The following is a 57,671-nucleotide window of genomic DNA, read 5'->3' as shown; positions in this document are numbered from 1 at the left end:
TCACCGGCAAACACGTCCGCGAGGGCGCCACCGTCATCGATGTCGGCACCAACGAGTCCCCCGACGGCAAAATCGTCGGTGACGTCGAAGCGGAAACCGTCCGCGGCAAGGCGACCGCCCTCAGCCCCGTCCCGGGCGGCATCGGCCCGGTAACGACCGCCCTCCTCATGCGCCACGTAGTGACCGCCGCCGAAAAGTCCCACCCCGCTTAATCGACTACTGCCCCAAGCACTTCGGCGTACCCGGTGGTGTCCAGCGCGCCGTGCTACCCGGAGGCGAGTCCGTGTGCCGGCGGCAATATCGGTCTCCGCCTTGGCAATTGGGTCGGCGTGACCCGAGTCAGCTCCGGGCGGGAGGTCACGAGATCGGCGTACCGGTGGGCGCGCTGACCGATGCCTGCGAATCGAGTGTGGCGAGCAGTTCGCGAAGCGTTGTGCGCTGTTCGGTGTTCAGGCTGGCGAAGACTTCTTCGGCGGCGGCGCGGCGGGCGGCGGCCATTCGGGAGAGCGCGGCTCGGCCGGGGACGGTGAGTGTCACGAGGGTCGAGCGGCGGTTGATGGGGTCGGGGGCGCGGGCGACCAGGCCAGCGGCTTCGAGGGCATCGACGACGGTGGTGGCGGATCGCGGGACGATGCCGAGGTGATCGGCGAGTGCCGCCATCCGCAGGGGCGCGTCATGGTGGCCGATAATGCGGAGCGCACGGGCCTGACCGGGGGTAATGCCCATCGGTGCAAGTCGGGTGACCTGGTTGCGGCGGATGCGTTTCGCGGTGCGCAGGAACAGCTCGGGGAGATCGGGATCGAGCGCGGAGTCCATTCGTTGAGGATAACTCATTGTTTCGGGAACAATTATGAGTCATGCTCAGTTTAAGGACATAGTCCTCGGAAGGAGGCGCCTATGCAGCCCCCACATCAACTGCGCCGGATCGTCCGGCTGTTTCGTCCGTATCGCGCGCGCCTGGCACTGGTGGCCGCGCTCGTCGGTTTGTCTTCACTGGTCGCGTTGGCGTCGCCGTTCATGTTGCGCGGCATCCTCGATGACGCACTCCCACACGGTCGCACCGGCCTGCTGACCGCACTCGCGGCGGGCATGCTCGCGGTCGCGGCACTCACGAGCATCTTCGGCGTGCTCCAGACCTATATTTCCACCGCGGTCGGGCAAGAGGTCATGCACGATCTGCGCTCGGCGGTGTACGCGCAGTTGCAGCGAATGCCGTTGTCGTTCTTCACGACTACCCGTACCGGCGAGGTGCAGTCGCGGATCGCCAACGATATCGGCGGCATGCAATCGACGGTCACCTCCACCGCGACCTCACTGGTCTCGAACTTCACCACCGTTATCGCCTCGGTGATCGCCATGATTGCCCTGGACTGGCGGCTCACGGTGGTCTCGCTGATCATGCTGCCGTTCTTCGTCTGGATCAGCCGGCGCGTCGGCGACGAACGCAGGAAGATCACCGCGCAGCGGCAGCAGAAGCTGGCGGGCATGTCGGCGATCGTGGAGGAGTCGCTCTCGGTGAGCGGCATCCTGCTCGGGCGCACGATGGGCCGCGCACCCGCGCTGGTCGACGATTTCGCGAAGGAATCGCGTGGGCTGGTGGACCTGGAGATCCGGTCCGGTATGGCCGGACGGTGGCGGCAGTCGACGATTCAGATCGTCATGGCCGCAATGCCCGCGATCATCTACTGGGCGGCGGGATCGACCGTGGCGGCGGGACATCCATTGGTGTCGATCGGCACTTTGGTCGCCTTCACGACCTTGCAGACGAGTCTGCTGCGACCGATGGTGCAGCTGCTGTACACCGGTGTGGAAGTACAGAGTTCCATGTCGCTGTTCGGCCGGATCTTCGAATACCTGGACCTGAAGCCGGATATCGAAGAACCGATGAATCCGGTGCCGGTACCGGATTCGGGCGTGCGGGGCGAGGTCCACTTCGAACACGTCGGATTCACCTACGGATCCGGGACACGGGATGTGTTGCAGGACATCGACATCACCGTCCCTGCCGGGTCCGGTCTGGCCATCGTCGGTGAAACCGGTTCGGGCAAGACCACACTCGGTTACCTGGTGGCGCGACTCTACGATGCGACATCCGGACGGGTCGAGATCGACGGAATCGATGTGCGGGACCTGTCCTTTGCCGATCTCGCCGCCGTCGTCGGTGTGGTCTCGCAGGAGACCTACCTGTTCCATGCCTCGGTTGCGGACAATCTGCGGTTCGCCAAACCCGATGCGACCGATGCGGAGTTGTATGCGGCGGCGCGGGCCGCGCAGATCCACGACCATATCGCGAGTCTGCCGGACGGCTACGACACGCTGGTCGGTGAGCGCGGCTACCGGTTCTCCGGCGGTGAGAAGCAGCGTTTGGCGGTGGCACGCGTGATTCTGCGCAACCCGCCCATCTTGGTACTCGACGAGGCCACCAGCGCGCTCGACAATCGGACCGAGCAGGAAGTGCAGGCCGCCATCGACGCGCTGTCGGAAGGTCGCACCACCATCACCATCGCGCACCGGCTCTCCACCATTCGAGATGCCGACCAGATCGTCGTACTCGACCGCGGCCACATCGTCGAACGTGGCACCCACCGTGAGCTCATGGACTCCGACGGCCGCTACGCTGCCCTCGCCTCCGGTGGGGACCTCCTCCACGCCGCCTGAGCCCCACTGGCCACACCTCGAGAAAGGATGCGGCTGGGGACATTCAGACGGGTTGCGGGTCGGTTGCGGCGCGGATGTCGAATTCGTCGCGAGCGGAGCGGATTTCGTCGTGGTGGCGCACCGACCACACCCCCATCGCGTGGCTGAGCTCGCCCAGGCTGGCGCCCAATTCGGTCAGCGAGTACTCGACACGCGGCGGGACGGTGGGGTACACGGCGCGGCGGACCAGTCCGTCGCGCTCCAGATTACGCAGGGTACGAGTGAGCATCTTCTGGGTGATGCCGTCGAGTCGACGGCGCAGATCGTTGAAGCGCACCGGCCCGCCCGCTATGCGCAGCACACCGAGAACCAGCAGCACCCATTTGTCGGCGAGCACGGTCAGCACTTCGCGCGCCGGGCAGTTGGTCAGATAGCTCTTGACCAGGTTGTCGGAGCCGGACCAGTCGACAACGGTATCCATCGGGTACCTCGGGATCATTGAAGTGCCTTCTTTCCCTTGGATACTAAGGGACCGCAGAATCGGTGGCATGCTCGCAATTACGCAACGAACATTCGGTGGTCCCGAGGTCCTGGAAATCGTCGAGGTCGATCGTCCGAGCGCCGGACCGGGTGAGGTGGTGGTGCGGGTCGCCGCCACCGGTATGAATGCCGCGGACTGGAAGCTGCGGTCCGGATTGGTGCGCAAACTGTGGGATCCGCCGTTCACCCTCGGCTTCGATGTCTCCGGGATCGTCGATGCGGTCGGCGCCGGTGTCGAGGAATTCCGGATCGGGGACGAGGTCTACGGCATGGTGCTCAGCCGGTCCGGTACCTATGCGGAATACGTTGTGGCGCAGGCGGATTTCCTCGCACCGAAGCCGGCGATCCTGGACCACATCCACGCAGCCGCCGTGCCGACCGCGGCACTGACCGCCTGGCAGGGACTGGCCGAAGTCGTTGCTGGACAACACGTGCTGGTACATGCCGCGGCAGGTGGCGTCGGACATTTCGCGGTGCAGATCGCGAAGGAGCGCGGCGCGTACGTGATCGGCACGGCCCGCGCCGCCAACCACGAATTCCTGCGCGGTATCGGCGCCGACGAAGTGATCGATTACACGACAAGCGATTTCGCGGATGTGGTGCGTGCTGTCGACATCGTCTTCGATCTCGTCGGCGGTGACTACGGGTCACGGTCGCTGCCGGTACTCGCCGCGGATGGTCGACTGATCGACGCGCAGGGCAATGATGCCGAGGACGATCCCCGCTATGAGCGGCTGTATGTCGATCCGTCCGGCCGCGATCTACGCGAGCTCGCCGCCCTGCTCGCGGCGGGTCGGCTGCGCGTCGAGATCGACCAGGTGCTACCGATGGCCGACGTGGTCAAGGCTCATCACCTGATTGAATCCGGGCGCGTCCGCGGAAAGATCGTACTGGTGCCGTGGAATTCGCCGGTGTGACGGTCAGGCCGCGCCGATTCCGGTGATGAGCGTCTGGTTGCCCACCCGCGCCGTCGTGACGACCTGGGGCTTGTAGGCGATCGATGTCGAATCCGGCCGATACTCGATCACCTGCACCAGGTACTGGCCGACCGAGGCACCCGGCGTAATGCTGATGCAGTGAGTGGTACCGACCGGAATGCCATCGATGCCCCGCTGAATCGTACCGGCGGGGGAGACGGATGCGTTGGGGGTCACGAACTCTCGGGTCGCCGCACCGGACCGGGTGACGTAATAAGCGTATTGGAACGCGAAGATGACGCCCGGTCCGGAATCCATCCCGCCCGCACCGTTGCCGGTAATGGTGTCGCCGACCCGCTCGGCCGGGCACTGCGCGGCGGAGGTAGATCCGGCGACCGCGACCTGACTGGGCGTCGACGAGGCCACCGTCGCCGGTTGCGGATTCGGCCGAATTTGCACGAACGCCACCACCAGCAGTCCGGCCGCCGCGACGGACCCGACCAGCACGGGCATCCATCGGCGCTTCGACCGATTCCCCCCGGACCGGTCGATCATGGCCGCCAATGCCGCCTCATGTCGGAAATAGTCCGGCGCAGGCGGATTCGGCTCCTCGGGAAGTTCCTCGACCCACTCGGACCAGTCGCCATAGTCCAGCTGCTGCCGTGCGGACTCCCCATCGGCTGCCTGAATCGGATTCTGCTGCAACGGATCCTGTTGGTATAGGCCCGGTGCACAGTGGCTCGGATCGTGCCGGACAGCTGCTGCGTCGACGGCCTCTGAACGAATCGGGTTCTGGTGCATCGGATCCGGCCGGACCGGAGCCCCACGGTACGGTGCCTGGGCAACAGGCGCATGCCAGTTCGGATCTTGCGGAACAGGCGGGTGCTGGAGCGGACGCGACGCGGCAGGCGCAGGTGGGCGCGGGTTCCGGGAGACGGGCGCCGGACGGATCGGCTCCGGCAATGTCAGCGATTGCTGCTCGCTGTCCGGCGCATCCTGGTGCGTCGAGACATGCGGCGCCGGAGCCGGACGCGTGGGGACTTCCTGGCTCGGGATCCGCGGTATCGGCCCGGTTTGCTCCGGGTCCTGGACTTGCGGCGCCTGGGGATGCGGCGTCTGGACACTCGGAGCCTGACCACCGGGAGCATGGTGACCGCGAATGCGCCGGAACGGGTCCGTATCCGTCGGCGCCCGGTCGACCGGCACTCGGGGCAGCGGCCCGGATTGCGTTGCGGCGCGGTCGATCGGAACGCGCCGTAGTGGTCCCGGGTCGATGGGTGTGCCATCGATCGGGATCCGCGGTATCGGCCCGGTCGGCGCGGTGTCCTCCGTGAAGCCGATCCGGTGGAACGGATTCGGCGGTGTCTGAGCCGGGCATTCCCTCGGCGCACCGAGCGGTTGTTGTGGCGCAGCGCCCGGCTGCGGGCCGGAATTCGCCCGCGAGGTCATATCCGGTCGATCCATCGCCCCACCTTCATCAGGTCATACGATCACGTGTGTCCCGCAGTTGTATCAACCCCGGCAGGATACTGCCAGGTTTACCGCGCGTGACGACATTGGGGGGCGGTGTCGGGAAGGAAAACGGATTGTTTGCGACTCACCAGTGCACGGTGACGGGATCGCCGATGCCGACGGTTTCGTAGTACCACGCGGCGTCGTCGGGAGCCAGGTTGATGCAGCCGTGGCTGACGTTGGCGTAGCCCTGCGAATCCACCGACCATGGTGCGGAGTGCACGAAAACGCCACCCCACGTGAGGCGTTCGGCGTACTCGCCATTGATGACGTAGCCCTCGGGCGAGCTCAGCGGGATTCCGATGGTGCGCGAATCGAAGACGACCGAACGGAACTTTTCCAGCACCGGGAAGGTACCGGTCGGTGTTTCCCAGCCCGGCTTGCCCATGGATGCCGGCATCGATCGCGCGACCGCACCGCCGATGCTCACGGTGAAGGTGTGTGCCGACATATCGGCGTCACCCACCACACCCGCATTGGTGCGGAACTCCGTGCGCGCGGTACCGACCTGCACCGAGATCGGCGCCCGAGCGGGCAGGAAACCCGTTGGCGTCCAAGTCAATTCGCGATCGCTTGCCCACGACAAGGTGCCCGGCAGCTGATCGGTGGCCCGGATATCGACCAGTCGTTCGGCGCGGTCGCGGTCGGCGACCGGGTTGGCGAACCGAATCGTCACAGGTGCCGCGATGCCGACTTCCTGGCCTGTCGACGGGGAGATCGTCGCAACCGCGTCGGCGCTGGGTTCGATAATCGTGGTGGCAATTGCGGGTCCGGGCCCGAATGCCGCCGAGGCGACGACGGTGGTCGCGAGGAACAGGTATCTGAGTGCGCTCCGCATGGTCCACCCCTTCACGCTGGTGTGGGACGCAGAAATCCATTCTAGGACTTCATGATCAACTCGACGTACCGGTTCCGTAACGGCCGTCCGAGTCCACATTGTCGTATAGGGGCGACATACCCGGCACATGACCGGACAAACGATCCGACCGTTCGGTCGAATTCAGCCGCGCACGGCGTGCAATACGTCGGCGTGCAGTGCGTCCGCGCGGGCGGTGATCTCGTCGATACGGATCAGCACGCTCGCGAACTCGGCGCCGTATTCGGCGCCGAGCGAGCCGACATTGATTTCGATATTGAGCTGCGAACTGGTGGCCGCGGCCCGCGCCGCATCGGCGGCGGCGCCGATATCGGTGACCACATTGGGATTGCCTATCGGCAGCAGTTCGGCGGCGAGTGAGAGCACCTCGTCGGCCTCGGCGACGACCGCGGCGGGCACTCGGGCCGCCTCGAGCAGCGCGGCGGTAATGGCATCGCCGCGCGCGGCGGCCTGCTCCGGGGAATTCTTCGGCAACTTGTAGGCGCTGCCGACGGCGGTGAATGCCGCGGCATCGGCATCGGCGAGGGCCAGCGCGCGGTCGCGAGCCGCGTCGGCCGCCTCGATAATCCGGTCGATGACCGGCCGGTGCTCGGCATCTTTGGCCCGGGTCGTATAGCGCGCGACCATCGCGACCAGCGCGGCGCCCTGTGCGGCGTGCAGTGCGGCGACGGCGCCGCCACCTGGTGCGGGTACCTTCGCGGCCAGGTCGGTCAGGTACTGCGCGAGTGTGGCCTCAGCGAAGGCGGGCTGCGACACGGCGGGTGGCCTTTCGTTTTCCTGCGACGACAGTGGAGAACTACGGCGAATACGCTACCGCTCGCGCCGGGGTGGCCGGTGCGCGGCTGGTGCGTAGCTGCGGTTATGTTGAGTGTTATGCGGATCGGATTGAGCATCAACTACTCGGGCGGCTTCAAAGAGGCGGCCGCCGAGGTGGCCGACCTCGAAAGGGCCGGACTCGACATCGTGTTCGTGCCGGAGGCCTACTCGTTCGACGCGGTGAGCGCGCTCGGGTATCTGGCGGCCAAGACCACCCGGCTGCAGCTGGCCTCGGGCATCCTGCAGATTTACACCCGCACACCGAGCCTGACCGCGATGACCGCCGCCGGCCTGGATTTCGTCTCCGACGGCCGGTACGTGCTCGGCCTCGGCGCGTCGGGCCCGCAGGTGATCGAGGGCTTCCACGGCGTCCCCTATGACGCACCCATCGGACGCACCAGGGAACTGGTGGAGATCTGCCGCAAGGTGTGGCGTCGTGAGCGGCTGGAGTACCAGGGCAAGTACTATCAGATCCCGTTGCCCGCCGATCGGGGCACCGGCCTCGGCAAACCGCTCAAGTTGATCAATCATCCGGTGCGCGAACGCATTCCGGTGCTGCTGGCCGCCCTCGGCCCGAAGAATGTGGAGCTGGCCGCGGAGATCGCCGAGGGCTGGCAGCCGATCTTCTTCGTGCCGGAGAAGGCCAAGGAGATCTGGGGTCGATCACTGGATGCCGGTCTGGCCAAGCGTGATCCGATCCTCGGCGAGCTGGACGTCTATGCCGGGCCCGCACTGGCCATCGGCGAGAATGTCACGCCGCTACTGGAATTCGTGAAGCCGCATCTGGCGCTCTACATCGGCGGTATGGGCGCCAAGGGCAAGAACTTCTATCACACGCTGGCCACCAAGTACGGATACGGGGCCGAGGCGGACCGGATCCAGGAGCTGTACCTGGCGGGCAAGAAGGAAGAGGCCGCCAAGGTGGTCCCGGACGATCTGGTTCGCGATATCTCGCTGGTCGGCCCTGCTGGATTCGTGAAGGAGCGGGTCGCCGCATTCCGCGAGGCCGGTGTCACGGTGCTGAATGTGGTCCCGATGGCGGCGACCTCGGCCGAGCGCGTGAAACTGATCGAGCAATTGCGCGAACTCTGTGCCTGATTTGCGGCGCGGGCGGGCCTCGCGGCCGAGCGGTCGAGACTTGCGACTTCGTCGCATGCGCTTCGGCCACTCGGCCGCGAGACGGGCCGCGAACGTCGCTCGTAACTCGCTCGGTTGCGGTCGGATAACCGGGTAAAGCTGCGGTCGAAGTGCCGCTGAATCGGCGCTACCGGAGCGCGGCCAGCGCCTCGGCCAAGGTGGTGTGCAGTGCGAACACCTGATCGAGGCTCGTCATCTTGAGCTGCCGACTGGTGGCCGGACCGTCCGCGACGACCACGATGGTCGTCGCGTCACCGGCCCGCTGATGCGCCGCCACCAGCGTTGCCATCCCCGCCGAGGCGAGGAAGCTGACACCGGTCAAGTCGATGATAAGGGCCGCCGGTTTACCGGTGAGGATGGCCTCGATAGTGTTCTCCAGCGCTGGCGCGGTCGCCAGATCGACCTCGCCGGAAACTGTGAGCACGGTCGCGCCATCGTGTGCCTCGACTGTGGTGGTCATCGTGTCCGCCAGGGGATACGCGTCTCCGGAGTTGTTTGTCACATCATCACAATCTGCCATGAACCCGCCCTTCGCGCTGCGTTCCTCAGCCAGAAATCTGGCGGTTCGTGCCACGAAGTGGGTTCGCTACTGGGGATTTGATCGCGGGCAAGGTTACCGACATGCGGACGCGGGTGCCCAGCCCGGTGTGGTCTATCTCCAATTCTTCGGTCAATGCCCGCATCATGTCGATACCGCGTCCGCGCGGCCCCGGATCGGCGGAGCGTGGTTTCCACGTTCCGGTGTCGGTGACCAATATGACGACCTTTTGGGTGTCACATTCGGCGGTCAATTCGACGAGTCCAGGATCGGTGGTGGCCGCCGCGGGGCTGGTGGCCCGGCCGAGCAATTCGGCCGTGGAGCTGATCGCGCGGGCCACCGGCCCACCGCCGTTGCGGTAGGCGTGTTCGATGCTGTTGCTACAGGCCTCGTTCGCCGCGGCGATGAGGTCGGAGGCGAGATCGTGCGGTACCGCGGCAGCGGCGAGCCAGGCCTTGAGCCGCTTGCGCATGGCCGAGAGCTGATCCGGATTGGCCGGAATCGCGAGCCGCAGCGGCGCCGGGGGTTGCCGGTAGACGACCATGGCGACGTCATCGTCGTAGCCTGCGGCCGGACGCAGCCGGGAGAGCACGGCATCAGCGACCTCGCGCGGCAGCTTGCCCGCGGTATCGGCCAGCACCGCCGAGATCTTGCCGAAACTGTCATCGATATCGACGCCACGCTGTTCGACCAGTCCGTCGGTGAACAGCACCAGCGTCGAACCCGGAGTCAGCGCCGTGGTGGCCTCGGGACGTCGTGGCGTATCGAAGGTGGCCAGCGGTACCGCGCGCCCGCCCTCGAGCATTCGGCCCGGCTGACCGACATCGGCAAGAATCGGCGGCATATGTCCGGCGCTGCTGTAGCGGACCAGCCCGCGCACCGGATCGAGGACGGCGGCGCAGACCGTCGTGCACATCGCGCCCGGAATCCGGCCCGCGACGGTGTCGAGCTCCGCGAGCAGCTGCGCCGGGCCCGCCCCGCGTAGCAGCAGAGCCCGTGCGGCCGTACGCAATTGGCCCATCACGACGGCCGCGGACAGACCACGTCCGACACAGTCGCCGACCACGACGCCGATGGTGCCGTCACGCAGCGGCACCACGTCGTACCAGTCGCCGCCGATCTCCAGCGGCGGCAGCGCGGGCTCGTAGTGCACCGAGAACCGCGGCGGAAGTTCGATCGGACCCAACATGGCGCGCTGCAGCGTCAGCGAGGTCGAGCGTGCCTGATCGAAGTTGCGCGCCCGCTGCACCGCCAGACTCAAATGTCCGATGAGCAGCGAGAACAATGTCCAATCGGCGGCGCTGACGGCGCGCGGTGCGGCGAAGCGCAGCCACAGGGACGCATCGCCGGTCTCACCGAGCGGGGCGACGATACCCTCGGAACTTTCGGTGCCCTCCGGAATGGCGAACAGGCTGCGTGCCGGACGGCGCCGCGCCCGATCCAGCAGCGCCCGCGCCCTGGCATCGACCACCGAGCCCTCCGGAACACCCTCGGCCCCCGAGACATACGTCTCCGGACCGGTATTGCGGTTGGGCCACACCATCACCACCGCGGTTTCCGCACCGACGGTGCGCCGCAGTTCGTCCAGCCCGACGGCGAGCACCTCGACCACGCTCGTCGCCGCGCCGACCGCGGTGGCCAGTCGTGACGCCGCCTGATCGCGGGCCTGCGCATCGTGTTCGGCGGTGACATCGCGGATGGTGCCGACGAAGATCTGCTCGTACTTCTCCGGTTCGACCATCGCACTGGTACTCACCGCGAGCCACACCGTGCGGCCGTCGCGATGCTTGACCGGAATCACGAAACGCTGTGCCTCGCTACCGAGATCGGGATAGCGCGGCCCCTCGGGCGTGGACCACGGATGGGGCAGCGGGAACGGAAGTTCCGATGCGCCGTAACCGGTCAGTGCGCCGAAGGCCGAGTTGACCTCGATGATGGTGCCGCGCGCGTCGGCTACGAAGAAGCCGTCCTGCAGCGACTCCACCAAGGCGGTGCGGAAGGCGTCGCGCCCCGCGAGATCGTCGATGCGCGAACGCTGTTGTTCGGCGCGGCGGGTGCCGTCGATATAGCCGCGGGTGGCGATATCCAGTGCCGCGAGGGTCTGCAGCAGGAATTCCAGTGCGGTCTCGGCATGTTTGGCGGATTCGTCCGCGCCCGCGGTGCCCGATTCCGTGGCTTGTACTACGCGGTAATGGTTTTCGGTGAGATCGAGCAGGCTGATGCCTTCGACGAGGGCACGGCGGCCGAGTTCGTACCCCTCCCCGAGACCGGCCTGCGACGGTGAGTTCAGGTGCCGCCGTAGCGCATCCGCGTAGGCGTCGAGAAATGCGGCCAGCGCCGCGCTCATGTCTCCGCCTCGCTAGCGCTCGGCTCCGCCATGACCGCGGTGGCGGCTGCGCCGATTGTTCGCTCGCTACGCTCGCTCATGTCTCCGCCTCGCTAGCGCTCGGCTCCGCCATGACCGCGGTGGCGGCTGCGCCGATTGTTCGCTCGCTACGCTCGCTCATGGGAGTCCGCCGTTCACGCTGGTGCCTCCATAACGCCGCCCCGACGGCGGGCCGCGAGCACCAATGCGTCGTCGGTGTCCTTGGCATGCCTGGCCAGGATTTCGGCGGTGATCTCGGCGGTGGATTTGGACGGATCGATGCCGCTGTCGGCGGATTCGGTGACGATGCCGTCGGTCGACATCAGCAGCAGATCGCCCGGCCGCACCGGAACGGTCTGCACCTGTAGATGCTGGGGTAGCCGATAGCCGACGATGCCACCGGTCATCAGGACCGTCGCGCGCATGGCGAGCCCGACCGGGCCCGCGGTCAGAATCCGGGATTCGACATTGCCGACCCCGAGCCAATGCACCGTATCGGATGCGCCGAACAGCGCCAACGACACTGCCGCACCTCGGGTGTCGGCCATGGCCCGATGACACAGCACCATCAGGACATCCAGCGGTTCGGCGCGATTCTCCGAGAGCACCTGCGCTGCGCGATCGGCGGCGTCCGCGGCCGCCGCGCCGTGGCCGAGTCCGTCGAGGACGGCGAAGAGCACCGCACCGCCGCCCGAGTCGAGAACCACGCCGCGATCACCGGAGACCCGCTGGCCGGGCAGTGCACGGCCGGCCACCGCCCATTCGATCCGGCCGATGATCCCGTCCTCATGCACCGTTGGGTACCCACTTCCACATCTCCACCAACGTGCCGCGACCGGGTGCGGACTCGACGGTGAGCCGGTCCATCAGCCGCCGCGCGCCGGGTAGGCCGAGTCCGAGGCCACGGCCGGTGGAGTACCCGTCGTCGAGTGCGCGGGCGATATCGCGGATGCCGGGGCCTTGGTCCTCGGCCTGGACGACCAGGGCTTGGCGACCCTCCCGATCATCGACCAGCAAACGTATCTCACCACTGCCCGCATAACTGGTTATGTTCCGGGCGATCTCGGAGATCGCCGTCGAGATCATGGTCATATCTGTCAGAGAAAAACCGAGCTTGGCCGCCAGCTCCCGTCCGGCTTGACGCGCGGTCACGATGTCACCCGACACCCTGACCGCGATCACCAAGTTCTCAGCGGCCACTGTCACGACCATCTCGCTGGCGGCGGGCCGGGGTTTTGGCGTTCAGCCATGCCAAGCCCTCTTCCAAATCGAGGGCGGTGTGCATGCCTTCGAAGGTGAGGCCCAGTTGCACCATGGCGAATGCGACTTCGGGCTGGAGTCCGACGATGACCGTCTCGGCACCGCGGAGCTGCGTCATGTGCGCGATGGTACGCAGCGATCTGGCCGCGAACGAATCCATGACATCGATCGCGGTGACGTCCACGATGATCCCGTGCGCACGGTATTTGCTGACCTGTTTCATCAGGTCGTCCTGGAGGCGTTCGGTATCCGCGTCGGTCAAGGCGGACTGGACCGACGCGATTAGATAGGTGCCTTGTTTGAGTATCGGAACCGGCATAGGTGGGCCCGATCAGCGCCCATCGCGTTCGGTGAGCATTCGATCCGTGACGCGAGTCACCTCATAACCGAGTAGGCGTTCGGCCTCTTCGATACCTCCTTGGAGGTCACCGACCGCATTCATCTTGGACAGGTCGAGGCCGATGGTTACCAGGGTGAGGGCGATTTCGGAGGACAGGCCGGTGATGATCACATTGGCACCCATCAGACCGGACGCGTCGACGGTCTGCACCAGGTGGTTGGCCACCGTGGAGTCGATCGCGGGCACACCGGTGATGTCGATGACGACCACCTTTGCGCGATTGGCGCGGATGGCGCGCAGTAGCTGTTCGGTCAGCTGACGGGCGCGCTGCGAGTCGAGCACACCGATGATCGGCAGGATGAGCAGCTGCTCACGCACCTGGAGCACGGGGGTGGACAGCTCGCGGATGGCTTCCTGCTGCTGGCGGATGACGCGCTCGCGCTCCTGCACGAACGAGATCGCCACGGTGCTCGCGATGCGGTTCGCGGCGGGCTCGTAGGCATCCAGCACCGCGTTCAGTAATTCGAAGTCGGCCTGGTATTTCTCGAACAGCGAGCGGGCCAGCACGTCACGCAGGAGCAGCACGATGCCGAGGACCTCGTCGGTCTCGACTCCTCTCGGAATAATGCGCTCGGACAGGTCGCGGGCGTAGGCCTGCAGCGCCTCGACGCTACCGGTCACGAGCACCTCGACGTAGTTGTCGTACATGGAGGTCGCCTCGGAGAAGATCTCCTCCGGGGTCATCGCGGTCAGCAGTTGAGCTTCGGTGATGCGTCGCGCCCATTCCTCGCGCAGCCCGGTTCGGTTCTGCCGCAGGTGCTCGACCAGCTGCGGAAGCAGATTGTCGACCGGTCCTACGGGCAGAGAATCCGCCGAAAGGCTCATGGACACCTCGGACATGGAAACTCCAGCCCCTTTCGACGGGTTTGTCGGGAAAAGTCGTGCGTTCGGCTGCCTGCCGACACCGAGCCTAGTCATACCCCATCCCGGTCGCCGGTGAAACCTGCCGTTAGCTAGATGGTAGATCCGGATTCTCGACCGGCGGTGCGAATCCGCGTGCCAGGGCCGCGAGCGCTTCGTCGAGATAGACCGTGAGGTCGGCGTCGGCGCGGGTGAGCCAGGCATCGAAGGCCGCGCGCGCGGCGGCCAGGGTGGTGCGACCGACCGCCATCGCGAGCAGGCTGTCCTCCGGTACGCCGAGTCGACGTGCGGCGAAGGCGCTCACGGCCCGCTCCCAGGCGTCGTAATGCGCGCCCGCGGTGGCGGCGAGCGCCGGAATGCCGCCGACGAGCTGCATGCGAATGCGCAGTTCGGGCACGTCTTCGGCGCGATATCGGTTGGCGTTCACTACGACTCGGCGCACGGCGGTCATCATCGGGACCTCGTCGGGCACGGTGGCGAACGCCGCGCGCAGCGCCTCGACCTCGGCGTCGAACTGGTACCAGAGCACCTCCGCCTTGGTGGGGAAGTAGCGGAAGAAGGTGCGGCCGCTGATGCCCGCGGTAGCGGCGATCTGGTCGACGGTGGTTTCGTCGAAGCCCTGTTCGGTGAACAGTCGCATGGCAATCAGTTCGAGTTCGCGCTTGGTTGTACCGCGTGGGCGGCCCCGCACCTTGGCATCTGTCACGACTGTTGATTATGGGCGTCGACCGTCGGATCTTGATTATGTCAGTGGCTGACGATAATCTCGCGGCATGGTGGAAAGTGTCGCGGAACACACCGGGGTCGCACGGTTGACCTGGCTGGAGGCCGGGGCGCGCGCGGCCGCGGGCGCGATACTCGCCGTGCCGATCGGGGCGACCGAACAACACGGACCGCATCTGCCGCTGTCCACCGACACCGATATCGCGGTGGCATTGTGCACGCGACTGGCCGAGCTGCGGTCGGATGTGCTCGTCGCACCGGCGATCCCGTACGGAGCCAGCGGCGAGCACGCGGGTTTCGCGGGCACGCTGTCGATCGGGCAGGCGGCCCTGGAGTTGTTGATCGTGGAGCTGTGCCGTTCGGCCACCGATACCTTCGCCCGCATCGTGCTCGTCAACGGGCACGGCGGCAATCTCGAACCGCTGCGCGCGGCGGAGGCGTTGCTGCGCACCGAATCCCGGGATGTGCGGGTGTTCATGCCGCGCTATCCGGGTGATCCGCATGCGGGCCGCGCCGAGACCTCGATGCAATTGGCGCTGTGGCCGGATGCGGTGCGGAGCGAACTCGCCGTCGCCGGTGATACACGGCCGCTCGCCGAGATCCTGCCCCTGCTGCGCGCCCAGGGCGTGCATGCGGTGAGCGCCAACGGGGTTCTCGGTGACCCGACCGGCGCGAATGCCGACGAGGGCGCCGCGTTGCTCCACCAACTGACCACTGACCTGCATGATCGGATCCGGCTGTGGTGGCCGGTGCTTCCCCCGAAAGGACCCCTCTCGTGAACCCCTGGTTCGAAACCGTTGCCGAGGCGCAGCGGCGAGCAAAGAAGCGACTGCCGAAGTCGGTATACGGCGCACTGATCGCCGGATCCGAGCGCGGCCAAACCATCGGGGAGAACGAGCGAGCCTTCACCGAACTCGGCTTCGCACCGCACTGCGCGGGGCCGATCGGTGCTCGGGACCAGTCGACGACCGTACTGGGTCGGCAGCTTTCGATGCCGGTACTGATCTCGCCGACCGGTGTGCAGGCGGTGCATCCGGATGGTGAGGTGGCCGTGGCGCGTGCGGCGGCGGCACGCGGTATTGCGATGGGGCTCAGTTCCTTCGCGAGCAAGCCCATCGAGGAGGTCATCGCGGCGAATCCGGCGACATTCTTCCAGCTGTACTGGTGCGGTTCGAAAGATGAGATCCGGGAGCGGATGTCGCGTGCCAAGGCGGCGGGCGCGGTCGGTCTGATCCTGACCCTGGACTGGTCCTTCTCGCACGGGCGCGATTGGGGCAGCCCGGTGATCCCGGAGCAGCTGGATTTCAAGACCATGCTGAAATTCGCGCCGCAGACCCTGGCGCGCCCGCGTTGGCTCGCGACTTATGTTCGCTCCGGCCACATTCCGGATCTCACCGCGCCGAATATGGCCGTCGGCGACGGTCCGGCGCCCGGCTTCTTCGGTGCGTACGGCGAGTGGATGGGTACTCCCGCACCGGACTGGGGTGATGTGGCGTGGATCTGCGAACAGTGGGACGGACCGGTCATGCTCAAGGGCGTCATGCGCGTCGACGATGCGCTGCGGGCGGTCGATGCCGGTGTCGCGGCGATCTCGGTGTCCAATCACGGCGGGAACAACCTGGACGGTACCCCCGCCGCGATTCGGGCATTGCCGGTGGTGGCCGCTGCGGTCGGGTCGCAGATAGAGGTGGTGCTCGACGGTGGTATCCGGCGCGGTAGCGATGTGGTGAAGGCGGTGGCGCTGGGCGCTCGCGCGGTCATGATCGGGCGGGCCTACCTGTGGGGCCTCGCCGCGAACGGGCAGGCCGGGGTCGAGAATGTGCTCGACATCCTGCGCGGCGGTATTGATTCGGCGTTGTTGGGACTGCGCAAGACCAGCGTTGGTGATCTCGATCGGAGCGATCTGGTGGTGCCGAACGGGTTCGAGCGGGCATTGGGGGTGCCGGACCCGGCCGTGCAGTCGGCTTGACCCGACGGATTTATTCGGTGGCCGCGGCGCTTCGGTGATGGGCGAGCAGCGTGTCGTAGATATCGGCGAGTGCGGCCAATTGCTGGCGGTCGAGCACGTCGACCATATGTCTGCGCACGCTCAGCACATGTGCGGGCGCGGCCGTGGCCAGCACGTCGGCGCCGCGCGGGGTGAGCCGCGCGGCGGTGCGGCGAGCGTCGTCCGGAATCGGTTCCCTGGCGACCAGCGCACGCTTCTCCATGCGGGTGATCTGGTGGGACAGCCTGCTCTGCGACCATTCGAGTTTGGCGGCGAGATCGGCGAAGGTGAGTCGGTGATCCGGTGTGTCGGCCAGGTAGGCCAGCACCGAGTATTCGACGTAGGTGAGGTTCGACTCGCGGGATGAGTCGCGCCCGACCGCGGCGGCGATGAGGTCCCTGGTGCGCACATATCCCACCCATGCGCGCATTTCGATGTCATCGAGCCAGTGGGGATCGGTCACGAGAGCGCTCCAAACTCTGACATGTCATTGAATTGTCCCGCCGCGTGATGTCGCGCGACAACTGCCAGATCTGAGAGGTAGCACTCGTGGGGTTGAACGTGCAACCTTTTGGCGGGATGCATCGAGTGAGGGTTGCCTAAGCAACGGTCGGCCTCTTATTACTGGATACGCTCCTTGTGCTCGTGACCAGCCTGCCGAAGACCTTTTCCAAGGCCCCGGCTGGGCGTCAGCCCTGAGACCGAATAAGGAGTGCGTCCGTGACCGCGCCGGATTTCCGCTATTCAGATCTGCTGCCGATCGGCGCCGACGACACCCCGTACCGGTTGATCACCACCGAGGGCGTCAGCACCTTCGAACACAACGGCCGCAACTTCCTGCAGGTCGAACCCGAGGCGCTGCGCCTGCTGACCGCCGAGGCAATGCACGACATCAGCCACTACCTGCGGCCCGCGCATCTTTCGCAGCTGCGCAGGATCATCGATGATCCCGAGGCCAGCGGTAATGACCGCTTCGTCGCGCTCGACCTGCTCAAGAACGTCAACATATCCGCGGGCGGCATCCTGCCGATGTGTCAGGACACCGGCACCGCGATCGTGATGGGTAAGAAGTCCGAGGGTGTGCTCACCGGTGTCGACGATGCCGAATGGATCAGCCGCGGCGTATTCGACGCCTACACCAAGTTGAATCTGCGCTACTCGCAGCTCGCGCCCATCACCATGTGGGACGAGAAGAATACCGGCACCAATCTGCCCGCGCAGATCGAGCTGTACTCCACGCCGGGCGATCCCGCGCATCCGTCCTACAAGTTCCTGTTCATGGCCAAGGGGGGTGGTTCGGCGAACAAGTCATTTCTGTACCAGGAGACCAAGGCCGTACTGAATCCCACGCGCATGCTGGAGTTCCTGGACGAGAAGATCCGTTCGCTCGGCACCGCCGCCTGCCCGCCATACCATCTCGCGGTCGTAATCGGCGGTACCAGCGCGGAATTCGCGCTGAAGACGGCGAAGTACGCGTCCGCGCACTACCTGGACACCCTGCCCACCGAGGGTTCGCTCGCGGCACATGCCTTCCGAGATCTGGAGCTGGAGGAAGAGGTCTTCAAGCTCACCCAGTCCTTCGGTATCGGCGCGCAGTTCGGCGGTAAGTACTTCTGCCACGACGTGCGCGTGGTGCGCCTGCCCCGGCACGGCGCGAGCTGCCCGGTCGCCATCGCGGTGTCCTGCTCGGCCGACCGCCAGGCGCTGGCCAAGATCACGCCGGAGGGTGTGTTCCTGGAGCAGCTCGAACGCGAGCCCGCGCACTACCTGCCGGAGCAGACCGATTCCATACTCGGCGGCGATGTGGTCGAGATCGATCTCAATCGGCCGATGTCGGATATCCGCGCCGAACTGTCGAAATACCCGGTCAAGACCCGGCTTTCGCTGACCGGTCCGCTGGTGGTGGCCCGCGATATCGCGCACGCCAAGATCAAGGAACGCCTCGACGCGGGCGAGCCGATGCCGGAGTACCTGCGCGAGATGGCGGTGTACTACGCGGGCCCGGCGAAGACGCCCGAGGGTTATGCCTCCGGTTCGTTCGGTCCGACGACCGCGGGCCGGATGGACTCCTACGTCGATCAGTTCCAGGCCGCGGGCGGGTCGTTCGTCATGCTGGCCAAGGGCAATCGCTCGGCGCAGGTGACCAAGGCGTGCAAGGAACACGGCGGTTTCTATCTCGGTTCCATCGGCGGGCCCGCGGCGCGACTTGCGTTGGACTGCATCAAATCCGTGGAAGTTCTGGAGTATCCGGAGCTGGGCATGGAGGCGGTCTGGAAGATCGAGGTCGAAGATTTTCCGGCGTTCATCGTCGTCGACGACAAGGGCAACGACTTCTTCGCGGAAACGCAGAAGCCGATTGCGTTGCGGGTGCGCACCCGATCGAAGGAACGCGTCTGAGCGGTTTTCGAACCGGCCGTTGGGCCGCGAGCGACTGCTTGTGGGTCGCTCGAAACGGTCAGCCATCAGGGCACCTGTCCGGACACCACAATGTCACCCCGTTCGCCGGGGTGGCAATCCGACGAAGCAAGGCACTCTTGAATCGGAGGGGTGCATCGCTGCACTGGTGTCGATGGAGATCGAGGAGGGCAATTGAGTACGTCGTTTCGTATCTCGGAATCCGCCAGCCGTCGGTTGGCCGAACGCGCCGCTCGTGAGGGAACCAGTTCGACCCTGTTGCTCAACCGCCTGATCCGGGAGGGTTTCGATCAGCTCGACCATCCCGGAATCGTTTTCCGCGGTCCCATCTCCGACCGGCGTGCGGCATTGGCCGCAGGGCCGGAGGTGTGGGAAGTCGTTGCGCGCCTACAGGAACTGGACGGTCCGGTGGAATGTCGCATCGCTGTCCTGAGCCAACAGTCCGATCTGGAATCCCGCAAGATCAAGATCGCCATCGCCTATGCGCGGGCGCACGGCCCGGAGATCGCCGAACGCATCGACCGCAATCGTGAAGCGGCCGAAGCGATCCGCGGGTCGGATTCAGTACGGCCCTGACACCCAGTCGCCATCATAAATAGCGGGTGGCTATCACGCACGGTCGACACTCGTGCGTGATGGCCGCCCGTGCTGCGTTACGTATGCGGTCTCGCGGCGGAAAGGCCTGCGGTGCACTAGAGGTCGCCTCTATGTAGGCGATCGTGTTGCCGATCGGGGCGGCGGCTTCGGGGGCGTGACAACCGAGACGTGGGCATAGTTCATGGTGTGTGATGCGGTGATCGAGTCCTCGCCGCTGCGAAGTGGGGACCGCCGGTGGCTCGAATTCGTCGACGGCGGCGAATCCGGCGAGGTCGTGAAACTTGTGCAGGCGCGGTGGGTTCCGGTTTCTCGGGGGTTGCTGGGGGATTGTTGATCGTGCTCCACAACACTGGAATAGATTGTGGACAGGGGGATTTCCGCTGCGACAAATCGGGCGCGGCACAGGATGTTTCGGACATTGGTGATTTATTGTGCTGTGTGTATGTGGAAAGCTATGTGAATAACGTCCGTTCGGACAGGGCGGTGTCCTCGCGTTCGCCGGTATGTTGCTATCGCCGATCGACGATGCCGTGTGGGCCGTAGGGGAGTAGGTGCGGGGTCCGCGGTCACGGTGCCGCTACTATCGCGGACATGCTGCTCACGCCTCGTGCCCGGACCCTGCTCGGCATACCCGCCGCATTGTTCCCGGTGATTGTCGCGGCCGGGCTGTCCGTGCCCGCCGCTGCCGCGGCGCCGCTCGAGCAGGTGGCGGGTAATGCCGCCGGGACCGAGGGGCTGGAGCCGGGCCTGGCCACGGCCTATACACAGGCGGAGAACCAAGCGCACGCCGAAGGGGTCGGGCTGTATATCAACTCGGGCTACCGCACGCCTGCCGAGCAGCAGGCGCTGTGGGACGACGGTGTGCGGACCTACGGCAGTCCCGAGGAGGCGCGGCGGTGGGTGCTGCCGCCCAACGAGTCGACGCACGTACAGGGCCGGGCGATCGATGTGGGGCCGCAGGCGGGGGCGCAGTGGCTCGAGGCGAATGGGAATCGCTGGGGCCTGTGCCGGATCTACCGGAACGAATGGTGGCATTTCGAACTCGCCACCGCCCCGGGTGGAGCCTGCCCGGCGCTGCGCGCGGATGCGAGCGACGGCGGCACCGCCCCGGCACCGTCATCGCCGATCCCGTCGGTTCCGCCTGGCCTACCGGTCCTGCCGTCGATTCCGCTCCCACCCTGGTTGAGCGGCTCCTTCGGGCTGTAGCCGGTCAGCCGACCGGTACGGAGGCCGGGGTCTGCGCCGATACCTCGGCCGCCGGGTTCGGCAGCACCCGGATCAGTACCGCCGTGCTGATCGTGCTCAATGCGCACACGGCGACGATGTAGCAGGTCACCGTCGTTGAGGTCGAGCCTGCGGTCCACAGTGCGGTCGCGATGAGCGGGGCCAGGCCACCGCCGAGAACGACCGAAGTCTGCACGATCAGCGACGTGCCGGAGTAGCGGACCGAGGGCGCGAAGAGTTCGGCGATGATGATGCCGCCGACGCTGTGGGCGATCGGCAGCGTCACGCCCATGCCGAGCAGCGCGAGGAATGCGGCGGCCTTGTTCCCGGTGTTCAGCAGCGGAAAGTACACCGCACACCACACTGTCAGCGCGGCAGTGCCCGCAAGGAATATCCGACGCGTGCCGTAGCGGTCGGCGAGCGAGCCCCAACCGGGCATGGTGGCGCACCAGAAAACGGCGGAAACGATGACACCGAGCAGGAGGAAGTTCCGGCTGAAACCGAGCGCCTTGGTGCCATAGGTCAACGTGAACACCATGAAGATATAGACGACCGCCGAGGTCGCGATGGCGGCGAAGAGGATCAGCAGCAGCCGCGCCGCTCCCACCCGGAGGGCGTCGCGAAGCGGGAATGTCGCGACTGCACCGCGTCGGACGAGTTCGGCATAGTCCGCGGATTCGGTGATACCGAGCCGAACCCAGAGCCCGACAATGACGAGAACCGCGCTGAGTAGGAACGGAATTCGCCAACCCCAGCTCAGGAAGGCCGAGTCGGGCAGCAGCGCACTGGTGCCGAGGAAGATCGCGTTGGCCAGGATCAGCCCCGCCGGTGTGCCCATTTGCGGAAAGCTGGCGTACCGGTTGAGCCGTCCCCGCGGCGCATGCTCCATCGATAGCACCACCGCGCCCGCACCTTCACCGCCGAGTCCGATGCCCTGCAGTAGTCGCAGCGCCACGAGCAGTGCGGGAGCCCAGAATCCGATGCTTCCATAGCTCGGGATCACCCCGATGAGCAGGGTGCTCACACCCATCAGGAAGAGCGAGACCACGAGGGTGGTCTTGCGACCGATCCGATCACCGAAGTGGCCGAAGAGCAGCCCGCCGATCGGTCGCGCCCCGAAACCCACCGCGAACGTGGTGAATGCCGCCAGCGTTCCGGCGGCGGGACTCAGCGTCGGAAAGAACTGTTTACTGAAGATCAGTGCGGATGCCGTGCCGTAGAGCATGAAGTCGTACCACTCGAGGGTGGTGCCGACCAGGGTGGCGAGGGCGACCGTGCGTTGGTGCGGGGTGGAGCTCGAAGGCACTAGCTATCCATTCGTAATTCAGCCGACCGGGGCCGGTGTGCCCGGCATATCGTCCAGTGCCAGCCCGCCCTCGATCGAGTTCGGGACGCGGCGGCGGTTGGGGGATCCGAGTGCGGCGGTGAGATCGGTCCCGTCGTGTTCGGCCAGCAGATCGCCGCTGTCCCACACGAGCAGCGTTGCGCTGACGGTGTTCTCGGCGGCCGAATGCGCGAGATCGTAATGTGCGCAGCCCGGGACGTGCGGATAGGTGATCCACAGGTCGTAACCGGTCATGAACAGGTCGAGGTCGAACTGCACACTCAGGCCGAGCAATTCGCTGCGGCCGTTATCATCGACACCGGCGAATGCCTCGTCCAGCGCGAGCAGTCGCGGCGCCTGTGGATCGGCCGAATCGAGCATGACGTGTGCGGCCGCGAACAGCGGCAGGTGCAGCGAGACCGACTGTTCACCACCGGAGAGCGCACTGTGCCTGGCCACGGTCAGCTTGTCCTCGCTGCCGTCGGCGGAGATCAGGGTGAAGGAGAATACCCGCCAGGTCCGGTAATCCAGTGTCGCGCCCAGGATTTCGGGGTAGGAACGCTCCGGATGCGCGGCGCGCGCGGCCCGGATCTCGGCGGCGAAGTGGGCGCGGATGGCCGCCAGATCATCGGCGACGAGCACGGAGGCGTCGCGATCGAGCAGCTTGCACATGGCGCGGGCGGCGTCGGAGAGCGAATCGGACAGCACCCAGTGCACACCGATGGTATTGCCCGAGGACATGCGGCGCTGCTTCATCTCCGCACCCATGCGGGCGATGAGATCGCGGGCATCACTGGTGCGTTCGTAGATCTGCTGGGCGAGCCCGGCGAGCAGCGCGTCCTCGAGGATTCGGCGTTCGGCATCGGTGAGCAGCAATTCCTGATCGCGGCGAGCGGCGTCGATGCGGGTGGCGAAATCCGCGAGGGCCGATAGCCCGTTGTCGTCCTGTACCTGGACGACGGTCAGACCGTCCGCGGCATCCCATTGCAGCCGGTAGTCGCGGCCGGAACCGGCCAGCGCGGCATCGAATTCCTGCAGTGCCGAGGTCACCGCACTACGCGTGGATTTGCGGGCCGCCTCGCCGGCCCGCACGGAAGACGTTGCGGCGGTGAGGTTGTCGAAGAGTTCGGCCACCTCTTCCGGCAGCACCTGGGGTTCGGCCTCCGGCCCGGCCGCCGAAATGCGGTAGAGCAGTTGTTCGGAGGTCGACCACGCGGCCTCGCTGCTCGGCCAGCGGCTGTCCGCGGGTGCGCCGAGCAAGGTGAGCAGATCCGGTTGGGCGTACGGCGCGAGGGCTTTCACATCGGCAAGGACCTCGGTGAGCGCGGTACCGAGCGATTCGTGTGCGGTGCGGTAGGCGGCCTCCGCATCACCGACCGCCTCGATCGCCGCATTGGCCGCCTTGCGGGCGGCCTTCTGCTCGGCCCTGGTCGCCTCGATCTTCGCGCGCGCCTGGTCGAGTTCGCGATCAATATCGGCGGCACCCGCGCCCAGCGCCTCGCGCAGGGTTTCGAGTTTGCGCAGTTGCTCCTGGTAGCCGGAATTGGCGGCCTCGGCCTCCTCGGCGAACGCCTCGGCCAGATCGCGGGCCTCGTCGAAGCGGTCCGAACCCTCGCGTTCGCGTTCGCGCTCCCGTTCATGGTCGGCGCGCAGCCGCAGCAGGCCGGTCCCGGTGTTCTCGAAATGACGGATGGCGGCGGCGAGCGCATCGACCTCGCGAGCATCGCGCGGAGTGCGATGGGCCTGTGCGACCGAGCGCAGCTTCTTCTCGACGACCGACGCCTCGGCCACCGCCTGGTCGAGGTCGCGTTCGGCCTGGGCGACAGCCTCGGAGCGCGAACGCATCATGCCCGCGGCTTCCGAAACCGCGCGCAGTGCACCGGTGATGGCCGAGGGTCGCGGCAATGCCTTGGCGGCAGCTGAGATTCGCGCGATTTCGGCGCTCGCCGCCGACTCGTCGGCCCTGGCCTGTCGCTGTGTCTGCTCGGCGGCCTCGATGGCGGCGGCCAACTCGGCTAGCCGGATTTCCCGGCGTTTGGTGCGGGCGGTGGCGCCGATGAATTCGGCATCGGGTTTGTGATGGCGGCCGACCTGGACGCCGTGGCGGAATCCGCCGGTGGTGCTGACCGCGACCTCGGTGCCGATTTCATCGTCCTTGTCGTACAGGGCAATGGAGGCGAGCACATCCGTGACGATGTGCTTCGGCACCGTGAGGTCGGCCGCATCATCCTCCACGACAAGGACATCGGCCAGGCTGCGACCGGAGGGCCGCGCATCGGGTGGCAGCGGAACCAGGAACTGGTCGGAGGTGTATTCCGGCCGTTCGGATTCCGCGCAGACCCAACTGTCGAGCAGATCCGCGGCGTGCAGGGCGGCCTCGATGCCCGCGGCTTGCGCCGGTGTCACGGCATCGGCGAAACGAACCAGTCGCCACAGCGGCGCACCCGCACGGCCTTGCGCGTTCCGGGCACGAGCGGCGGAAACCGGTGGGGCCTCGTCACGTTGCGTCGCGACCGTATCGCGCTCGGCATGCAGTTCGGCGAGCCGGTCACCGGCCAGCGCGGCGGCGGCGCGCGCTTCCTGACGGCGCGAGCGGATGTCCTCCAGCAGCGGCTCGGCACGTTCGACCAGAACCTCGGCGATCCCGGCGGCCTCATCGGAGCCCGCCGTGGCCAATGCGGCGTCGAGCGCCTCGAACAGGCCTTTCCGAATGGGCGAGTACACCTCTCGATGCGCATCCCACCAGGTGCGCAGTGCACCACCGGCCTCGGTACGCGCGAGCACGACCGCCGCCTCGGCGGCCGAGACCTCGGCGGCGGCCGATTCGCGCAGCGCCTTGGCCCGGTCGGCGAGCTGTTCGGCTCGATTCCGTTCGGCGGTAGCCGAATCCAGTAGACCGAGCGCCTTGCGGACCGCGCGCACGTCGGCGTCGCGCTCCTCGGCGTGTCCGCGAACCGCGGCGGTCAGCTGATCGCCACGTGCCTGATCGGCCGATCCCGCCCAGGTGATGCCCGCATCTTCGGCGGCGGCACGCAATTCGTCCTCGCCACGGGCCAGCGCGGCGGCCGCATTCTGCACGGCCGTCTTGGCGCGTTCGGCCTCCGCGCCGCGCTGATCGAGGGTTTGCCGGGCCTTGAGCGCCTTGTCCTTGTGCACACCCGCCGAGGTCTCCAGGCGGCGGACCGCGTCGGCGAGATCGTCGAGTTGCTGTTTGCCCTCGTAGGCACTGGAACGCTGCAGGGTTTCCCGGTCGGACAGCGCCTGTTCGTAGGAGCGGTCGGCATCGTCGGCGCGCGCCTCGGCGGCCGTGCGTTCGGTCTCGCGACGTTCACGCAGTGCGGTGGCGGCGAACAGGGCGGTGCTGGCGTGTGTCACCGCGTCGAGGCGCGTCCGTACCTGATCGACGTCGGTCTTGGCCTGTACCGCAAGGTATTTGCGGTATACCCCGACGAAAGACCTGGTGGCGGTATCGGCGTGGACCAGCCCCTCGAGGGTGCGCCCGACCTCCTCCATATCGCTGAACGAGCGCGCCGCGTCGAGTATCAGCTGATCGTCGAGCGGGCGCAGGCCGTCGGTGAGTGCCTGCGAAAGTCCGCGCGGATCAAGGTTTTTCGCGAGCTGCGGACGGCGCAGCGTGAGAATGAGATTGATCAGCTGGTCGTAGCGCTGGGTGCCGAGGCCGAACATGCGCGCATCGATCGCGTTGCGGTACTCGACCGGTCGATCGACGATGGCGTCGGTGCCGATCTGCTCGGCCAACTGCTTGCGGGTCAGCGGCCGGTCGTCGGGGCCGATGAGAGAAAAGTCGACGCCAGCCCGACCGTCGGCGACGAAATACCAGCGCGTCACCTTGTCCGAAGACCGGGTGGCGCGCATACCGATGCCGATGGTGACAACCTCGGGATCGTCCCACTTACCGCGCGCGAACTCCATCCACACATACGAATACGCGGATTCCTGCTTGCGGTACAACAGGTTCGACTTCATGGTGCGCTCCTCACCCGCGAACGGGTTGAGCCTGCGCGGTTCGATCCGGCCGTCGAGCACGAACGGGAACAGCACCTCGAGTGCCTTGGTCTTACCGGAACCGTTCGGTCCGCGCAGTACCAGCCTGCCGTCGGCGAAGCAGTATTCCTGGTCGCGGTAGTCCCACAGATTGATGATTCCGGCGCGGGTCGGGACGAACCGCACTCCGCCATGGATGAGCGACATGGTTTAAATCCCTTCCGTACCAGCGCTGTCGGCCCCGAGCGTGTCGGCGGCGGTGACGAACAATTCGGCGGCCCGCTTGGTGCGGACGGTGACGACCGCGCCACGGTAGCGGGCCAGTGCGGGCAGCACGATCAGACCGTCCGCGACCACCTGGACCAGCCGCAGCCGCTCGAGCAGGGCGGTAACTTCCCTGGTCAGCCTGGGAACATCGGCTTGCCACTGCGCCGCGAAGGTGAGACCGTACCGGTCGGTGAGCGCCTGCACGGTCTCACCGACCCAACTCGCCTCGACGAACGGGTACGTCGCGCGCACGTAGGTCATCGCCTCCGTATCGGGATCGGAAAGCTCTTCCGCGACTCCGGGATCGGTCGACGGGAGATCGGCGAGCGGGACGAATACGGTGGATTCGGGGATGGCACCGTCGAGTTGTTCGGCGAGCGCGACGGCCGGATCGGGTGCGCCGGGACGCACCCGTACCGGATTGTCGATATCGAGGACGCGATCGGCGATCTCACCGACCAGCAGCAGCGCCACCTGCGCCAACGTCCCGGTGCCCGGGAAACGGACATCGGAGAGACGGCCGGAGACATCGATCAATGCAACGCCCTCCGCGCGGCGTTCGGCCCGCAGCCCGGTGAACAGTTCGACATCCGCGACCACCCGGTCCTGCAGCAATAGCGGGCGCTCGTCGCGGGGCAGATCCTCGGCGTACACCACCGGGCGCTCCACGAGACTGCGCCGCACCCGCCGAGCCGCATCGGCGGCCTGCGCATTTGCGGCCGGACCGGGTGCCAGCGCGTCCTCGGTGAGCAGACCATGCACACTGTGCAGATGCTGCAGTGCGCGCGGTGGTCGGAACAGCGCGAATACCACCGGGCGATCGATGTCGTACAGCGCTTCGCCCGCCTCCGGATCGGCGGCCCAGCCACCCGCATCGCCATCGGCCAGAGTGAGCGCGCCCCGTTGCGCGAGCCAGCCGACGGCATCGACGAAGGCATCGCGATCGGCGGCGCGGTCGGATGAAAGTTCGAGGCCCTCGACCCGGCCGGTATAGGCGGCGACCTGATCGGCCAACTCCGACAACGTGATCTGATCGCCCGCGCGGCCGAGTGCCGCCAGTGCCAAGGCCAGGTAGGCATAGCGGCGGCGATCGAAGACGCGATCGGTGACGGCGCGAGCCGGTTTGCCGGAATCGAGCCGATCGATCACGGGGAAGACCCGGGCTGTCGTTTCGGTGACCTCGAGCCGGTAGCCGAACAACTCGGCCAGATCCTCGCGCAGTTCGGTGGCCCAGCGACGGATCAGCGGCAGCGCGATCCGGTCCGGATAGGTCCGGGTGACCAGGTGATTGGCGAGGATCACCCTGGCGGCGCGCTGATAGTTGTCGAGTGCGAGCGAGTCGATGCGACGGGCGTTGATCATGCGCGCCGCCCGCGGGTCGACTGCTTCACCTCGAGGCGGCGGTTGTTCAAATGCAGCAGGCCGCGTGCGGTGCGGATCACCGTCGAGCCTGGATGTTCCGAGACGGTGAGGGTGACGCCGCTATCGGAGCCGGTGGTGCCGTCGATGCGGCCGCTGACCGGAACCCAGGCGGTGGATGCCGCGTCGAGTAGGCGCAGCAGCACCTCGGTCTCGCGTTCGTCGAGGACACGCTCGTGGACCGAGGCGGCGGCCAAGGACTTGGCGGCCTCGGCACGGGCACGCTGCGCATCGAGCTGCGCCTCGCGGAGTCGGCGAATTCCCGCGTCATTGCGTTGAATTCGGGCGGGGGCACCGGCCTGTGGCGGTCTGCCCGTTTCGGCGAGTGTGCGCGAGATCTCCAGCGGCGGTGCCTCCCACCAGGAGCGGATCGCGGGGATCAGCTCCGCGTCCGGATGTTCCAGGGAAATATGGCGCGGCCTGCCGAGTCCGAAGACGGCGTCGAAGAGCGCATGCGCGCTGTCGGCGGTCGGCGCGGCGGTGAACCAGCCCGCCAGATGTCGCAGCGCCGATTCGCGACTCACCCCGCCCCTGCGTGTCTCGGTGACTCGCCGCAGCAGCGACAGCACGGCGGCAATGGCGCTCATGGTCGCCTCCCGCAGCCGATCCGCCTCGGTCGCAGACGATTCGCCGGGAATATCGGAGGCCGTCGCGACGAACCAGGTCCGCAATCCGTGCCAGCGCGCCCGCCAATCCGCTTGCCGCTCGGCCGGACTCAGCAGCACCCGCTCGTCACAGCGTGCCGCCCGCGCGATGAGCTCCTCGACGCCGGTCGCCTCGATCTCGCCGATCGCGGCGGCCAGGCGCGGCGCGAAGCGAGCCAGATCCATGCTGAACTCGCGCATATGCGCGAGCAGTGCGTCCTTGTGCGCCAGGAACGATTCCGGTGTGATCTCGGTGGTGCGGACCATATCGCCGAGCGAGAGGTAGAAGTGCGCGGCCCGCGCCGCCATATCCGAGAGTGCGGCATCGAGTCGGCGCAGGGTCCGGTAGACGCGCTCCGCGTCGCCGGCCTTATTCGCCTCGGCGAGGGCAGCGAGATCCGCGAGTAGCTCCGGCAGCACCAGTCGCGACAGCGCCGCCTCGTCCAGCCGTGCCTCGAGCACACCCGCGACCGCACGGTATGCCTTGAATCCGGCTTGGGTGAGCTGATAGACGTAGTGCCGATTCCGATACTCCGCGAGCGTGGCGGCGCGTGTCCCGTCATAGCTGCGCTCGACCACACCCCATTGGTGCAGCTGATCCAGCAGCGGCCCGATCTCGGCGCCGGTCAGTTGCGGTGCGTCGGGCGCACTGCGTTCGATCCAGGTCGCGACATCGTCGGCGTGCAGCAACACCACATACGCCGCCCGCGCACTGTCGAACGCCCGCAGCACCCACAGATACTCCGCCCGCTTCTCGGCCGTGGCGAAGGAGAACAGCCGCAACCGCTCATCCCATAGCGCGGGCGCGGCATACGGCAGGCCGTCAACGGAGTCGGTCACCGGGAACAGGGTAGTAGCGGGTCGGTCGCGGGTGTCGAGACCGACCCCAATTCGGCGTGGCCGCGTCCGGTTTGCCGCTGTTCGCCACCCGGTGACTCACAGGTCGAATCGGGCGCGCAGCCCGATCTTCACCTGCTCGAGCACCTCCGAAGTGAGCTCACCCACCTGCGTGGTGAGACTGTCCTTCGGGATGATGGCGATGTCGTACAGCGCGATCACCCGCGAACTCTCCGGCATTGCGACAGTGAGCAATTGATGGCGCGACGGCACTTCGCGTGCCTCGCGTACCGGCGCGGCGACCAACATCGGCCGCTGCCGAATCACCACATCGGAATCCACGATCACCACCGTTGCGCGGCGCCCGGAGATCCGGCTGACGAGATTCCAAATCTGGCCTTGGTGCGTGGGTTCAGCTGGCACGGCCGAACAATACTTGTTCGGCGGTCTGCTCGGCGTCCTTGGCCCATTCGGTCCCGGTGCTGTCCGGCAACGCCCTCAGTTCATCGTCGAGTAGCTGCCGCCGCACGGCCTTCGAGATGTAATCACTCAACTTGTCCGCCGATGCGGCGCGCAGACGAGCAGCCAGATCGTCATCCATCGAGATATTCATGCGCACCGTCATACACCCAACTTTACAGCGAACTCGTCCCACGAGGCAGCGCAGTGTTCGGTAGGGTTGCTGAGACCGATGGCATATCGGCCTCGGGGTCGGCAAGGAGTTCCGCAGTGGTAACGCCGCAACAGCCATATCAACCGCAATCCGGATACCCTGGCGCACAAGGCTATCCGTCCGCGGCGCCCTATCCGCCGCCCTATCCGGGTCCGGCCCGGCGCGCAGCGTCGGCATTGGATTGGGTTACCGCGGGTCTGCTTGTGCTCTCGGCATTGCTGACGGCGATCTGGCGGTTCACCAGCGATTACTTCAAATTCATCGACAACATCGCGTTTCTGATGACGGCCGTGCTGGTGGTCGTCACCGCTATTGTGCTGGTGACAGGAGCGGGTGCCAGAAATCCGGCATTCCGTGCGCTCGCCGCCGCTGCCGCGGGAACGCTGTTCGCGCCGTCGCTCGACCAGGTGGTGGCGATGGTGCGATTTCACGAAGTGGTTGAAGTCAAGGACTTCGCCCTGAACCTGCCCGCCTTCGTCTTCGCGCTGGGCGCGGTCGTCACGGCGATCAGCGCCACCGCGCAATCACGAGGACCCCGCACGCTGGCCGCGCCGACCCCACCACCGTGGCAACCCCAACCACCGGCCACACAGTTCCAGCGGCCCGAATATCCGCCGCAATCGCAGTGGCCGCCGCACTGATCGCTCACGTGGTCCATAGACTCCCGGTCGAACAGTAGCTCACTGCGGCGGGAGGAGTCGGCGGAGCAGGCGCTTGCCTTGTTCGATGACGGTATTGATGCCGTTGTGGGTGGACCCGAGCGGGTTCGGGTCGACGATGTCGAGTACGCGCCCCAGGTTGGCCAAGGCGAATTCCATATCCCGGAGGGCGCGGGGGCTGGCCGGGTCGGTTTCGAGGATGTCCTGGGCGATCGCGAGGGCCTCACGGTAGACCTCGGCGGCGGTGTCGTAGTCGTATTCGCGTTCGGCGGCGGCACCGATGGCCCAGAGGATCAGACCGACATCGCGGTGCAGTTGCAGATTCTCCGGATCGGCGGCGGCCAGGCGGCGGGCGATGGTGAGTGCCTCGGTGTTGTGGCGGAAGGCGAGGGTGAAGGCGCCGGTCGCGGCGGCCACCCTGGCGAGTTGGCAGTGCGAGATGCTCAGGTCGCGCTGCTTTTCGGTGTTGCTGGGGTCGGCGGTGGCGAGTTGCTTTGCGAGGGTGAGGGATTGGGTGTAGTGGTGGTCGGCGGCCAGATAGTCGCCGGTGCGGACGGCCAAGTCGCCGAGTTTGTCATGGGAAATGCTGAGGTCGCGTTGATTTCGGGCATTGCCCGGATCGGCGTCGGCGAATCCGCGGTGGATCGCCAGAGCTTGGGAGTAGTGGGTCGAGGCCGCGGCGAGTTCGCCGAGTTGCATGGCCACATCGCCGGACCGGTTGAGTGCGATGGCGAGATCGCGGCGGTATTCGGCGTTGCCGGGATCCTGATCGGCGAGTTCGCGGTGGATGGCGAGGGATTCGGTGAAGAAGGTGAACGCTTCCTCGGGTGTTTCGTAGAGCAGCGAGGTGTCGCCGATCTGCTGCATGGCGATGGCGACGTCGCGGGTGATCTCGGTATCGCCAGGATCGGCCAGCGAGAGTTCGGTACTGATGCGCAGCTTTTCGAAATAGTGCCTGCTCGCGGTCTCGCCGTGCCCGGCGCGCATGGCGAGATCACCGAGTTTGCCGTGTGCGATGGCCAGGCCACGCCGGGATTCGGCGGCATCGGGGCCCGATTCGATGAGACCGCTGTGCAGTGTGAGGGATTCGGTGTAGAGGTACTGTGCGCCGTCGAGATCGGCGGTCAGTACGGCCAGGTCACCGAGTCGGGTGCAGGCATTGGCCAGGTCGCGGTGCAGGTCCACGCGAGTGGGGGCGTTATCGGCGAGGGAGCGTCGGATGGCCAGTGCCTCGGTGTGGTGGGCGAGCGCGGCCGTGAGATCCCCGGTGCGCACGGCGATATCGCCGAGGCTCTCCAGTGCACGGCTGAGAACCTGTTGCATATCGACGTTGTGCGGATCGGTATTCGTGAGATGCCGTGCGGTGCGCAGGGATCGGCTGTAGTGCTCGCGCGCCGTGCCGAGATCTCCACCCAGCACGGCGAGTTCACCGAGGGTGTCCAGGCCGATGACGAGTGCGCGTCGGGCATCCGCACTGCCCGAGGCTGTTTGGACCCTGGCCCGCAGCACCTCGACCAGTGCACACTGGCGATCGGTCGCGGCACCGAGGTTTCCGGTGCGGCGCAGTGCGCGTACCTCGCGGTCGCCGAGCTCGAGATAGCCGGGCGTATCGATCGGCAGAGTTGGCATGATCTCGCCGAGCAGGGCGGCGACCTGCAATTGGTCCAACTCGCGACAGAAGGGGATGGCGAGTTCGGTGAGTTCGGTGTACCGGCCCGCGGCGAGTAGATGTCCGCATGCCTCGCTGTAGTCGTGGAAATCCCGGAAACCAGCCGAGATTCGGGCGATTCGCATCGCGTGGGCTCGGTTGTGGCGGCGGATCCGATCGGCACCCTGGTGGGTATCGAGGGCCTGGGCGACCCACGGGTGCACGAGGTATCGGTCGTCATCGGTGGTCAACAGTGTCAGCCTGAGCAATGTATCGATGGCCGCCAGCACTTCGCGGCGCTGGTCTCGCGTCGCGTCGGCACCGAAGCGGGCATGGGAGATATCCAGATCGCGCAGCGGCGTCCGCGAGAGTGAAATCTGCAGCAGCAGTTCGCGTTCGGATGCGTCGAGCAGGTCGACCAGCGCATCGACGAGGATGTCGCGGGTGCCGAGCACGACCGCGGTGTCGAGGCTTTCGGCCAGGGTTCGGTCCTGGCCGAGATCGACCGCGTGTTCGGCTGCCAAGCGGCGCAGCCGCGCACCGACCGGACGCAGTGTGCCGTCGCCACCGCGCAAGAGCGCGTCGACGAATTCGATGAGCCGCGGATGTCCACCGATCGTCCGCGCGACGAGCCGCTGCTCCTCCGGACCCAAACCGCTGATCTGCGGCAGCCGTAGGAACATGCGCTGCAACTCGGCCGGACTCAGTGGCGTCAAGCCGACCTCCGTGAGACCACCCGGAACCGGATAGCGGCAGGTAACCAGCAATCGACCGGTCCCGGCAATCCGACACAACTGCGAAAACTGTTCGGCGAAACCGGGATCCAGAAATTCGGCACCGCCCGGCCGGCTCAGATTCTGCTCGAAATCATCGAACAGCAGTAGCACTCGGCTCCCCGCCAACAACCGATGGACATGCTCGAGGGCCTGCTCGCCGCTAGCGCGGTCCAGCGCCTCGGATACCGTGCGCAATGCCGGGTCGTCCGCGATCGCCGCGCGGATCGCGGCACACAGCGCGGACGGATTCCACTGCCCCACATGCTCGGCGATATGCCAGCCGCGCTCCCGCATCCGCGCCGCCACGCGACCGGCCACCGCTGTCTTCCCGAGCCCGCCCATCCCGGTGATCACCACACCCGGTCGCCCGCGCGACGAATCGAGCATCCGGACGATATCGCGCACCGGCCCGCGGCGGCCGATCAGATAGCCGACCGGCAACTCGCGCACCGTCGCACCGCTCGGCGCCTGCGTCCGGCGCCCGAGCGGTCGCGGCGGCGCCGTCGGATGCCACAGCGGCCGATCGGCGATACCGGTCAGCAGCGTCGGTACGAACCATTCGGGCGGAACCGACGCGCCATCGGCGAGCCGCTCCTGCTCGAGGGCATAGCGCGCCTGCCCCAATGCGAAGGCGACCGACCCGGCCGGGTGCGCGGACAGCATGGCGTAGAACGATTTCGCCAACCGCGTGGCATATCGGTCCGAAACCCGCGTCTGCATGACCAGTACCCGCTCGACACCCCCGCTGATCAGCGTGCGCGCCAGCCCGGCAGGGCCGCCGTCGACACCGCCACAACTCGACAACACCACCAGGGGTAGCGCCCGTTCCGAAGCACGCAGCGCGGCAATGAGATCGGCGGCCTCGATCAGATCCGGATCGCCGTCCTCATCCTCCAATTCCAGCATCGTCGCCGACCCGTGCGCACTCAGATGCAGCACATGGAACTCCTCGGCCCGCAGCGCGGCGGTGATCTGCTGTAGGGAAGCGACCTCGAGGATGCGCACGCCGCCGCCCGCGGTCGGCACCTGCGAGACCGCGTCGAGGATCGCCTGCATCTCCGCTTCCACATCCAATGCCACATTGGCCGTGTGGGTTTCCGTCGGCGCGGCGACCGCGGCCAGAATCTTCATCGGTCCCGGTGCCGGGAAGGGGTTGGGCTGCCCGGCACCCGAATGCCTTCGGGAGATGGCTACGGTCGGCCGCATGGCCAGGGGCATAGCGTCGGCGAGCACCAGCATCTCGTAGGGGAGCAGCATCGTATCGTCGTCGATATCGAAGACCACCTCTGTATCGGAGTCGTCGACGAGTCGCATCAGCTGCCAGGTGGTGCGCGGCTCGAACAGTGTGTCGCGCAGTGCGGTACCGATCTGCACAACCGTTCGACGCACCGTCTCCGGTTGGCCACCCACCGCATCCCAGGCGCAGGCCAGCAGATCAGGTAGCGGTGCTACCCGTTCGCCGATGGGCGTACCCGCCTCGAACACCGTGGTGCGTAGCGATTCGTCCGCATCGCGACGCACAATGACGCGAACCCGATTCATCGCCCACCCCTTACCGCCGGCGATGCATCAAACCTACGCCGAAATGATCACTCGCAGGACAAGGTCCGCAACTGATCCAGATACACCCGGGTGCGCGGATCGCCGGGGAAGCGCTCGATGATTTCGCGCGCCGCCTCGCCCGCGATCCACATCAGCGACGGCAGTGATCGACGCTTGCCCGCGAAGGCCCGCATGCCCTCGTTCAATGCGAGTTCCAGATCGCGGTCGCGCACCGCGACCACCGCGAGGGTGAGGTGTGCCTCCGACACCCGCATCGGATTGCGTATCGTGCCGTCGGCGCGGGTCGAGTGGCGGATCACCTCGCGCGCATAGGATTCTGCCCGCGGATCCTCACCCGCCACCCGGCAGCAGTCCATGGCATAGAAATCGAACTTCTGCGGATCGACCACGAAATGGTTGTCCAGATTGGTCGGGTGGTCGAGTCGCTCGAGGATAGCTCGACCTTGGTTCAGCGACGCCTCCACCTCGCGTCGGTCACCCAGTCGAGCCCAGGCCTTCGCACGTTGTGCCGACAACTGGACACCGACGCCGAGACTGCGGCTGGTTGCGAGCGCCGGGTCGACCGCCTCGATCGCACCTCGATAGTTACCCTGGGTCAGTGCGAACCAGGCGGCCATTTCCGCACTCCAGCCGGTGATCTCGGCGTGGTCGGCCTCGCGGCCGAGCGAATAGGCCGCGCGGCGAGTGGCTTCCGCGGTGGTGCGCCGACCGAGGTCGTAGTCCACGCAACCGACCAGCAGCGCAACCCAACCGGCCAGTACGAGGATTTCCCGATGCTGCGCCAGCGTCAGTCGGCCGTCCAACAGTGAAGTGATACGGCGCAACCAAGATGTGCCCTCGGTATGCAGATCGTGCGGATCGGCGAAGGGATACTCGCAGCACAGCCGCTCCGCGGTGATGCGGATGGCATCGAGTGTGGCCGTGGAGACATCGGACATCCGTAGCCTGCCGATGAATTCGAGAGTGTCCATCCCGGTTGCCGAGAGCAGCTCATCGTCGCGGCTGGGACGGTTTTTCGGGAAGAACGCTGCGGTTACCGTATCGAATGCGGCGGCGATGATAGGGGCATAGAAATCGTCCGGACGCGACTCGCCCGACTCCCAGCGTCGCCAATTACGCAGCAGGGTACTGTCCGTCGGCAGGTTGTGCGAAGACTTCGCGCGCATGACACGGACGGCGTCGGCTTGCGACCACCCCCGTGCATCGCGTTCGGAGCGCATTCGGACAGCCCAGACGGGTCGATCGTCTCCAGCGGCCACGTCTGTAGTATCTCATCAGTTAACGCTCAGTGGCCCGGATAGGGCATACAGATGTCACTGGGTTGACACCTGCACTCGCAGTTTTGCGTCCTACATTCTGGATATGGGCGCGGAAGATTTGCCACGCTCCAGATGTAAGGACGTCTGCTCTTGCATGTACGCAGTGCCCCTCGGCGACGGGGGTGATCCACATAAGAGAACAGCGAGAGATCCCCAATCCAACGGAGGTTCGGGTGGAAGCGTTGATCTATGGATACTTGCGTGATGATTTGGCCGATGGCCATGGTGCAGAGCTCGAGGACGCGATGAGCAGCCTCGCTCGCGACGAAGGGCTTTGCTTCGCCGCAACATTCCATGAATCGAATTCCGGTGACGGCACGGCATTCGCCGAGCTGACCCAGGAGCTCAAGCGGGCCGACGCGCACCATGTGGTGGTGCCGTCACTCGATCACTTTGCCGGCCAGACGATTCCGCGAGACATCCTGCTCGCGAAGCTGGCCCAGGATGCGGCGGCGCAGGTGTGGACCATCGAGAGCTGCGCGCTTCGCGACGAGGCTCTCGGCGAAGAAGCTGTGCACCAGGACTGACCTGCGCCGCAGATTCGCCACCAGCCAGGTCGCGACCGCACCGGCCGCGAGGGATGCGAGCAGCGCCGCGACATGGTGTTGCCCGAATGGCGGATAGACCTGCCAGTGCAGCAGATAGACGAACAACGAGCTGTCGGCCAGCAGCGCGGCGACTCCGGCCACCAGGGCCGGCACGCGGACCGCGGGCAGCCAGATCAACAACAGCAGCCCGGACATCACCAGCCGCTCCCGATCGGGAATGCCGAAGTAGCCGGGCACCGTGATCAGCAGCACTGCAGTCACCAACAGCCGCTGCCAGATCGACGTAGCCTTCGCGGCCGCCCAGCCGAGGGCGAAGAACCAGCAGGCCAGCGGCGAGAACGGTACATCCTTGGCCGGGTAGAGCCCGAACGACCAGAACCGAAACACCAAGGTGAGCCCGACAAGTCCCATGGCGAACCAGAACGGCTCGCGTCGCTGCACGGCATCGATGAACGGCACCCGCACCAAGAGCGCGGACACGACCATGAACAGCACGAGCACCTCGATGAACCACAGGTGCCCCGCGGTGTCGCTGTCGCGCGGTCCGAGAATCTTATTGAGCAGCAACACGTTCTGCCAGCCGTAATAGTCGGTGAACAGCAGCGTCAGCGCGACCCATGCGGCGGTCGGGATGGCGATGAGCGCCACCGTGCGCAGCGCGTGCCGCAGCCGTTCGGCGCGGGGGGTCATGGTGACCGCGAACCGGGCGAAGTTGAACCCGGCGACACCGAGCAGGATATGGGCCGCGCCCCAGAGCACGAACATGCCGATATGCGAGCCCGCGATCAGCACGATCCCGGCGGCGCGCAAGAGGGTCGGGGTGTCCACGGTGCGCCCGAATGCCCGGTGGCCGTCCGGAATCCGTTCGAGTTCGGCGACAGTCAGATCTGGCCAGTTCGCGGGCAGTCGGCCGAGTGCGCGCTCGAGGCGGGTCGAGGTGGTGATGTAGGTCAGCGAGTTGCCGCCGAGGTCGACGAAGGTGCTGTCGGGCCGGACCAGCGTGGGATCGATGCCGAGGGCAATGGCGTAGAGCGCGCGGATATCGCGTGTCGGCAGGTCGCGTTCGGATGCGGTGAGCTGGCGTATCGCCGGATAGTCGGGCTTGCCGTTGGGCAGGCGGGGTATCTCCTCGACCACGCACGTGCGAATGGCCGCGGCGGGCAGACCGGACAGTTCGGCAGCGGTCGCGGTCAGCGATTCCGCCGGATTTTCGGCGGCGACGACCAGCTGGTCGCCATCATCGATGCAGCAGGCCGTGAAACCGGCTGCGGTCAAGCCGGATTCGAGCCGCTGCAGATCGATGCGCAGGCCGAAGATCTTGGCGAACCGGCTGCGCCTGCCGACCACCTGGTACAGCCCGTCGGGTGTACGCCGAGCCAGATCGCCGGTGCGCAGCGCGTGGACCGTGCGGCCCAGCGCGAGATCGCGCGGGTTCTCGGCGTAGCCGAGCATCACATTCGGCCCGTGGTAGACCAGTTCCTCGTCGTCGGTATCCGGTACCTGCTCCAGGGTGAATCGGCCGCCGGGAATCGGTTGGCCGATGCAGTCCGGATATTCGGCGGCCAATTCCGGTGGCAGATAGGCCATTCGCGCGGTGGCTTCGGTCTGGCCGTACATGACGACGAAGTCCCAGCCCGCCCGCTTGCCCAGTTCGGCGTAGTCGCGGACCCGCTCGGGCGCGAGGCGGCCGCCAGCCTGGGTGATATAGCGCAGGCTCGGCAGTGTCATCTCGGCGAAGCCGATGCGTTCGAGCAGATCGATCGTGTACGGCACCGCCGCGAAAGACGTTGCACCGTAGCGACGGAATTGGACCCAGAAATCGTCGTTGAGAACCGACCGGTCGGTGAGCAGCAGACTCGCGCCGCGCAGCAGATGGCTGTGCACGACCGACAGTCCGTAGCAATAGAACATCGGCAGGGTCGTCGCGGCGCGATCATCGGCATCGATGGCCAGATATTCGCCAATGGCGTCCGCATTCGTCAGCAGATTGGCCGCGGACAACCGCACCAGCTTCGGCGAACCGGTCGAACCCGAAGTACTCAGCAGCAGCGCCAACTCCGGATGCAGGCGATGGGCGGAGCGCGCCCGCCGAATTTGCGGCGGACCCGCATCGATCACGACATCGGGATCGTAGGTGGCCAGCAATTCACTGGTGATCTCGGCGGTGAGCAGAACGACGCAGCCCGCGCTCAGCGCGCCGAGATACGCGACGAGCGAGTCGATATCGTTGCGCGCCGCGAGCGCGATGAGGCGCCGGTTCGCTCCGAGCTGCTCGGCGTACTCCTCGACACGTGCCGCCAGCTGCGCATAGGTGATCCGCTCCAAACCATCCGGCACCGATTCCGCTGCTGTGACGGCCGCCGATGGACATCCAGAGCAGAGGACGGCGATCCGGTCGTCGAAACTACGAAGGTGCGCGACGATCCGGTGAATAGTCACCCGGGAAGTCTATATGGCAAGCCTTTCCATACTTGCACATGGCCCCGTGGCGAACTTTCGGTGAATTGTCCGAACCCGAACCGCAACGCCGCGAATCGCTTACAGTCCGAAGCTGCCCGGACCCCGCCTGCGCAGGTACTTTTCGAATTCGGCCGCGATGGCGTCACCATCGATCTTGGCCATCGCATCGTTGAGATCGACGGCCGCGTCGCCGCGTTCCTCGAGCGAGCGCACATATTCGCTGATCTCATCGTCGCCGACGGTCATCTCGTTGACGGCGGTCTCCCAGTCCTCGGCCTGTTTGGGTAGCTCGCCGAGCGGCACCTCGATATCGAGCACATCCTCGACGCGGTGCAGCAGCGCGATGGTCGCCTTCGGATTCGGTGGTTGCGAGACGTAATGCGGCACGGCCGCCCAGAACGAAACGGCGGGTACGCCCGCCTTCACACATTGATCCTGCAGCACCCCGGTGATGCCGGTCGGTCCCTCGTAGCGGGTCTGCTCCAGACTGAACCGCTCGGCGGCTTCCTTACTATAGGCCGATCCGGTGACGGGGACGGGCCGGGTGTGGGGGGTGTCGGCGAGCAGTGCGCCGAGTATGACGACGGTCTGCACGCCGAGTTGTTCGATGAACTCGAGCAGATCCGCGCAGAAGCTGCGCCAGCGCATATTGGGTTCGATACCGCGCAGCAGCACCACATCGCGCTCGCTGCCGGGCGGCGAGCAGACCGAGAGCATGGTGGACGGCCACTGGATTTCCCTGGTCACACCGTCGACCTGACGTACCGTCGGCCGATTGACCTGGTAGTCGTAATAGTCCTCGGAGTCGAGTTCGGCCAGCGGCTCGGCATCCCAGATCAGTTCCAGATGCTCGACGGCGCCGCTTGCCGCATCACCCGCGTCGTTCCAGCCTTCGAAGGCGGCGACCAGCACAGGATCGCGCAAAGTCGGCAGTTCCGGCTCGGGCGACACCGGAGATTCACTGGAGTTCACCCCGGTCAGCCTACGGCGTGTGAGCACGCGGCGTTGAATTTGCGTAGTCGGCGCGGCACCGTTTGTTCATCTGTCTGGGCAGGTGTGGCGCCCGACACCGATACGGTGGTTCGGCATGTCGTAGCGGCCCACTACGCTTGATCACATGTCTGCGTCCAGCTCAGCCGCCTTCGATACCACCCTTCTCGACACGCTCCGTCGGCGTGTCGTGATCGGCGACGGCGCGATGGGCACGATGTTGCAGGCGGCCGAGCTGACGCTGGACGACTTCCGTGGTCTCGAGGGTTGCAACGAAATACTGAACGACACCCGCCCGGATGTGCTGCGCAATATCCATCGCGCGTACTTCGAGGCCGGTGCGGATGCGGTCGAGACCAACACCTTCGGCTGCAATCTGCCGAACCTCGCCGATTACGATATCGCCGACCGGATTCGCGATCTTTCCGAGCGCGGTACCCGTCTGGCCCGCGAAGTCGCCGACGAGATGGGCCCGAGCGCCGACGGCACCCCGCGCTATGTGCTGGGTTCGATGGGACCGGGCACCAAACTGCCGACACTGGGTCACGCCCCCTTTACCGCGCTGCGCGATGCCTACACCGAGGCCGCGCTCGGCATGCTCGAGGCCGGTGCCGACGCCGTTCTGATCGAGACCTGCCAGGACCTGTTGCAGGTCAAGGCCGCGGTGACCGGGAGCCAGCGGGCGATGGTCAAGCTTGGCCGGCGGATTCCGATCATCACCCACGTCACGGTGGAGACCACCGGCACCATGCTGGTGGGCAGTGAGATCGGCGCGGCGCTGACCGCGCTGGAGCCGCTCGGCATCGACATGATCGGACTGAACTGCGCCACCGGACCGGATGAGATGAGCGAACATCTGCGCCATCTGTCCCGGCATGCGACGGTGCCGGTGTCGGTCATGCCGAATGCCGGCCTACCAGTGCTCGGCGCGAACGGCGCGGAGTACCCCCTGACTCCGGAAGAGCTGGCAATCGCGTTGCGCGGCTTCGTATCCGAATTCGGTCTCGCGCTGGTCGGCGGCTGCTGCGGTACCACGCCCGAACATATTCGCCAGGTCACCGCGGCGGTGCGCGAGGTGGAACCGACGCTGCCGCCGCTGCAGGCACGCCGCGAACCGGTGCACGAGCCGAGCGTTTCGAGCATGTACACGGCGGTGCCGTTCGAACAGGATGCCTCGATCCTGATGATCGGTGAGCGCACGAATGCCAACGGCTCCAAGGCCTTCCGCGAGGCCATGCTCGCCGAGGACTGGCAGAAATGCCTGGATATCGCCAAGGACCAGACCCGTGACGGCGCGCATATGCTCGACCTGTGTGTCGACTATGTCGGACGCGACGGCACCGCGGATATGTCGGCGCTGGCGTCCCGGTTGGCGACCGCATCGACCCTGCCGATCATGCTCGATTCCACCGAAACCCCGGTCCTGCAGGCCGGTTTGGAGCATCTGGGTGGTCGGTGCGCGGTCAACTCGGTGAACTACGAGGACGGCGCCGGTCCCGAATCCCGGTTCCAACAGACGATGAAGCTGGTCAGCGAGCACGGCGCCGCGGTGGTCGCGCTGACCATCGATGAGGAGGGCCAGGCCCGCACCGCCGAGAAGAAGGTGGAGATCGCCGAGCGGCTCATTGCCGATATCACCGGCAACTGGGGTCTACGCGAAAGCGACATCATCATCGACACGCTGACCTTCACCCTCGGCACCGGCCAGGAGGAGTCGCGGCGCGACGGCATCGAAACCATCGAGGCCATCCGGCTGCTCAAGCAGAGGCATCCCGAGGTGCAGACCACCCTCGGCCTGTCGAATATCTCCTTCGGACTCAATCCCGCCGCCCGTCAGGTGCTGAATTCGGTATTCATGCACGAATGTGTCCAGGCCGGACTGGATTCGGCCATCGTGCACGCCTCGAAGATCCTGCCGATCGCCCGCATTCCGGAGGAACAGCGCGAGACCGCACTGGATCTGGTCTACGACCGACGCCGCGCCGATTACGACCCGCTGCAGCAGTTGATGTCGCTGTTCGAGGGAGTGTCGGCTTCGTCTTCGCGGGCCTCGCGCGTGGAGGAATTGGCGGCGCTGCCGCTGTTCGAGCGGTTGGCGCGGCGGATCGTCGACGGTGAGAAGGCCGGGATGGAGGCCGATCTCGATGCCGCCATGACCGAGGTGCCGCCGCTGCAGATCATCAACGAAACGCTGCTGTCGGGCATGAAGACCGTCGGTGAGCTGTTCGGCTCCGGCCAGATGCAATTGCCGTTCGTGTTGCAGTCGGCCGAGGTGATGAAGGCGGCGGTGGCCTATCTGGAGCCGCATATGGAGGCCACCGACGACAGCGGTAAGGGGCGCATCGTGCTGGCCACGGTCAAGGGCGATGTGCACGATATCGGCAAGAATCTGGTCGACATCATCCTGTCCAATAACGGCTATGAGGTCGTCAACCTCGGCATCAAACAACCGATCGCGACCATTCTCGATGCCGCGGTCGACAAGAAGGCCGATGTGATCGGCATGTCCGGTCTGCTGGTGAAGTCGACCGTGGTGATGAAGGAGAATCTGGAGGAGCTCAACGCCAAGGGCGTCGCCGACCAGTTCCCGGTGCTGCTCGGCGGTGCGGCGCTGACCCGCGCCTACGTCGAGAACGATCTCACCGAGGTCTACCACGGCGATGTGCACTACGCGCGCGACGCCTTCGAGGGCCTGCGGCTGATGGATGACATCATGACCCGCAAGCGCGGCGGCGGCGTCGATCCGGACAGCCCGGCGGCGATCGCGGAACGCGAGAAGGCGGCCGAGCGCAAGGCGCGGCACGAGCGTTCCAAGCGGATCGCCGAACAGCGCAAGGCGGCCGAGGTGCCGATCGAGGTGCCGGCGCGCTCCGATGTGGCCGCGGATCTGCCGGTCGCGGCGCCGCCGTTCTGGGGCACCCGGGTGGTGAAAGGCGTTTCGCTGCACGAGTATTCGGGACTGCTCGACGAACGCGCGCTATTCCTCGGTCAGTGGGGTCTGCGCGGTCAGCGCGGCGGTGAGGGCCCGAGCTATGAGGAGTTGGTGGAGACCGAGGGGCGGCCGCGATTGCGGTACTGGTTGGACCGGTTGTCCACCGAAGGTGTGCTGCAGCATGCGGCGCTCGTCTACGGGTACTTTCCGGCGGTCTCCGAGGGCGATGACGTGATCGTGCTGGCCGAGCCCGATCCGGATGCGCCGCAACGCCACCGGTTCACCTTCCCGCGCCAGCAGCGCGATCGGTTCCTGTGCATCGCCGACTTCATCCGCTCGCGCGAACGCGCACGCGAAACCGGTCAAGTCGATGTGCTGCCGTTCCAGTTGGTCACCATGGGTCAGCCGATCGCCGACTTCGCCAATGAACTGTTCGCGGCCGACAACTACCGCGATTACCTCGAGGTGCACGGCATCGGCGTCCAGCTCACCGAGGCACTCGCCGAATACTGGCACCGCCGGGTCCGCGAAGAGTTGGTGCTGGACGGACATTCGATCGCCGATTCCGACCCGTCGGATGTGCAGGAGTACTTCAAACTCGGCTACCGCGGCGCCCGCTACTCCTTCGGCTACGGCGCCTGCCCGGATCTGGAGGACCGCGCGAAGCTGGTCGACCTGCTCGAGTCCGACCGCATCGGCGTCGTGCTGTCCGAGGAACTGCAGTTGCATCCGGAACAGTCGACCGACGCCTTCGTGCTGCTGCATCCGGAGGCCAAGTACTTCAACGCGTAGGTGCCGACCAGTCTGTTTCGGGGCGGAATTCGTTATCCGGCCGGTCCGGAGGTTGTGATTCTCACCGCATCGGCACCGACCCCATCGGTGCGGTGACGACCTTGATCACCTCGTGATATGTGAGATCAATTGCGGCCGAGCGCAGCGCGCGACGACACGAGGGGGCGCGACGCGCGGGCGTATCCGGTCGGCCGCGTGCCTCTGACCAGGGCTATCGCGTCAGGGGCCACGCGACGGTGGATGGATGTCGGTCGGGTATGACAAAGTCTGAACAGTTGCAACTGCATCCGGGGCAGTCGGCGGATGCGAGCGTCCTTCGGCAATTCGGGTGCAAAGGACTTCAGCGCGTAGCATTTTCGAAGATTTCCGCTTACGCGCGGAGTGCGGAATTGGCTCGGCGGTAAAGCAGGAGGGGCACAACACCATGACGGCGGACCGGTTGATCGCTGGACGGTATCGGCTGACGGATCCGATCGGCACGGGTGCCATGGGTGTGGTGTGGCGGGCGACCGACGTCCGGCTGCGCCGCACGGTCGCGGTGAAGCAGTTGGTGCTCGCACCCGGTCTGTCCCGGTCCCAGGCCCTGGAGGCCAAGCTGCGGGCCATGCGGGAGGGGCGCATCGCCGCACGACTACACCATCCCAACGCGATCACCGTCTTCGATGTCGCCGAGGAGGACGGCCAGCCCTGGCTGGTCATGGAGTACATGAACGCACCGAGCCTCGCCGCGAAACTGGCGGGCAAGCGGACCCTCGCGCCGACCGAGGTGGCCCGCATCGGGGCTCAGGCCGCGGGCGCGCTGGCCGCCGCACACGATGCGGGCATCATGCACCGGGACGTGAAGCCGGCGAATCTGCTGGTCGGTGACGACGGCACGGTGAAGATCACCGACTTCGGCATCTCTCGCGCCGTCGGTGACGTGACGGTCACCGCGACCGGATTCCTCGCCGGCACCCCCGCCTACCTGGCGCCGGAGGTGGCGCGCGGCGAGGATCCGGCACCGGCCTCGGATGTCTTCGCGCTCGGCTCGACGCTGTATGCGGCGGTCGAGGGCAGTCCGCCCTTCGGTGAGGGTGATAACGCGCTCGCGGTCCTGCACGCCGCGGCCCGAGCACAGGTGCCACCCCCGCGGCGCGCCGGAGAACTCGGTCCGGTGCTGATGCGGCTGCTGGCCGCCTCGATCGATGGCCGCCCGAATATGCGCGAGGCCAAGGCGGCGCTGGAAGCCGTCGCGGCGGGCCGCACGCCGGCGTTGGTGACCACGCCGACGGTCACCAAGGTGCTGCCCGCACCAGGCGCTGATGCGGGTGCGACCACCGTTCTGAGCAATTCGGGCGGCGCGGCGGAGGACGCGACGCAGGTCGTCGCGCTCGCGGGTCCGCAGGCACCGGGTGTCACCGTCGTGCCGCCGCCCGCACCGCCGAAGTCCGGTGGCACTGTGCCCGGCGGTGGCGGTGACGGCCAGCAGAGTCGTGGCCGCCTGATCGCGGTGGCCGCGGCCGCCGCGGTCGCGGTGCTGGTCCTGGCCGCGGTCATCGTGTCGTCGCTGAACAAGGACAATTCGGGCGGTGCGGCGGTCGGTTCGACGACGCCGACATCCGCGCCGAGCGGTTCGGCGACCGAATCGGAGTCGGCGATCGCGATCCAACCGGGTCAGCCGGAGCAGCAGGCCCCATCGACCACCGCGGCGCCGACCACCCGACCGAGCACGACGGTGAGCCCGACACCATCGACCACCGCACCAGCGACGACGACCACCACCGCGTTCGGTCCGGCCACCCCGGACCGGATCTCGCAATTCATCTACGGCTACTACGGGATGCTGCCCGGCAATGTGCAGGGTGGGTGGGGCCAGTTGACGTCGTCCTACCAGGCCCAGACCGGTGGTTTCGGCTCCTACTCGCAGTTCTGGTCCTCCGTTCGTTCGGTAAGCGTGGGCGGCGTCACGCCGAACGGTGAGAACCGGGCGGTCGTTTCGCTGACCTATAACCTGAAGAACGGCTCGACCTCATCGGAGAACCGATGGATCCAGGTCGTGTCGGAGAACGGGCGATTGTTGATCGCCGCGTCGGGCTTGTAGACAAGGGAGACGAATCGGGGTGACGGCACGACTTGCCGGGGTGCTGTGGGATATGGACGGCACCCTGCTCGATTCGGAGAAGCTGTGGGATATCGCCGTACGGGAACTGGCGCGCGCACACGGTCACGAGATGAGCGATGAACTGCGGCATTCATTGATCGGTGCGTCCGGACCGAACGCCCTTCGGCTTATTTTCGATGGTTTGGGTATCGAAGCGACACCGGATGCGCTGCGCGCCGCCGGTGAATTCATCGAGCAGCGGGTGACCGAATTGATGGCGGGCCCGATCCCATGGCGGCCCGGCGCGAAGGATGCGCTCGCATTGGTGCGCACCGCGGGTCTCGCGACCGCATTGGTCACCAATACCAAGCGGTCGCTTACGGAATTCGGATTGGATACGCTCGGCCGCGACTTCTTCGATGTGTCAGTCTGCGGTGACGAAGTCGCGCACGGCAAGCCGGAACCCGAGATCTATCTGCGCGCTGCCGAACTGCTCGGCGTGCACCCGCGAGACTGTGTGGCAGTGGAGGATTCGCCGACCGGTGCGGCCGCGGCCGGTGCCGCCGGCTGTGCTGTCATCGTGATCCCGTGTGAGATAGCGGTTTCGGCGGCGCCGCAGCGGGTATTCCGTGATTCATTGGTGGGATTGACCCTGCGCGATCTGGAAGACGCGCTGCGCGTCGGAGGTTGAACCGCGCCCCGCGAGCGGGGGCGCTTTCGGGATGGATCAAGATCGTGAGTCCCGCTGTTCGTGAGCCGACACTCCCGACCTCGGCATAGTGAGAGTTACTGTGCCGCAACGTAACTGCGCGCAGTTGGTAGGTGTGACCGTAGTCACCGGCAACTTTGTCGAATCCCGGGCGTGTCGCCGATCGCTCTACCAAAATGACGCCATGGCAGCGACGGATGTCCTGGACGAAATCGTCGATACGGCACGGTATCCGCTGGGGGATCCGTCCGCCGCGGCGTGGGGGAATGCGGTGGCGCGGGCACGCGCGGAACTCGCCGAGAGTGGTTGTACGGTACTGCGGGAGTTCATCCGACCGGAGTTGATCGATACCTTGCGCGCACAGGGCGAGGCGATGGCCCCGGATGCGCACTACGAGGTCGAGCGCGTCAACGCGTACAACATTCCGCTGAATACCGAACTGCCGCAAGACCATCCGGGGCGCATCGTGCTGGAACGCGGCAACGCATTCGTCCCGCGCGACCGCATCCCGGCCGCGGCCCTGATCCATCGGCTCTACACCAGTACGATCTTCCAGCGCTTCGTCGCGGATTGTTTCGGGCTGACCGAACTGCACGAATTCGCCGACCCTTTGGCCGGACTGTGCCTGAATGTGGTGGCGCCCGGAATGTCGCATCCTTGGCATTTCGACACCAATGAATTCACCGTCAGTATGTTGACCCAGCCGGCCGAGACCGGTGGAATCTTCGAGTACTGTCCGAATATTCGCTCGCCCCGCGCCGAGAACCTCGACGATGTGCGGGACGTGCTCACCGGATCCGGTGCGCACCTGATCCAGCACCTCGATCTGCGGCCCGGTGATCTGCAATTGTTCCAGGGCCGCTTCTCGCTGCACCGGGTTTCACCGGTCGAGGGCGGCAGGGCACGGCATTCGGCGATCTTCGCCTATACCGATCGGCCCGGTGTCATCGGCACCGTGGAACGCACCCGTCAACTGTTCGGGCGGGTGCTGCCCGATCACCTAGCCGCCGCGGCCGACGCCGTCCGTGGCGATCGGTTGCTCGACTGAGAGGGACGACATGCCAGTGCCGTTACATACGACCGGAAAAGCTTCCTTCGACGATATCTACGACCGACCCGATCCGCGCGATTATTACGCCCGGATGGCCGAATTGGATTACCGCATACCGGAACTGGCGAAACCGCACTTCCAGCAGCAGATTCGGGAATACCGCGCCTCCGCGCGCGTGGACACCCCGACCGTGCTCGATATCGGTTGCTCCTATGGCGTCAACGCGGCCCTGCTGCGCTTCGACACCACCGTGAGCGAACTCGCCGAACACTACGGCGGCGCCGAGGATACCGATCAGGCCGCGCTTATCGCCCGCGATCGGGCCCGCTTGGACGCGCGCGACCAACTCCCCGGTGTCCGCTTCATCGGCATGGATGCCGCCCGCCCGGCGCTGGCCTATGCCCAGGAGGCCGGATTCCTGCACGACACGGTGCACGCGGATCTCGAGGCCGCCGATCTGACCGAGGCGCAACGCCGTACCCTGGCGGCCGCGGATATCGTCATCTCGACCGGTTGCGTCGGATACGTCACCGAGAAGACGCTGGCGCGGGTGGCAACGGCACACCCACGTCGCCGGCCGTGGATGGCACACTTCGTACTACGCATGTTCAGCTTCGAACCGATCGCCGCGGAGCTGGCCGCGCTCGGCTACCGCACCGAGCAGGTCCCCGGGGTGTTCGAACAACGCAAGTTCGCATCCGATAATGAACGCACCCAGGTGCTGAATGCCCTGGCCGCCAACGGTATCGACACCGCTGGCCAGGAAAGCACAGGTTGGCTGCTCGCCAACCTCTACATCTCGCGACCGCTACCGAAACACGCCGACCCCGAGGACCAGCATTGACCGAACGCACCTTCGCCGCCGACGACCACCTGCCAAGGGTGCCCCTGCCGACGCTGGAGGACAGCGGCGAGCGATTGCTGCAGTGGTGTGCGCCACTGCTGACCGCCGACGAATTCGCCACCACCGAGGCCGCGGTCGCCGACCTGCTTCGCCCCGACGGTCCGGGCCGGAAGCTGCACGCGGCACTGGCCGAATACGATGCCACTCCCGGTGTCGGGAGCTGGCTGGATCTGTTCTGGCCGTCGCGCTATCTGGGCCGTCGCGATCGCATCGCATTGAATGCCAACTTCTTCTTCCTCTTCCGCGATGACACCGCACTGGCCGCCTCCACCGGGGCCGCACAGGTGGAGCGGGCGGCCGGAATCATCACGGCCGCGGTCGATTACAAGTTGGCTCTCGATATCGAGGCGATCCCGCCGGTCACCCAGCGTGGACAGCAACTGTCGATGTGGCAGAACAAGTACCTGTTCTCCGAGACCCGGATTCCGGGGGAGATACAGGATTCCGTGCGGGTACCCTACAGCGACGAATGGCCCGGACCGTCGGCTGCCAGGCATATCGTGGTGTTCTTCCGCGGCAGCATGTTCCGGATGGATGTGATCGGCCCGGACGGTGTGCCCTATTCGCTGGACGATCTCGCCGACGGGCTGCGCGCGGTGCTCAAGGCCGGTGCGCGCTCGGCCCGCACCGATACCGCGGTCGGCCATCTGACCACCAAGGCGCGGGCCGAATGGGCGGTCAGTAGGCAGGGATTGCGGGCCGAACCCGCCAATGTCACGGCCTTGGACGCCATCGAGACCGCGTTGTTCGGCCTGTGCCTGGAGGATTTCACGCCGCGCGACGAACTGCAGGCCTGTGATCAATTGCTGCACGGCGACAGTGCCAACCGGTGGTTCGACAAGTCGGTAACGTTCATCGTCTTCGCCGACGGCCAGGCGGGCATCAATGTCGAGCACTGCGGGCTCGACGGCACCACCATCCTGTCCTTCGTCGACACGCTGCTGCAGACGCCCGCTGCCGAACACGCCGAACGGGCCGGGGCGCAGCCGCAGGGGCTGCCGACGGTCGAACCGATCGAGTTCGTCCTCGATCAGGCCCAGCGCGCGGATATTGCGGCGGCCGGGGCGGCGTTCTCCCGGTATGCGGCCGAGAATGCCACCGCGACGGTATCTTTCGATTTCGGCACCACCCGTGCCAAACAACTAGCGATCTCGCCGGATGCGTTCGCACAGCTGAGCTATCAGCTGGCGCACCGACGCAGCAAGGGATTGACCGGCGCCACCTACGAATCCATTGCCACCAGGCAGTACCGCAACGGCCGCACCGAAGCGATGCGCGTGGTGACACCGGAGATGGTGGCGTTCGTCGACGCCATGCAGGATCCGGCGGTCGCACCGGCCGACCGGCTCGCCGCCGCGCGGACCGCGGCGAGCGCGCACGTCGAACGCGCCAAGCAGTGTCAGGCGGGTGACGCGCCCGAACAGCATCTCTGGGAGCTCGAGTGGATCCAGCGCCGACGCGGCGCCGAACTCGGCGTCACCGAGCCGATCCCGCTGTACTCCAGTCCCGGCTGGACGATCATGCGCGACGACTACCTGAGCACCAGCTCGGCCCCGTCTATCAATATCCGCTACTTCGGCTTCGGCTCCACCAGTCGGAAGTGCATCGGCATCGCCTACGTCCTGCTGCCGGACCGCTGGAACATCTACCTGGCCACTCCGAAACCGGTCGCCGCCGAGATGTACGCCTTCGCCGATCATCTGCGCACTGCCGTAGCCGATTTGGCGGCGCTGCTTTCCGAGTCCTGACGCAGGAGGCTCCGCACCCTTCGTAGGCCGACCACAAGGGGTGCGGAGTCCGGGAGGAGTGCGCCTGTCGGGCCGGGCCGGGCCGGGGCAACGGGTGCGCATACCCGTCTGAAACAATGGCTCATCGTGAAGAACTTCGAAACCCTGTTCGCCGAGCTGCAAGATCGTGCGGTCACCCGCCCCGAGGGGTCCGGGACCGTGGCGGCATTGGACGCCGGCGTGCATTTCCAGGGTAAGAAGGTGCTCGAGGAGGCCGGTGAGATCTGGTTGGCCGCCGAGCACGAGGGCGACGAGGCACTCGCCGAGGAGATCTCCCAACTGCTGTACTGGGTCCAGGTGCTGATGGTAGGCCGCGGGCTGAAGCTGGAAGACGTGTACCGACATCTGTGACGGAGCGCGTCGATCCCTAGTTCACCTCTGGCGAAAGGACCCATCCCATGCTGCGCGTCGCAGTCCCCAATAAAGGCGCACTCTCCGAATCGGCTACCTCGATCCTCGCCGAGGCCGGTTATCGCAAACGCACCGATTCCCGCGATCTGACCGTTCTCGATCCGGCCAACCAGGTCGAGTTCTTCTTCCTGCGGCCCAAGGACATCGCCATCTACGTCGGCTCCGGTGAGCTCGACCTCGGCATTACCGGCCGCGATCTGGCGCTGGATTCCGGTGCGCCGGTGCAGGAACGGCTGGCCCTCGGCTTCGGCCGCTCCACCTTCCGCTACGCCGCACCGGCCGGGCGTGAATGGAAGGTCGAGGACCTCTACGACAAGCGCATCGCCACTTCGTACCCGAATCTGGTGCTGAGCGATCTGCAGCGCCGTGGTATCGAGGCCGAGGTGATCCGCCTCGACGGCGCGGTCGAGATCTCCATCCAACTCGGCGTCGCCGATGCCATCGCCGATGTGGTCGGCTCGGGCCGCACGCTGCGCCAGCACAATCTGGTCGCCTTCGGTGAGACGTTGTGTGATTCGGAGGGTGTGCTCATCGAGCGCACCGGCTCCGACCAGCAGGAACGCGCCCGCAATCAGCTCATCGCACGTGTCCAGGGCGTCGTATTCGGCCAGCAGTACATCATGTTGGACTACGACTGCCCGAAGGAACTGCTGGAGGAGGCGGTCAAGATCACGCCCGGCCTCGAGTCGCCGACGGTCTCCCCGCTCGCCGACCCGGGCTGGGTCGCGATCCGCGCCATGGTGCCGCGCAGGCACGGCAACGAGGTGATGGACCGGCTCGCCGAACTCGGCGCGAAGGCCATCCTGGCCTTCGATATCCGGTCCTGCCGCGCCTTCTGATCCGGCTTCGGACGACTCGGCCCCGCCACTCGGCGGGGCCGAGTTGTTTTGTGCGAGTGATCGATTCACTGCGATTGCAATCGGTGCGCTGACCTGTGGCCGGTTGGTACGTTGCGGCCTCGATGAGGAAATGCAAGGAGTACCACCGTGTCGCAGACACCGCCCGCGAAACGCTCGGGCAGCACATTCGCATGGAATGAGGACTGGCTGGCGGCCATCGTCGGTCTGGTTCTGATCGCTCTGGTCCTGGTCGGCGCCATCCCGGATTGGTTGGTGCCGTGATGCCGGACAACGACGCCAAGACCGAGCCGGCCGCCGTGAGCGCTGATGCCGTGGCTTCGGATACCGCCTCCGCCGCGTCCGTGGCGGAGGCAGTCGAGCGGGCTGCCGTCCAATCCGAAACCGCTGCACTGCAGGCGATTTCACGCCCGACGGTGGCGGAGATCGGAGCCGGGATTGCGGTAGTCGTCCTGCTCGGCGCGCTGACCCGCTACTTCGACACCCACGTGCCCCGATGGGCCGTCGGTACGCCGTTCAAACGGATCGCCAAGTCGATCGAATTCCCGGTCTATGCCATTGTCATCGGCCTGATCGGGAATGTCGTACTCGCGAAGCTCGACCTTCGGGAACGCCTTTCGGCCGGATTCCGCACCGAATTCTTCATCAAGACCGGTGTGGTGCTGCTCGGCGCGTCGATCAATCTGAAGATTCTGGTCACGGCGGCGGGCCCGTCGATCCTGCAGGCGCTGCTGCTGATCACGGCGGTCTTCGGCTTTACCTGGTGGCTGGGCGGCCGACTCGGCCTCGACGATAAGCTGCGTGCCCTGCTCTCCTCGGCCGTGTCGATCTGCGGTGTCAGCGCCGCCATCGCGGCCGCGGGCGCGGTGCAGGCCAAACGTGAGCAGATCGCTTACGCGGCATCGTTGGTGATCATCTTCGCGCTGCCGTCGATCTTCGTATTGCCCTGGCTCGCTGATGTTTTCGATCTCTCCGACGCGGTAGCGGGCGCGTGGATCGGTGGCAATATCGACACCACCGCGGCCGTCGCGGCCTCCGGTGCGATCGCGGGAGAGAAGGCGCTCCAGATCGCGACCATCGTGAAGACGACACAGAACGCGCTCATCGGCGTCGTCGCCATCGCGCTGACCGCCTACTTCACGATCCGGGTCGAGCGCATTCCCGGTGCGACGCGGCCCTCGGTGCGCCAGTTCTGGGAGCGGTTCCCGAAGTTCGTGATCGGCTTCGTTGCCGCCTCGGTCATCGGCACGCTGTATCTGCAGTCGGTGGACAAGAAGGCCGGCGCGGCGCATATCGCGATCGTCAACGATCTGCGCACCTGGTTCCTGATCTTCGCCTTCGTCTCCATCGGTCTGGAGTTCTCGCTGCGCGGCCTGCGCGAGGCGGGTTGGCGGCCGGTCGTGGTCTTCGGATCCGCCGCCGTCTTCAATCTGGCCGTCGGTTCGGGTCTGTCCGTACTGCTGTTCCGCAACTTCACCGCCTAGATCCGCACCGGCAACCTGGCGTTGTGATGCTCGCCGGTCAGCCCGGCGAGCATCGCGGGCGATGGCAGCCGACGGAGCGTGCACAGTCGGCGGGGTAGGTGAGCACAGCGCGTCGTGTGCGTTTTGTTCGCGACCGAACTCACGAAAACTTCATGCTTCGCCGTCAACACTGGGGGCATGTCGGGCGAAACAACTAGGGAACAGCTCGGATGGAAAATGCCGTTCGAGTACGAAGGACAGGGGAGGACCCAGTGAAGCCGAGTGTCGAGTCGGTCGGGTCGTGGTGGCGGATTCGCAATGTGCTGATCGTGATCGGTGATGCCGTCGGGGTGCTCGTGCTCATCGGCGTCATCGCGGTACTCGGCTCACATGGCTTGGATCTGAATCGGTTCGTCGGCTGAGTTCAGTCGGCGACCGCGTCGGCGAAGGTTTCGTCCGGCGATTCCCCGGTGCCGCTGTCCGGCCAGCCCGGATACACCGGGGGAGTGCCACCGAATTCGGGGCACAGACTCTTGTAGCTGCAATGTCCGCACAACCAGCTGGTGCTCGGGAGGAACTCGCCGGTACGACCCGCCGCCAGAATGGCCTGCCACAAGGCCGACAGGGTGCGTTCGAAGCGCAGCAATTCGTCCTCGTCGGGGGCGTAGGTGAGGATCTGCTCGTCGGCGAGGTAGATAAGCCGCAGCTGAGTCGGCAGTATGCCGCGGGTGCGCAGCACGACCAAGGCGTAGAACTTCAGCTGGAACAGTGCCTTGGTTTCTTGGGCGAGTCCGGGCGCCCGGCCGGTCTTGTAATCGACGACGCGCAGTTCACCGGTCGGCGCGACATCGATCCGGTCGACGAACCCCCGCAACAGCACACCGTCGTCGAGTTCGACCTCCACCCGTGACTCACACGACTCCGGATCGAACCGGGTCGGATCCTCCAGCCGGTAGTACGCCTCGACGAACGCGCGCACCTCGCCGAGAAAGCCCGCCAGTCCGTCCGCTGCGACCACTTCGGCGATCTCGGGTCTATCGGCAAGCACCCGGGCCCACGCGGGTTCGACGAGCTCGGCAGCGCGTTCCAACCGCCGTTGCGTGGCGGGCAGTCCGTAGAGATCTTCGAGCACGGCGTGCACCACTGTGCCGCGCACCGCGATCCGCGTCGGCGGCTCCGGAATCCGATCGATCGCCCGGAACCGGTACTTCAGCGGGCACTGCTTGAAATCCATTGCCCGCGAAGGTGACAGCGCCGGACGCGGACGATCGGATGTGACCTCCGGCGTGGTGTCGGCAGGGGGCGTGGATTCCGGCGAACGCATACCTGGCAGGCTATCCGGCGGCACCGACACGCCGGTGCCACACGCGAAGACAGCACCGACGACCAGCGAACGGAGATACATGACGGCCAGACGGACCGGGCCATTCACCATCGGGGACCGGGTACAGCTGACCGATGCCAAGGGGCGCCTCTACACCGTGGTGCTGGAACCGGGTAAGGAGTTCCACACGCATCGCGGCGGTATCAAACACGACAACCTCATCGGCGCCGATGAGGGCAGCGTCGTGCAATCCACCAATGGCACACCGTATTTGGCGTTGCGGCCGTTGCTGATCGACTACGTGCTTTCCATGCCGCGCGGTGCGGCGGTCATCTACCCCAAGGACGCCGCCCAGATCGTGCACGAGGGCGATATGTTCCCCGGTGCGCGCGTCCTGGAGGCCGGTGCGGGTTCGGGTGCGCTGACGTGCTCGCTGCTGCGGGCGGTCGGCCCGCAGGGCGAGGTGATCTCCTACGAGATCCGCGAGGACCACGCCGAACATGCGATCCGCAATGTGGAGACCTTCTTCGGCGAGCGCCCGGACAACTGGTCGATCACCGTCGCGGATGTCGCCGCCTACGACGGTCCGCCGGTCGACCGCGTCGTCCTGGACATGCTCGCGCCGTGGGATGCGCTACCCGCTGTGGCCAAGGCGCTGGTCCCCGGCGGTGTGCTGATCGTCTATGTGGCGACCGTCACACAATTGTCGAAGGTGGTCGAGGCGCTGCGCGAGCAGGAGTGCTGGACCGAGCCGCGATCATGGGAATCGATGGTGCGCGGCTGGCATGTGGTGGGTCTGGCGGTGCGGCCCGAACATCGCATGCAGGGCCACACCGCCTTCCTGGTCAGCGCGCGCCGGCTCGCGGAGGGCACGGTTACCCCGAAGCCGCAGCGTCGCCCGTCGAAGGGCTGAGTCGGGCGGTGTCCCGTGCTCAGGCGGGAACGCAGGGCGCCTGTGCGAAACCGAGCATCAGGCAGCCGCTGGCATCCGAAAGCTTCCAGGTTCCGTCGACATGTTCCCAGGTCAGGGGCATGGCGGGGGCGGTTCCGTGCGGTGAGGTGATGGTCACCTGGGCGGTCGCGGAATTGCCGCTGGTGGTGATGTCGCTGACCGCGTAGGTGAGCTTGCCGTAGCCGCCGAGCGCCTGGTTCATCTGGTCGATATTGGCGGCGCGCTTTTCGCCGTCGACGATCAGCTTGGTCTTCTCGGAAGTGGGTTTCGCCGGGTCGGAAAGGGCATCCAGGACGGCGGTGAGCGTTTCCGCGGTGGGCGCGGCGGCGGTACCGTGGTCGCCGTGACCTGCGGCGCTGGTCGTCGCGGCGGCGGAAGTGGTAGTCGTGGCCCTGGCATCGGACTTGTCGTCGGAGCCGCAGCCGGTGAGACCGACGGTAGCGGCCATCGCCGCCGCGGTGATAACCATGGACATACGCAGCGTCCTCGCGGGAAGGAGCATCGTCAGCAACCTTTCGGTTCGGTCGGCGAAGCAGATCGCCGTGGCCTGGTTAGGGCAGGCTAACATGGTGGTTCCGCCGCCGATCGCGGCCCAGATGTGATCACGACGAAACCATGTCGGAAAGCGAGAACGGTTCGCGCCCGGTAGCGTTAATAGACCGGGACTGGGAGGAGCAGCACATGAGCCCCATCGAGAATTCGGATTCGGCGGCCTGGAGAGAGCTCGAGGCGGTACGCGCCGAAGCGGCTGCACTCCGAAGGCAACTGGCCGATTCGCCGGATCGCGCACGGGAATTGGAAGCCCGCATCGATTCGCTGACCATTCGCAACACCAAGCTGATGGACACCCTCAAGGAAGCGCGCCAGCAGCTGGTCGCCTTGCGTGAGGAGGTCGATCGGCTGGGTCAGCCGCCGAGCGGGTACGGAATTCTGATCGGTGTGTACGAGGACCAGACGGTCGACGTGTTCACTTCGGGCCGCAAGATGCGCTTGACGTGTTCACCCAATATCGATACCTCGACCCTCGAATACGGCCAGACCGTCCGTCTCAATGAGGCGCTCACGGTGGTGGAGGCCGGAATCTTCGATGCCGTCGGCGAGATCGGCACCTTGCGTGAGATCCTCGACGACGGACGCCGGGCCCTGGTCGTCGGACATGCCGACGAGGAGCGCGTGGTGTGGTTGGCGGGTCCGCTGGCCAAGGTCGCCGAGGTCGATGATCTCGACGATCCCGATTCGCCGATCCGCAAGCTGCGGCCGGGTGATTCGCTGCTCGTGGATACCAAGGCCGGTTTCGCTTTCGAGCGGATTCCCAAGGCCGAGGTCGAGGATCTCGTACTCGAGGAAGTGCCCGATGTCGACTACAGCGATATCGGTGGTCTCGGTCGGCAGATCGAGCAGATCCGCGATGCGGTGGAATTGCCGTTCCTGCACAAGGATCTGTTCCGCGAATACGCGCTGCGCCCGCCCAAGGGTGTGCTGCTCTATGGTCCGCCCGGTTGCGGTAAGACGTTGATCGCCAAGGCCGTCGCCAACTCGCTGGCGAAGAAAATCGCCGAGGCGCGCGGTGAGGATGCCAAGGAAGCCAAGTCGTTCTTCCTGAACATCAAGGGTCCCGAGCTGCTGAACAAGTTCGTGGGTGAGACCGAGCGCCACATCCGGATCATCTTCCAGCGCGCGCGCGAGAAGGCGTCCGAAGGTACGCCGGTGATCGTGTTCTTCGACGAGATGGATTCGATCTTCCGCACCCGTGGTTCGGGCGTGTCCTCGGATGTGGAGACCACGGTCGTGCCGCAGTTGCTCTCGGAGATCGATGGTGTCGAGGGGCTCGAGAATGTCATCGTGATCGGTGCGTCCAACCGCGAGGACATGATCGACCCCGCGATCCTGCGGCCGGGACGGCTCGATGTGAAGATCAAGATCGAGCGGCCGGACGCGGAATCGGCACAGGACATCTTCTCGAAGTACCTGGTCGAAGACCTGCCGCTGCACGCCGACGATCTCGAAGAGTTCGGCGGCGACAAGGCCCTGTGCATCCGCGCGATGATCGAACGGGTCGTCGACCGGATGTACGCCGAGAGCGAGGACAACCGCTTCTTGGAGGTCACCTACGCCAACGGTGACAAGGAAGTCCTGTACTTCAAGGACTTCAACTCCGGCGCCATGATCCAGAACATCGTGGACCGCTCCAAGAAGTACGCCATCAAGGCCGTGCTCGACACCGGCAATCCAGGCCTGCGTATCCAGCATCTCTACGATTCGATCGTGGACGAGTTCTCCGAGAACGAGGACCTGCCCAACACCACGAATCCCGATGACTGGGCCCGCATCTCGGGTAAGAAGGGCGAGCGAATCGTCTACATCCGCACCCTGGTCACTGGCAAGAACGCCAGTGCCAGCCGCGCCATCGATACCGAGTCGAATACGGGGCAGTATCTGTAGGTCTGCTGATTCCGAGGGCTGTGCTTCTG

Annotated in this window: 48 protein-coding genes (1 of these 48 cut by a window edge); 23 read left to right on the top strand and 25 right to left on the bottom strand. The window is 66.2% G+C overall.

Annotated elements, in window-relative coordinates; genetic code table 11:
- Positions 1–212 carry the 3' end of a bifunctional 5,10-methylenetetrahydrofolate dehydrogenase/5,10-methenyltetrahydrofolate cyclohydrolase gene (locus tag AB0L58_RS05155; RefSeq protein WP_364381310.1) on the top strand. Its footprint begins 643 nt before the window's first position, so the window shows 212 of its 855 coding nt (coding positions 644–855); its start codon lies beyond the left edge, outside the window; the stop codon is at positions 210–212.
- A 145-nt stretch (positions 213–357) separates the two neighbouring features.
- Here AB0L58_RS05155 and AB0L58_RS05150 read toward each other — a convergent pair whose 3' ends face one another.
- The gene (locus AB0L58_RS05150; protein WP_364381307.1) at positions 358–816 is read right to left on the bottom strand and encodes a MarR family transcriptional regulator; all 459 of its coding nucleotides are present in this window, start codon (positions 814–816) and stop codon (positions 358–360) included.
- A gap of 81 nt (positions 817–897) precedes the next feature.
- On the opposite strand from AB0L58_RS05150, the gene AB0L58_RS05145 reads away from it, so the two are divergent.
- Positions 898–2,658 (top strand): ABC transporter ATP-binding protein, encoded by a 1,761-nt coding sequence (locus AB0L58_RS05145; RefSeq protein WP_364381305.1) that lies wholly within the window; start codon positions 898–900, stop codon positions 2,656–2,658.
- Between the two features lie 43 nt (positions 2,659–2,701).
- Here the strand turns inward: AB0L58_RS05145 and AB0L58_RS05140 are convergent, their stop codons facing one another.
- Positions 2,702–3,118: a helix-turn-helix domain-containing protein gene (locus AB0L58_RS05140; RefSeq protein ID WP_364381302.1), complete on the bottom strand. Its 417-nt coding sequence runs from the start codon at positions 3,116–3,118 to the stop codon at positions 2,702–2,704.
- Positions 3,119–3,185: 67 nt separating this feature from the next.
- Here AB0L58_RS05140 and AB0L58_RS05135 point away from each other — a divergent pair, with 67 nt between their 5' ends.
- The gene (locus AB0L58_RS05135) at positions 3,186–4,094 is read left to right on the top strand and encodes an NADP-dependent oxidoreductase (RefSeq protein WP_364381299.1); all 909 of its coding nucleotides are present in this window, start codon (positions 3,186–3,188) and stop codon (positions 4,092–4,094) included.
- Between the two features lie 3 nt (positions 4,095–4,097).
- Here the strand turns inward: AB0L58_RS05135 and AB0L58_RS05130 are convergent, their stop codons facing one another.
- The 3 genes from AB0L58_RS05130 to AB0L58_RS05120 form a co-directional block, all read right to left on the bottom strand.
- On the bottom strand, positions 4,098–4,799 hold the full coding sequence (locus AB0L58_RS05130; protein WP_364381296.1) for a hypothetical protein: 702 nt from the start codon (positions 4,797–4,799) through the stop codon (positions 4,098–4,100).
- A gap of 892 nt (positions 4,800–5,691) precedes the next feature.
- Positions 5,692–6,444 carry a L,D-transpeptidase gene (locus tag AB0L58_RS05125; RefSeq protein ID WP_364381293.1) on the bottom strand — a complete coding sequence of 251 codons (753 nt, stop codon included), beginning with the start codon at positions 6,442–6,444 and terminating at the stop codon, positions 5,692–5,694.
- A 162-nt stretch (positions 6,445–6,606) separates the two neighbouring features.
- Positions 6,607–7,239: a cyclodeaminase/cyclohydrolase family protein gene (locus tag AB0L58_RS05120; protein WP_364381290.1), complete on the bottom strand. Its 633-nt coding sequence runs from the start codon at positions 7,237–7,239 to the stop codon at positions 6,607–6,609.
- Positions 7,240–7,356: 117 nt separating this feature from the next.
- Between AB0L58_RS05120 and AB0L58_RS05115 the strand changes: the two genes are divergently transcribed.
- Entirely contained in the window at positions 7,357–8,397 is a 1,041-nt protein-coding gene (locus AB0L58_RS05115) for an LLM class F420-dependent oxidoreductase (RefSeq protein WP_364381286.1), read from the top strand.
- Between the two features lie 166 nt (positions 8,398–8,563).
- Here AB0L58_RS05115 and AB0L58_RS05110 read toward each other — a convergent pair whose 3' ends face one another.
- The 7 genes from AB0L58_RS05110 to mftR form a co-directional block, all read right to left on the bottom strand.
- Positions 8,564–8,896, bottom strand: coding sequence for an STAS domain-containing protein (locus AB0L58_RS05110; RefSeq protein WP_364381283.1), 333 nt, complete (start codon positions 8,894–8,896; stop codon positions 8,564–8,566).
- Positions 8,897–8,981: 85 nt separating this feature from the next.
- On the bottom strand, positions 8,982–11,321 hold the full coding sequence (locus AB0L58_RS05105; protein WP_364381280.1) for a SpoIIE family protein phosphatase: 2,340 nt from the start codon (positions 11,319–11,321) through the stop codon (positions 8,982–8,984).
- 173 nt (positions 11,322–11,494) lie between these two features.
- Complete coding sequence (locus AB0L58_RS05100; protein ID WP_364381277.1) at positions 11,495–12,133, bottom strand: SpoIIE family protein phosphatase; 639 nt, start codon at positions 12,131–12,133, stop codon at positions 11,495–11,497.
- Entirely contained in the window at positions 12,126–12,551 is a 426-nt protein-coding gene (locus AB0L58_RS05095; protein ID WP_364381274.1) for an ATP-binding protein, read from the bottom strand. Before AB0L58_RS05095 ends, AB0L58_RS05100 begins: the two co-directional genes overlap by 8 nt.
- Positions 12,529–12,918: an STAS domain-containing protein gene (locus AB0L58_RS05090; protein WP_330254751.1), complete on the bottom strand. Its 390-nt coding sequence runs from the start codon at positions 12,916–12,918 to the stop codon at positions 12,529–12,531. The genes AB0L58_RS05095 and AB0L58_RS05090 overlap by 23 nt, the downstream gene beginning before the upstream one ends.
- A 12-nt stretch (positions 12,919–12,930) precedes the next feature.
- Positions 12,931–13,839: an STAS domain-containing protein gene (locus tag AB0L58_RS05085; protein WP_364381271.1), complete on the bottom strand. Its 909-nt coding sequence runs from the start codon at positions 13,837–13,839 to the stop codon at positions 12,931–12,933.
- 109 nt (positions 13,840–13,948) lie between these two features.
- Positions 13,949–14,566 (bottom strand): mycofactocin system transcriptional regulator, encoded by a 618-nt coding sequence (mftR, locus tag AB0L58_RS05080; protein ID WP_364381268.1) that lies wholly within the window; start codon positions 14,564–14,566, stop codon positions 13,949–13,951.
- Positions 14,567–14,633: 67 nt separating this feature from the next.
- On the opposite strand from mftR, the gene mftE reads away from it, so the two are divergent.
- Both mftE and mftD read left to right on the top strand, forming a co-directional pair.
- Positions 14,634–15,362, top strand: coding sequence for a mycofactocin biosynthesis peptidyl-dipeptidase MftE (gene mftE / locus AB0L58_RS05075; protein ID WP_364381265.1), 729 nt, complete (start codon positions 14,634–14,636; stop codon positions 15,360–15,362).
- Positions 15,359–16,552 (top strand): pre-mycofactocin synthase MftD, encoded by a 1,194-nt coding sequence (mftD, locus tag AB0L58_RS05070; RefSeq protein WP_364381262.1) that lies wholly within the window; start codon positions 15,359–15,361, stop codon positions 16,550–16,552. Before mftE ends, mftD begins: the two co-directional genes overlap by 4 nt.
- A gap of 10 nt (positions 16,553–16,562) precedes the next feature.
- Here the strand turns inward: mftD and AB0L58_RS05065 are convergent, their stop codons facing one another.
- Positions 16,563–17,033 carry a MarR family winged helix-turn-helix transcriptional regulator gene (locus AB0L58_RS05065; protein WP_364381259.1) on the bottom strand — a complete coding sequence of 157 codons (471 nt, stop codon included), beginning with the start codon at positions 17,031–17,033 and terminating at the stop codon, positions 16,563–16,565.
- A 257-nt stretch (positions 17,034–17,290) separates the two neighbouring features.
- Here AB0L58_RS05065 and AB0L58_RS05060 point away from each other — a divergent pair, with 257 nt between their 5' ends.
- The 3 genes from AB0L58_RS05060 to AB0L58_RS05050 all read left to right on the top strand — a co-directional run bounded on the left by AB0L58_RS05060 (position 17,291) and on the right by AB0L58_RS05050 (position 20,788).
- Positions 17,291–18,967, top strand: coding sequence for a fumarate hydratase (locus AB0L58_RS05060; RefSeq protein WP_364381254.1), 1,677 nt, complete (start codon positions 17,291–17,293; stop codon positions 18,965–18,967).
- Positions 18,968–19,159: 192 nt separating this feature from the next.
- Positions 19,160–19,561, top strand: a complete 402-nt coding sequence (locus AB0L58_RS05055) for a hypothetical protein (RefSeq protein WP_364381252.1) — start codon at positions 19,160–19,162, stop codon at positions 19,559–19,561.
- Positions 19,562–20,173: 612 nt separating this feature from the next.
- A complete protein-coding gene (locus AB0L58_RS05050; RefSeq protein ID WP_364381249.1) occupies positions 20,174–20,788 on the top strand; it encodes a M15 family metallopeptidase in 615 nt (204 codons plus the stop codon).
- A 4-nt stretch (positions 20,789–20,792) separates the two neighbouring features.
- Here the strand turns inward: AB0L58_RS05050 and AB0L58_RS05045 are convergent, their stop codons facing one another.
- The 6 genes from AB0L58_RS05045 to AB0L58_RS05020 all read right to left on the bottom strand — a co-directional run bounded on the left by AB0L58_RS05045 (position 20,793) and on the right by AB0L58_RS05020 (position 29,927).
- Positions 20,793–22,112, bottom strand: coding sequence for an MFS transporter (locus tag AB0L58_RS05045; protein WP_364381246.1), 1,320 nt, complete (start codon positions 22,110–22,112; stop codon positions 20,793–20,795).
- 18 nt (positions 22,113–22,130) lie between these two features.
- Positions 22,131–26,342, bottom strand: a complete 4,212-nt coding sequence (locus AB0L58_RS05040) for a TIGR02680 family protein (protein ID WP_364381243.1) — start codon at positions 26,340–26,342, stop codon at positions 22,131–22,133.
- A 3-nt stretch (positions 26,343–26,345) separates the two neighbouring features.
- Positions 26,346–27,761 (bottom strand): TIGR02678 family protein, encoded by a 1,416-nt coding sequence (locus AB0L58_RS05035; RefSeq protein WP_364381779.1) that lies wholly within the window; start codon positions 27,759–27,761, stop codon positions 26,346–26,348.
- The gene (locus AB0L58_RS05030) at positions 27,761–29,305 is read right to left on the bottom strand and encodes a TIGR02677 family protein (RefSeq protein ID WP_364381240.1); all 1,545 of its coding nucleotides are present in this window, start codon (positions 29,303–29,305) and stop codon (positions 27,761–27,763) included. Before AB0L58_RS05030 ends, AB0L58_RS05035 begins: the two co-directional genes overlap by 1 nt.
- A 96-nt stretch (positions 29,306–29,401) precedes the next feature.
- Positions 29,402–29,725, bottom strand: coding sequence for a type II toxin-antitoxin system PemK/MazF family toxin (locus tag AB0L58_RS05025; RefSeq protein ID WP_364381237.1), 324 nt, complete (start codon positions 29,723–29,725; stop codon positions 29,402–29,404).
- Positions 29,715–29,927: a hypothetical protein gene (locus AB0L58_RS05020; protein ID WP_364381234.1), complete on the bottom strand. Its 213-nt coding sequence runs from the start codon at positions 29,925–29,927 to the stop codon at positions 29,715–29,717. The genes AB0L58_RS05025 and AB0L58_RS05020 overlap by 11 nt, the downstream gene beginning before the upstream one ends.
- Before the next feature lie 104 nt (positions 29,928–30,031).
- Between AB0L58_RS05020 and AB0L58_RS05015 the strand changes: the two genes are divergently transcribed.
- On the top strand, positions 30,032–30,616 hold the full coding sequence (locus tag AB0L58_RS05015; RefSeq protein ID WP_364381231.1) for a hypothetical protein: 585 nt from the start codon (positions 30,032–30,034) through the stop codon (positions 30,614–30,616).
- A 39-nt stretch (positions 30,617–30,655) separates the two neighbouring features.
- On the opposite strand, the gene AB0L58_RS05010 is transcribed toward AB0L58_RS05015, so the two are convergent.
- The 4 genes from AB0L58_RS05010 to AB0L58_RS04995 form a co-directional block, all read right to left on the bottom strand.
- On the bottom strand, positions 30,656–34,600 hold the full coding sequence (locus AB0L58_RS05010; protein WP_364381228.1) for a CHAT domain-containing protein: 3,945 nt from the start codon (positions 34,598–34,600) through the stop codon (positions 30,656–30,658).
- Positions 34,601–34,647: 47 nt separating this feature from the next.
- Positions 34,648–35,787 carry an XRE family transcriptional regulator gene (locus AB0L58_RS05005; RefSeq protein ID WP_364381225.1) on the bottom strand — a complete coding sequence of 380 codons (1,140 nt, stop codon included), beginning with the start codon at positions 35,785–35,787 and terminating at the stop codon, positions 34,648–34,650.
- A 533-nt stretch (positions 35,788–36,320) separates the two neighbouring features.
- Positions 36,321–38,927: an AMP-binding protein gene (locus tag AB0L58_RS05000; RefSeq protein ID WP_364381222.1), complete on the bottom strand. Its 2,607-nt coding sequence runs from the start codon at positions 38,925–38,927 to the stop codon at positions 36,321–36,323.
- Between the two features lie 99 nt (positions 38,928–39,026).
- Positions 39,027–39,920 carry a PAC2 family protein gene (locus AB0L58_RS04995; RefSeq protein ID WP_364381219.1) on the bottom strand — a complete coding sequence of 298 codons (894 nt, stop codon included), beginning with the start codon at positions 39,918–39,920 and terminating at the stop codon, positions 39,027–39,029.
- Between the two features lie 145 nt (positions 39,921–40,065).
- On the opposite strand from AB0L58_RS04995, the gene metH reads away from it, so the two are divergent.
- The 11 genes from metH (at position 40,066) to AB0L58_RS04940 (ending at position 53,346) form a co-directional block, all read left to right on the top strand.
- Entirely contained in the window at positions 40,066–43,662 is a 3,597-nt protein-coding gene (gene metH, locus AB0L58_RS04990; protein WP_364381216.1) for a methionine synthase, read from the top strand.
- A 424-nt stretch (positions 43,663–44,086) separates the two neighbouring features.
- A complete protein-coding gene (locus AB0L58_RS04985) occupies positions 44,087–45,742 on the top strand; it encodes a serine/threonine-protein kinase (RefSeq protein WP_364381213.1) in 1,656 nt (551 codons plus the stop codon).
- Positions 45,743–45,761: 19 nt separating this feature from the next.
- Positions 45,762–46,433, top strand: coding sequence for an HAD family phosphatase (locus AB0L58_RS04980; RefSeq protein ID WP_364381210.1), 672 nt, complete (start codon positions 45,762–45,764; stop codon positions 46,431–46,433).
- Positions 46,434–46,635: 202 nt separating this feature from the next.
- Positions 46,636–47,499, top strand: a complete 864-nt coding sequence (locus AB0L58_RS04975; protein ID WP_364381207.1) for an arpA protein — start codon at positions 46,636–46,638, stop codon at positions 47,497–47,499.
- A 10-nt stretch (positions 47,500–47,509) separates the two neighbouring features.
- On the top strand, positions 47,510–48,346 hold the full coding sequence (locus tag AB0L58_RS04970) for a class I SAM-dependent methyltransferase (RefSeq protein ID WP_364381204.1): 837 nt from the start codon (positions 47,510–47,512) through the stop codon (positions 48,344–48,346).
- Complete coding sequence (locus tag AB0L58_RS04965; protein ID WP_364381201.1) at positions 48,343–50,154, top strand: choline/carnitine O-acyltransferase; 1,812 nt, start codon at positions 48,343–48,345, stop codon at positions 50,152–50,154. The genes AB0L58_RS04970 and AB0L58_RS04965 overlap by 4 nt, the downstream gene beginning before the upstream one ends.
- Before the next feature lie 108 nt (positions 50,155–50,262).
- Positions 50,263–50,544: a phosphoribosyl-ATP diphosphatase gene (locus AB0L58_RS04960; protein ID WP_354960458.1), complete on the top strand. Its 282-nt coding sequence runs from the start codon at positions 50,263–50,265 to the stop codon at positions 50,542–50,544.
- Positions 50,545–50,591: 47 nt separating this feature from the next.
- Positions 50,592–51,443 carry an ATP phosphoribosyltransferase gene (hisG, locus tag AB0L58_RS04955; RefSeq protein WP_364381198.1) on the top strand — a complete coding sequence of 284 codons (852 nt, stop codon included), beginning with the start codon at positions 50,592–50,594 and terminating at the stop codon, positions 51,441–51,443.
- 147 nt (positions 51,444–51,590) lie between these two features.
- The gene (locus AB0L58_RS04950) at positions 51,591–51,725 is read left to right on the top strand and encodes a hypothetical protein (RefSeq protein WP_364381196.1); all 135 of its coding nucleotides are present in this window, start codon (positions 51,591–51,593) and stop codon (positions 51,723–51,725) included.
- The gene (locus AB0L58_RS04945) at positions 51,725–52,945 is read left to right on the top strand and encodes a putative sulfate exporter family transporter (RefSeq protein WP_364381193.1); all 1,221 of its coding nucleotides are present in this window, start codon (positions 51,725–51,727) and stop codon (positions 52,943–52,945) included. Before AB0L58_RS04950 ends, AB0L58_RS04945 begins: the two co-directional genes overlap by 1 nt.
- A gap of 251 nt (positions 52,946–53,196) precedes the next feature.
- Positions 53,197–53,346, top strand: coding sequence for a hypothetical protein (locus AB0L58_RS04940; RefSeq protein WP_364381190.1), 150 nt, complete (start codon positions 53,197–53,199; stop codon positions 53,344–53,346).
- Between the two features lie 2 nt (positions 53,347–53,348).
- Here AB0L58_RS04940 and AB0L58_RS04935 read toward each other — a convergent pair whose 3' ends face one another.
- Positions 53,349–54,248, bottom strand: coding sequence for a RecB family exonuclease (locus AB0L58_RS04935; protein ID WP_364381187.1), 900 nt, complete (start codon positions 54,246–54,248; stop codon positions 53,349–53,351).
- Between the two features lie 79 nt (positions 54,249–54,327).
- On the opposite strand from AB0L58_RS04935, the gene AB0L58_RS04930 reads away from it, so the two are divergent.
- Positions 54,328–55,161: a tRNA (adenine-N1)-methyltransferase gene (locus AB0L58_RS04930; protein WP_364381184.1), complete on the top strand. Its 834-nt coding sequence runs from the start codon at positions 54,328–54,330 to the stop codon at positions 55,159–55,161.
- Between the two features lie 19 nt (positions 55,162–55,180).
- On the opposite strand, the gene AB0L58_RS04925 is transcribed toward AB0L58_RS04930, so the two are convergent.
- Positions 55,181–55,675, bottom strand: a complete 495-nt coding sequence (locus AB0L58_RS04925) for a hypothetical protein (RefSeq protein ID WP_364381181.1) — start codon at positions 55,673–55,675, stop codon at positions 55,181–55,183.
- A 206-nt stretch (positions 55,676–55,881) separates the two neighbouring features.
- On the opposite strand from AB0L58_RS04925, the gene arc reads away from it, so the two are divergent.
- A complete protein-coding gene (gene arc / locus AB0L58_RS04920) occupies positions 55,882–57,642 on the top strand; it encodes a proteasome ATPase (RefSeq protein ID WP_364381775.1) in 1,761 nt (586 codons plus the stop codon).
- Positions 57,643–57,671 lie beyond the last annotated feature (29 nt).

Origin of the sequence: Nocardia sp. NPDC052112 (assembly GCF_040680135.1) — a bacterium.
Lineage (GTDB): Bacteria > Actinomycetota > Actinomycetes > Mycobacteriales > Mycobacteriaceae > Nocardia.
Note: the sequence above shows the minus strand (reverse complement) of the source record. Positions and strands in the feature narration are given on the sequence as shown.

Excerpts from the sequence above, each read along its gene's own strand:
- AB0L58_RS05050 (WP_364381249.1), top strand. The coding sequence starts at position 20,174 with ATGCTGCTCACGCCTCGTGCCCGGACCCTGCTCGGCATACCCGCCGCA.
- arc (WP_364381775.1), top strand. The coding sequence starts at position 55,882 with ATGAGCCCCATCGAGAATTCGGATTCGGCGGCCTGGAGAGAGCTCGAG.
- AB0L58_RS04925 (WP_364381181.1), bottom strand. The coding sequence starts at position 55,675 with ATGTCCATGGTTATCACCGCGGCGGCGATGGCCGCTACCGTCGGTCTC.
- AB0L58_RS05040 (WP_364381243.1), bottom strand. The coding sequence starts at position 26,342 with ATGTCGCTCATCCATGGCGGAGTGCGGTTCGTCCCGACCCGCGCCGGA.
- AB0L58_RS05020 (WP_364381234.1), bottom strand. The coding sequence starts at position 29,927 with ATGACGGTGCGCATGAATATCTCGATGGATGACGATCTGGCTGCTCGT.
- AB0L58_RS05010 (WP_364381228.1), bottom strand. The coding sequence starts at position 34,600 with ATGAATCGGGTTCGCGTCATTGTGCGTCGCGATGCGGACGAATCGCTA.
- AB0L58_RS05125 (WP_364381293.1), bottom strand. The coding sequence starts at position 6,444 with ATGCGGAGCGCACTCAGATACCTGTTCCTCGCGACCACCGTCGTCGCC.
- hisG (WP_364381198.1), top strand. The coding sequence starts at position 50,592 with ATGCTGCGCGTCGCAGTCCCCAATAAAGGCGCACTCTCCGAATCGGCT.
- AB0L58_RS04945 (WP_364381193.1), top strand. The coding sequence starts at position 51,725 with ATGCCGGACAACGACGCCAAGACCGAGCCGGCCGCCGTGAGCGCTGAT.
- AB0L58_RS05085 (WP_364381271.1), bottom strand. The coding sequence starts at position 13,839 with ATGTCCGAGGTGTCCATGAGCCTTTCGGCGGATTCTCTGCCCGTAGGA.
- AB0L58_RS05115 (WP_364381286.1), top strand. The coding sequence starts at position 7,357 with ATGCGGATCGGATTGAGCATCAACTACTCGGGCGGCTTCAAAGAGGCG.
- AB0L58_RS05145 (WP_364381305.1), top strand. The coding sequence starts at position 898 with ATGCAGCCCCCACATCAACTGCGCCGGATCGTCCGGCTGTTTCGTCCG.
- AB0L58_RS04970 (WP_364381204.1), top strand. The coding sequence starts at position 47,510 with ATGCCAGTGCCGTTACATACGACCGGAAAAGCTTCCTTCGACGATATC.
- AB0L58_RS05095 (WP_364381274.1), bottom strand. The coding sequence starts at position 12,551 with ATGGTCGTGACAGTGGCCGCTGAGAACTTGGTGATCGCGGTCAGGGTG.
- AB0L58_RS05110 (WP_364381283.1), bottom strand. The coding sequence starts at position 8,896 with ATGACCACCACAGTCGAGGCACACGATGGCGCGACCGTGCTCACAGTT.
- AB0L58_RS05105 (WP_364381280.1), bottom strand. The coding sequence starts at position 11,321 with ATGAGCGCGGCGCTGGCCGCATTTCTCGACGCCTACGCGGATGCGCTA.
- AB0L58_RS05005 (WP_364381225.1), bottom strand. The coding sequence starts at position 35,787 with ATGCGCGCGAAGTCTTCGCACAACCTGCCGACGGACAGTACCCTGCTG.
- mftE (WP_364381265.1), top strand. The coding sequence starts at position 14,634 with ATGGTGGAAAGTGTCGCGGAACACACCGGGGTCGCACGGTTGACCTGG.
- metH (WP_364381216.1), top strand. The coding sequence starts at position 40,066 with ATGTCTGCGTCCAGCTCAGCCGCCTTCGATACCACCCTTCTCGACACG.
- AB0L58_RS05090 (WP_330254751.1), bottom strand. The coding sequence starts at position 12,918 with ATGCCGGTTCCGATACTCAAACAAGGCACCTATCTAATCGCGTCGGTC.
- AB0L58_RS04985 (WP_364381213.1), top strand. The coding sequence starts at position 44,087 with ATGACGGCGGACCGGTTGATCGCTGGACGGTATCGGCTGACGGATCCG.
- AB0L58_RS04930 (WP_364381184.1), top strand. The coding sequence starts at position 54,328 with ATGACGGCCAGACGGACCGGGCCATTCACCATCGGGGACCGGGTACAG.
- AB0L58_RS05150 (WP_364381307.1), bottom strand. The coding sequence starts at position 816 with ATGGACTCCGCGCTCGATCCCGATCTCCCCGAGCTGTTCCTGCGCACC.
- AB0L58_RS04935 (WP_364381187.1), bottom strand. The coding sequence starts at position 54,248 with ATGCGTTCGCCGGAATCCACGCCCCCTGCCGACACCACGCCGGAGGTC.
- AB0L58_RS05140 (WP_364381302.1), bottom strand. The coding sequence starts at position 3,118 with ATGGATACCGTTGTCGACTGGTCCGGCTCCGACAACCTGGTCAAGAGC.
- AB0L58_RS04975 (WP_364381207.1), top strand. The coding sequence starts at position 46,636 with ATGGCAGCGACGGATGTCCTGGACGAAATCGTCGATACGGCACGGTAT.
- AB0L58_RS05135 (WP_364381299.1), top strand. The coding sequence starts at position 3,186 with ATGCTCGCAATTACGCAACGAACATTCGGTGGTCCCGAGGTCCTGGAA.